Annotated in this window: 45 protein-coding genes; 29 read left to right on the forward strand and 16 right to left on the reverse strand. The window is 64.1% G+C overall.

The features are described 5' to 3' along the window. Positions 1–1,868, reverse strand: a 1,868-nt coding sequence (locus VIM95_RS21875; RefSeq protein WP_331989988.1) for a methyl-accepting chemotaxis protein, incomplete at its 3' end; no start/stop codon positions are given. A gap of 325 nt (positions 1,869–2,193) precedes the next feature. Here VIM95_RS21875 and clpB point away from each other — a divergent pair. Further along, complete coding sequence (gene clpB, locus VIM95_RS21880) at positions 2,194–4,776, forward strand: ATP-dependent chaperone ClpB (RefSeq protein WP_331989990.1); 2,583 nt, start codon at positions 2,194–2,196, stop codon at positions 4,774–4,776. A gap of 60 nt (positions 4,777–4,836) precedes the next feature. On the opposite strand, the gene VIM95_RS21885 is transcribed toward clpB, so the two are convergent. Then, positions 4,837–5,232, reverse strand: coding sequence for a hypothetical protein (locus VIM95_RS21885; RefSeq protein ID WP_331989992.1), 396 nt, complete (start codon positions 5,230–5,232; stop codon positions 4,837–4,839). A 163-nt stretch (positions 5,233–5,395) separates the two neighbouring features. On the opposite strand from VIM95_RS21885, the gene VIM95_RS21890 reads away from it, so the two are divergent. The 10 genes from VIM95_RS21890 to VIM95_RS21935 all read left to right on the forward strand — a co-directional run bounded on the left by VIM95_RS21890 (position 5,396) and on the right by VIM95_RS21935 (position 16,757). Further along, complete coding sequence (locus VIM95_RS21890) at positions 5,396–6,541, forward strand: methyl-accepting chemotaxis protein (RefSeq protein WP_331989994.1); 1,146 nt, start codon at positions 5,396–5,398, stop codon at positions 6,539–6,541. Positions 6,542–6,586: 45 nt separating this feature from the next. Further along, on the forward strand, positions 6,587–6,952 hold the full coding sequence (locus tag VIM95_RS21895) for a response regulator (protein ID WP_331989996.1): 366 nt from the start codon (positions 6,587–6,589) through the stop codon (positions 6,950–6,952). An 80-nt stretch (positions 6,953–7,032) separates the two neighbouring features. Then, the gene (locus tag VIM95_RS21900) at positions 7,033–9,309 is read left to right on the forward strand and encodes a chemotaxis protein CheW (protein WP_331989998.1); all 2,277 of its coding nucleotides are present in this window, start codon (positions 7,033–7,035) and stop codon (positions 9,307–9,309) included. 45 nt (positions 9,310–9,354) lie between these two features. Continuing rightward, complete coding sequence (locus tag VIM95_RS21905) at positions 9,355–9,840, forward strand: chemotaxis protein CheW (protein ID WP_331990000.1); 486 nt, start codon at positions 9,355–9,357, stop codon at positions 9,838–9,840. A gap of 28 nt (positions 9,841–9,868) precedes the next feature. Further along, a complete protein-coding gene (locus VIM95_RS21910; RefSeq protein ID WP_331990002.1) occupies positions 9,869–11,569 on the forward strand; it encodes a methyl-accepting chemotaxis protein in 1,701 nt (566 codons plus the stop codon). A 2-nt stretch (positions 11,570–11,571) separates the two neighbouring features. Then, positions 11,572–12,456, forward strand: a complete 885-nt coding sequence (locus VIM95_RS21915; RefSeq protein WP_331990004.1) for a CheR family methyltransferase — start codon at positions 11,572–11,574, stop codon at positions 12,454–12,456. Further along, positions 12,453–13,079, forward strand: a complete 627-nt coding sequence (gene cheD / locus VIM95_RS21920; protein WP_331990006.1) for a chemoreceptor glutamine deamidase CheD — start codon at positions 12,453–12,455, stop codon at positions 13,077–13,079. The genes VIM95_RS21915 and cheD overlap by 4 nt, the downstream gene beginning before the upstream one ends. An 11-nt stretch (positions 13,080–13,090) precedes the next feature. Beyond that, positions 13,091–14,146, forward strand: coding sequence for a chemotaxis response regulator protein-glutamate methylesterase (locus VIM95_RS21925; RefSeq protein WP_331990008.1), 1,056 nt, complete (start codon positions 13,091–13,093; stop codon positions 14,144–14,146). A 123-nt stretch (positions 14,147–14,269) separates the two neighbouring features. Then, the gene (locus VIM95_RS21930) at positions 14,270–15,553 is read left to right on the forward strand and encodes an Nramp family divalent metal transporter (RefSeq protein ID WP_331990010.1); all 1,284 of its coding nucleotides are present in this window, start codon (positions 14,270–14,272) and stop codon (positions 15,551–15,553) included. A gap of 73 nt (positions 15,554–15,626) precedes the next feature. After that, the gene (locus VIM95_RS21935; protein ID WP_331990012.1) at positions 15,627–16,757 is read left to right on the forward strand and encodes a sorbosone dehydrogenase family protein; all 1,131 of its coding nucleotides are present in this window, start codon (positions 15,627–15,629) and stop codon (positions 16,755–16,757) included. A 23-nt stretch (positions 16,758–16,780) separates the two neighbouring features. Here VIM95_RS21935 and VIM95_RS21940 read toward each other — a convergent pair whose 3' ends face one another. Together VIM95_RS21940 and VIM95_RS21945 are read right to left on the reverse strand one after the other, a co-directional pair. Continuing rightward, positions 16,781–17,002, reverse strand: coding sequence for a hypothetical protein (locus tag VIM95_RS21940; protein ID WP_331990014.1), 222 nt, complete (start codon positions 17,000–17,002; stop codon positions 16,781–16,783). Positions 17,003–17,090: 88 nt separating this feature from the next. Further along, positions 17,091–17,927, reverse strand: a complete 837-nt coding sequence (locus VIM95_RS21945; protein WP_331990016.1) for a hypothetical protein — start codon at positions 17,925–17,927, stop codon at positions 17,091–17,093. Between the two features lie 221 nt (positions 17,928–18,148). Between VIM95_RS21945 and VIM95_RS21950 the strand changes: the two genes are divergently transcribed. The 4 genes from VIM95_RS21950 (at position 18,149) to VIM95_RS21965 (ending at position 21,632) form a co-directional block, all read left to right on the forward strand. Further along, entirely contained in the window at positions 18,149–18,832 is a 684-nt protein-coding gene (locus VIM95_RS21950; protein ID WP_331990018.1) for a hypothetical protein, read from the forward strand. 79 nt (positions 18,833–18,911) lie between these two features. Beyond that, positions 18,912–20,006, forward strand: a complete 1,095-nt coding sequence (locus tag VIM95_RS21955) for a DUF748 domain-containing protein (protein WP_331990020.1) — start codon at positions 18,912–18,914, stop codon at positions 20,004–20,006. 105 nt (positions 20,007–20,111) lie between these two features. Next, positions 20,112–21,077, forward strand: a complete 966-nt coding sequence (locus tag VIM95_RS21960) for a DedA family protein/thiosulfate sulfurtransferase GlpE (protein ID WP_331990022.1) — start codon at positions 20,112–20,114, stop codon at positions 21,075–21,077. Positions 21,078–21,092: 15 nt separating this feature from the next. After that, positions 21,093–21,632, forward strand: a complete 540-nt coding sequence (locus VIM95_RS21965) for an RNA polymerase sigma factor (protein WP_331990024.1) — start codon at positions 21,093–21,095, stop codon at positions 21,630–21,632. 5 nt (positions 21,633–21,637) lie between these two features. Here VIM95_RS21965 and VIM95_RS21970 read toward each other — a convergent pair whose 3' ends face one another. After that, positions 21,638–22,579 carry a diguanylate cyclase gene (locus VIM95_RS21970; protein WP_331990026.1) on the reverse strand — a complete coding sequence of 314 codons (942 nt, stop codon included), beginning with the start codon at positions 22,577–22,579 and terminating at the stop codon, positions 21,638–21,640. Between the two features lie 151 nt (positions 22,580–22,730). On the opposite strand from VIM95_RS21970, the gene VIM95_RS21975 reads away from it, so the two are divergent. Genes VIM95_RS21975 through VIM95_RS21985 form a run of 3 tightly spaced genes read left to right on the forward strand, consistent with a single transcriptional unit; the run spans position 22,731 to position 25,320 of the window. After that, positions 22,731–23,549, forward strand: coding sequence for a hypothetical protein (locus VIM95_RS21975; RefSeq protein ID WP_331990028.1), 819 nt, complete (start codon positions 22,731–22,733; stop codon positions 23,547–23,549). Between the two features lie 16 nt (positions 23,550–23,565). Continuing rightward, positions 23,566–24,780: a nicotinate phosphoribosyltransferase gene (gene pncB / locus VIM95_RS21980; RefSeq protein ID WP_331990030.1), complete on the forward strand. Its 1,215-nt coding sequence runs from the start codon at positions 23,566–23,568 to the stop codon at positions 24,778–24,780. A 30-nt stretch (positions 24,781–24,810) separates the two neighbouring features. Continuing rightward, entirely contained in the window at positions 24,811–25,320 is a 510-nt protein-coding gene (locus tag VIM95_RS21985; RefSeq protein ID WP_331990032.1) for an O-acetyl-ADP-ribose deacetylase, read from the forward strand. Here the strand turns inward: VIM95_RS21985 and VIM95_RS21990 are convergent. Together VIM95_RS21990 and VIM95_RS21995 are read right to left on the reverse strand one after the other, a co-directional pair. Continuing rightward, positions 25,317–26,093, reverse strand: coding sequence for a hypothetical protein (locus VIM95_RS21990; protein ID WP_331990034.1), 777 nt, complete (start codon positions 26,091–26,093; stop codon positions 25,317–25,319). The two genes, VIM95_RS21985 and VIM95_RS21990, sit on opposite strands and share 4 nt — an antisense overlap. A gap of 45 nt (positions 26,094–26,138) precedes the next feature. After that, a complete protein-coding gene (locus VIM95_RS21995) occupies positions 26,139–26,906 on the reverse strand; it encodes a 3'-5' exonuclease domain-containing protein 2 (protein WP_331990036.1) in 768 nt (255 codons plus the stop codon). A 332-nt stretch (positions 26,907–27,238) separates the two neighbouring features. On the opposite strand from VIM95_RS21995, the gene VIM95_RS22000 reads away from it, so the two are divergent. Next, complete coding sequence (locus VIM95_RS22000) at positions 27,239–29,224, forward strand: OPT family oligopeptide transporter (protein ID WP_331990038.1); 1,986 nt, start codon at positions 27,239–27,241, stop codon at positions 29,222–29,224. Between the two features lie 54 nt (positions 29,225–29,278). Here the strand turns inward: VIM95_RS22000 and VIM95_RS22005 are convergent, their stop codons facing one another. From VIM95_RS22005 to VIM95_RS22015, 3 genes are all read right to left on the reverse strand, one after another. After that, positions 29,279–30,670 (reverse strand): tetratricopeptide repeat protein, encoded by a 1,392-nt coding sequence (locus tag VIM95_RS22005; protein ID WP_331990040.1) that lies wholly within the window; start codon positions 30,668–30,670, stop codon positions 29,279–29,281. Between the two features lie 114 nt (positions 30,671–30,784). Further along, the gene (locus VIM95_RS22010) at positions 30,785–32,020 is read right to left on the reverse strand and encodes a sterol desaturase family protein (protein ID WP_331990042.1); all 1,236 of its coding nucleotides are present in this window, start codon (positions 32,018–32,020) and stop codon (positions 30,785–30,787) included. Positions 32,021–32,154: 134 nt separating this feature from the next. Next, on the reverse strand, positions 32,155–33,195 hold the full coding sequence (locus VIM95_RS22015) for an RNA methyltransferase (RefSeq protein ID WP_331990044.1): 1,041 nt from the start codon (positions 33,193–33,195) through the stop codon (positions 32,155–32,157). Between the two features lie 250 nt (positions 33,196–33,445). Here VIM95_RS22015 and VIM95_RS22020 point away from each other — a divergent pair, with 250 nt between their 5' ends. Beyond that, a complete protein-coding gene (locus VIM95_RS22020) occupies positions 33,446–35,206 on the forward strand; it encodes a TonB family protein (RefSeq protein ID WP_331990046.1) in 1,761 nt (586 codons plus the stop codon). Positions 35,207–35,282: 76 nt separating this feature from the next. On the opposite strand, the gene VIM95_RS22025 is transcribed toward VIM95_RS22020, so the two are convergent. Then, positions 35,283–35,903 carry a DUF805 domain-containing protein gene (locus tag VIM95_RS22025; RefSeq protein ID WP_331990048.1) on the reverse strand — a complete coding sequence of 207 codons (621 nt, stop codon included), beginning with the start codon at positions 35,901–35,903 and terminating at the stop codon, positions 35,283–35,285. A gap of 336 nt (positions 35,904–36,239) precedes the next feature. Between VIM95_RS22025 and VIM95_RS22030 the strand changes: the two genes are divergently transcribed. Beyond that, on the forward strand, positions 36,240–36,689 hold the full coding sequence (locus VIM95_RS22030) for a DUF3592 domain-containing protein (protein ID WP_331990050.1): 450 nt from the start codon (positions 36,240–36,242) through the stop codon (positions 36,687–36,689). Positions 36,690–36,698: 9 nt separating this feature from the next. Here VIM95_RS22030 and VIM95_RS22035 read toward each other — a convergent pair whose 3' ends face one another. Then, complete coding sequence (locus VIM95_RS22035) at positions 36,699–38,141, reverse strand: aldehyde dehydrogenase family protein (protein ID WP_331990052.1); 1,443 nt, start codon at positions 38,139–38,141, stop codon at positions 36,699–36,701. A gap of 109 nt (positions 38,142–38,250) precedes the next feature. Here VIM95_RS22035 and VIM95_RS22040 point away from each other — a divergent pair, with 109 nt between their 5' ends. Then, positions 38,251–39,156, forward strand: coding sequence for a LysR family transcriptional regulator (locus tag VIM95_RS22040; RefSeq protein ID WP_331990054.1), 906 nt, complete (start codon positions 38,251–38,253; stop codon positions 39,154–39,156). 237 nt (positions 39,157–39,393) lie between these two features. Then, positions 39,394–40,854, forward strand: a complete 1,461-nt coding sequence (locus VIM95_RS22045; RefSeq protein WP_331990056.1) for a hypothetical protein — start codon at positions 39,394–39,396, stop codon at positions 40,852–40,854. 77 nt (positions 40,855–40,931) lie between these two features. Here the strand turns inward: VIM95_RS22045 and VIM95_RS22050 are convergent, their stop codons facing one another. Further along, positions 40,932–41,798, reverse strand: coding sequence for a hypothetical protein (locus VIM95_RS22050; protein WP_331990058.1), 867 nt, complete (start codon positions 41,796–41,798; stop codon positions 40,932–40,934). A 270-nt stretch (positions 41,799–42,068) separates the two neighbouring features. On the opposite strand from VIM95_RS22050, the gene VIM95_RS22055 reads away from it, so the two are divergent. Genes VIM95_RS22055 through VIM95_RS22065 form a run of 3 tightly spaced genes read left to right on the forward strand, consistent with a single transcriptional unit; the run spans position 42,069 to position 44,819 of the window. Then, on the forward strand, positions 42,069–42,761 hold the full coding sequence (locus tag VIM95_RS22055; protein WP_331990060.1) for a methyltransferase: 693 nt from the start codon (positions 42,069–42,071) through the stop codon (positions 42,759–42,761). A gap of 4 nt (positions 42,762–42,765) precedes the next feature. After that, the gene (locus VIM95_RS22060) at positions 42,766–44,001 is read left to right on the forward strand and encodes a hypothetical protein (RefSeq protein ID WP_331990062.1); all 1,236 of its coding nucleotides are present in this window, start codon (positions 42,766–42,768) and stop codon (positions 43,999–44,001) included. Beyond that, positions 43,992–44,819: an arginase family protein gene (locus VIM95_RS22065; protein ID WP_331990064.1), complete on the forward strand. Its 828-nt coding sequence runs from the start codon at positions 43,992–43,994 to the stop codon at positions 44,817–44,819. The genes VIM95_RS22060 and VIM95_RS22065 overlap by 10 nt, the downstream gene beginning before the upstream one ends. On the opposite strand, the gene cysC is transcribed toward VIM95_RS22065, so the two are convergent. Next, the gene (gene cysC / locus VIM95_RS22070) at positions 44,816–45,409 is read right to left on the reverse strand and encodes an adenylyl-sulfate kinase (protein ID WP_331990066.1); all 594 of its coding nucleotides are present in this window, start codon (positions 45,407–45,409) and stop codon (positions 44,816–44,818) included. The two genes, VIM95_RS22065 and cysC, sit on opposite strands and share 4 nt — an antisense overlap. A 36-nt stretch (positions 45,410–45,445) precedes the next feature. Between cysC and VIM95_RS22075 the strand changes: the two genes are divergently transcribed. Continuing rightward, the gene (locus tag VIM95_RS22075; protein ID WP_331990068.1) at positions 45,446–46,810 is read left to right on the forward strand and encodes an FAD/NAD(P)-binding protein; all 1,365 of its coding nucleotides are present in this window, start codon (positions 45,446–45,448) and stop codon (positions 46,808–46,810) included. Between the two features lie 131 nt (positions 46,811–46,941). Here VIM95_RS22075 and VIM95_RS22080 read toward each other — a convergent pair whose 3' ends face one another. After that, the gene (locus VIM95_RS22080; protein WP_331990069.1) at positions 46,942–47,880 is read right to left on the reverse strand and encodes a bifunctional helix-turn-helix transcriptional regulator/GNAT family N-acetyltransferase; all 939 of its coding nucleotides are present in this window, start codon (positions 47,878–47,880) and stop codon (positions 46,942–46,944) included. Between the two features lie 198 nt (positions 47,881–48,078). Between VIM95_RS22080 and VIM95_RS22085 the strand changes: the two genes are divergently transcribed. Together VIM95_RS22085 and VIM95_RS22090 are read left to right on the forward strand one after the other, a co-directional pair. Beyond that, positions 48,079–48,549 carry a hypothetical protein gene (locus tag VIM95_RS22085; RefSeq protein WP_331990071.1) on the forward strand — a complete coding sequence of 157 codons (471 nt, stop codon included), beginning with the start codon at positions 48,079–48,081 and terminating at the stop codon, positions 48,547–48,549. A gap of 379 nt (positions 48,550–48,928) precedes the next feature. After that, positions 48,929–49,429, forward strand: a complete 501-nt coding sequence (locus VIM95_RS22090; RefSeq protein ID WP_331990073.1) for a CC0125/CC1285 family lipoprotein — start codon at positions 48,929–48,931, stop codon at positions 49,427–49,429. Positions 49,430–49,698: 269 nt separating this feature from the next. Here VIM95_RS22090 and VIM95_RS22095 read toward each other — a convergent pair whose 3' ends face one another. Beyond that, positions 49,699–49,968 (reverse strand): hypothetical protein, encoded by a 270-nt coding sequence (locus VIM95_RS22095; protein WP_331990075.1) that lies wholly within the window; start codon positions 49,966–49,968, stop codon positions 49,699–49,701. Between the last annotated feature and the right edge of the window lie 180 nt (positions 49,969–50,148).

The raw sequence follows: 50,148 nt of genomic DNA on the forward strand, positions 1-50,148 counted from the left end.
GCGCGCTGCTCCAGCGCCGCGTTGGCGATATCGGCCACCACGCTGGCGGTACTGCCGGCGGCGTCGCGGATCTCCGCCAGCACGTCGCCAATCTCGCCGGCCGATTCGGCCGAACGCTGCATATGGCCGTTCGCCTCGCGCATGGCGCTGGCCACCTGACCGGACTGTGCCTGTACCCGGTTGATCAGGTCGCCGATCTCATGGGTCGCCACCTTGGTCCGTTCGGCCAGGAGGCGCACCTCGTCGGCCACCACCGAGAAGCCGCGGCCGGTCTCCCCGGCACGGGCCGCCTCGATGGCGGCATTGAGCGCCAAGAGATTGGTCTGCTCGGCCACCTCCTTGATCGCACTGACCACGCGCGATATCTCACGCGAGGCGGCATCCAGCCCTTCCACCTGGGCGGCCGAAGCAGCAATGCGGTCGGCCAGGCTGGTGATATCGGTCACGGTACGGCCCACCACCTCGTGACCACGCTCGGCCGCGGCATGCGAAGACTGCGAGGCGGCATGCGCCTGGCGGGTATGGTCGGCCACCTGGGCAATCGACACCGACAGCTGTTCGATTGCAGCGGCCACGCTATTGGTTGCCTCGCTCTGCACCCGGGCGCTGGCGTCGATCTGCTGCAAGGCACCCAAGGTCTGGCCGCTGCCCTCGCCCACCGCATCGCCCGCCAGGCGGATACGCTTGGCCAAGGCCGCCATGCGCTCACGGGCAGCATTGGTCTGTACCGCCATGCGGTGGATCTCGTTGGCCGAAGCACGCGGCCCCTCGGCCACGTCGCGGGTCAGGTCACCCTCGCCCAAGCGGGTAATGCCTTCCACCAACTGCCCCACGGGTCGCAAGGCGCGGCGCATCAAGAGATAGGTCAAGAGACCGGTCAAGGCGGCCGAACCCAGCAATACCAGCACCAGCTGGGTCAGCTGGCGGTGTTCATCCGCAAGAAAACCCGACTTGGCCCCGACCACCGCCAGCGTCCAGTTCCATGCCGGCACATGCTTCCAGGCCAGGTAGTCGACGCCACCCGCACGCCAGTCGCGGGTCGTCTCAAAACCCTGCTCGGTCGCGGCTATGCGCTTGAACAGCGCCTTGCGTGCCGCCGCATCGCCCTCACCGGGCGGCGCCACCAGCACCTCCTGCCCGCCCTCCGCCGGGGCCAGTACCAGGAACTGCCCCACGCCATCAGCCATCCGGCTCTGCGCCACAAAATCCAGCACGCCTGCCATGTCCGCACTCAGGTCAACACGGGTGGTAAGCCCTGCATAGACCTTGCCACTGCCGTCCTTGATGGATTTGACATGCAGCGCGTACCACTTGCCGGCACGCTTGACCACCGAAGTCGCCTGCTCGCCCGCGTTCAGCGTCTTGGCGCTGAACTCATTATCCGGAATCACCGAACCGACCTGCGATTTGCCGGTCTTGTCCTTGAGCAAGGTGGCCGCGCGTATCCAGCGCCCACCATCCTGGATCAGTACTGCCGCCTCTACCCCGTTGAGCTGCTTCATCTGCTGCAGCACGCCCAGGTTGCCGTTCAGCACCGTATCCCCCGCCTTCACGGTCAAAATCTCACCGGCGTCGCCGGTAACCGTGCGCGCCTCGGCCGGCACAATCGGCCCGCCCATCAACCGCTCAAAGGTCCCCATCTGCTGCTCGGCCTGGCGCGCTGCGGAGGCATAGGCCAGCTCCAGGGTCTTGGAGACCGAGACCAGCACGTCCTGGGTGTTCTTGCCGGTATTGTCCTCGGCCGTCGCCAGCACGTCGCGCGCCAGGAAGACGGTGGCCACGCCGGTGACCACGGTAGTGATGCAGAGGATGGCGATCAGTACCTGGGTCGCCAATCGTCGGGTATCGAGCATGTTGATGATGCGCATGGAGATGTCTGCCTCGTATAAAGATCATGCGGCCGCAGAAAGCGGCTTGAGGTTGCAAAAAAGCAACTACGAAAACGAATAACTTGCAATATTCATCGTTAAGTAGATCAACCCAGCAATATTAATACCTGCTTATATTTAAGCGCGGATAGACCTTACAGATCAATGATCTAGATCAAGTCCTACCCGAGCCCATGCGGCGATATTTCGGACAAGCACCACCGATTGCGGATGGGAAACCGCCACCACGAGCCATGACGGCTGACTTGAAAACCGGCTTTGGCCTCCCCAACTAGGTGGCATCGACACACAGGGAGTAGCAACCATGCGCTACGACAAACTGACTACAAAATTCCAGCAAGCCATCGCCGACGCCCAGTCGCTCGCGCTGGCCAATGACAACGCCTATATCGAACCCCAGCACACCTTGCTGGCGCTCCTGAACGACGCCGAATCGGGCGCCGCTTCCCTGCTGGCCCGCGCCGGCGTGAACGTCCAGCCGCTCAAGACCGCGCTGGACGGCGCCATCAAGCGCCTGCCGCAGGTCAGCGGCAATGGTGGCGAGATCAGCATCTCCAAGGAGCTGGCCAACCTTCTCAACCTGACCGACAAGGCCGCCACCAAGCGGAGCGACCAATTCATCTCCTCCGACCTCTTCCTGCTCGCGCTGACCGAGGACAAGGGCGAAACCGGCCGCCTGCTCAAGGAATACGGCGGCAAAAAGGAAGCGATCACCGCCGCGGTGGACGCAGTGCGTGGCGGCGAAGCGGTCAACAGTGCCGATGCCGAGCAAAAGCGCGAGGCCCTGAGCAAGTACACCCTGGACCTGACCGAACGCGCTCGGCAGGGCAAGCTCGACCCGGTGATCGGCCGGGACGACGAGATCCGCCGCGCCATCCAGGTACTGCAGCGCCGTACCAAGAACAACCCGGTCCTGATCGGCGAACCCGGCGTGGGCAAGACCGCCATCGTCGAAGGCCTTGCGCAGCGCATCGTCAACGGCGAGGTGCCCGAATCACTCAAGCACAAGAAGCTCTTGGTGCTCGACCTCGCCTCCCTCCTGGCCGGTGCCAAGTACCGCGGCGAATTCGAGGAACGTCTCAAGGCGGTGCTGAACGAGCTGGCCAAGGACGAGGGCAATACCATCGTCTTTATCGACGAGATCCATACCCTGGTCGGCGCCGGCAAGGCCGAAGGCGCCATGGACGCCGGCAATATGCTCAAGCCGGCGCTGGCCCGCGGTGAGCTGCACTGCCTGGGCGCCACCACGCTCGACGAATACCGCAAATACATCGAGAAGGACGCCGCACTGGAGCGCCGCTTCCAGAAGGTGCTGGTCGACGAACCCTCGGTCGAGGACACCATTGCCATCTTGCGCGGCCTGCAGGAGCGCTACGAGATCCACCATGGAGTGGAGATCACCGACCCGGCCATCGTCGCCGCCGCCGAGCTGAGCCATCGCTACATCACCGACCGCTTCCTGCCGGACAAGGCCATCGACCTGATCGACGAGGCCGGCGCCCGCATCAAGATGGAGATCGACTCCAAGCCCGAGGTCATGGACAAGCTTGAGCGCCGCGTGATCCAGCTCAAGATCGAGCGCGAAGCGGTCAAGAAGGAAAAGGACGAGGCCTCGCGCCGCCGTCTGGGCCTGATCGAGACCGAGATCGGTGAACTGGAGAAGGAATACTCCGACCTGGAAGAGATCTGGAAGTCCGAGAAGGCCGCCGTGCTGGGCTCGCAAGCCATCCGCGAAGAGATCGACAAGCTGCGCAATGCCATGGAAGAAGCCCGCCGCAAGGGCGACTGGCAGCAGATGAGCGAGCTGCAGTACGGCAAGCTGCCCGAACTCGAGGCCAAGCTGCATGCCGCCGAGGCGAGCGAAGGTGGCGAGCGCCAGAACCAGCTGCTGCGTACCCAGGTGGGTGCCGAGGAGATTGCCGAGGTGGTCTCCCGTGCCACCGGCATTCCGGTCAGCAAGATGATGGAGGGCGAGCGCGACAAGCTGCTCAAGATGGAGGACGCGCTGCACCAGCGCGTGGTTGGCCAGGACGAGGCCGTCACGCTGGTGGCCGACGCCATCCGCCGTTCGCGCTCCGGTCTGGGCGACCCCAACCGCCCCTATGGCTCCTTCCTCTTCCTCGGCCCCACCGGGGTAGGCAAGACCGAGCTGACCAAGGCGCTGGCGACCTTTCTGTTCGATTCGGACGAACACCTGATCCGCATCGACATGAGCGAATTCATGGAGAAGCACTCGGTGGCCCGCCTGATCGGCGCACCTCCGGGCTATGTGGGTTACGAGGAAGGTGGCTACCTGACCGAGGCCGTGCGGCGCAAACCGTATAGCGTGATCCTGCTGGACGAGGTCGAGAAGGCCCACCCGGATGTCTTCAACGTGCTCTTGCAGGTACTGGACGACGGCCGCCTGACCGACGGCCAGGGCCGCACCGTCGACTTCAAGAACACCGTGATCGTGATGACCTCCAACCTGGGTTCACAGCATATCCAGACCATGGCGACCGGCGACTACCAGCTGGTCAAGCTGGCTGTGATGGGTGAGGTAAAGGCCCACTTCCGGCCGGAATTCCTCAACCGTATCGACGAGGTGGTGGTCTTCCATGCCCTGGGAGAGAGCCAGATCGCCGGCATCGCCCGCATCCAGCTGCAACGCCTGCAGGGCCGCCTGGCGGCCATGGACATGGGTCTGACGGTCACCGACGCGGCGCTGGCCCATATCGCCACCGCCGGCTTCGATCCGGTCTATGGTGCCCGGCCGCTCAAGCGGGCGATCCAGAGCGAGATCGAGAACCCGCTGGCCAAGGCCATCCTCGGTGGCGCCTTTGCCGCCAAGGACACGGTCCAGGTCGACTACGTCGACGGCAATCTGCGCTTTGCCAAGCAGGCTTAAATCGCTGGAGCATAAAAAGCCCGATCCTCGGATCGGGCTTTTTCTTGTCTGGCATCAGGCTCAGCTCACCGTCGGCTCGGGCGGCGTATCCACTTCCATGCTCAGACCCAGCTCGGCACACAGCTGCTCCGGCTCGCGGGTTGCAAAGACCAGTGTCTGGCGCATGAAGCCCTGCCGCAGGTTCACCCCGAGCGAGCGGGTGATCTTGTCGTAGCGGGCGCTATAGCCTTGGTCCTCGGTATTGTTGTCAGCCAGCAGGGTGCCCGGCTTCTGGTAGATCTTGCCGAAGGAGACACGGCTGCAGTAGTCGAGCGTATCGACCTTCTTGACGATGGCCGGCAGGTCCAGCTCCTGTACCACCAAGGCCAGCACGGCCTGGCCATCCAACTTGCGCCCCTTGCAACTGATCGTCGTATAGGGGTCCTTCTTGCGTCCCAGGCCAAACATGGCACTCATCCCGTCTGCGGTTTCGTCCCTAGAGGACCACTCTAGCGGTCCCCTCCCTGCCACCGCGCGGCGCTTCCCCCGCGGCGGGCTTGCAATATCCGATCTTACTACTGATAACGAGTACGGACCCTCTTGCTCGAGGGTGGCCTGAACATAGCTTGGGGAGAGACGCTTGTTCCGCATCGTCGTACTCGTGCTGGCCTTGTTGCTGAGCGGCCTGCTGCTGCTCATTTCCACGCCCGCCTGGCTGATGCCCCTGCCCGCCCTCCTGGCGTTGGCCTTCGCACTTTGGCGCCCGGCCGGGCAGCCGACTGCAGGCTACCCCACCACCCAGGCCATGGAACGCCCGGCGGAGAACGGCAGGCAGCTGGACCCGCAGCTGGAGCAGACCCTCAAGCAACTGGTCGGCCGCCAGACCCAGGCGGCAAATGAGGAAGTCCAACGCGTACAAACCATCCTCGACGAAGCCATCGCCACCCTCACCCAGAGCTTCACCGTCATCGCGGTCTCCTCCCGGCAACAGCAGGACATTGCCCTCGGCACCCTCAGCGGTGGCGAGTCCGGTGGCGCCGAGAGCCTGATCAACGAGACCGGCGACACCCTCTGCACCATCGGCAAGCTGATGGCCGAGAACACCACCACCGCCAAACACCTCACTGAGGAGATGCTGGTCATGGGGACCAAGGTCAACGACATGATCGAGCAGCTGACCGGTCTCGACGACATTGCCAAGAAGATCCATTTCCTCTCACTCAACGCCAATATCGAGGCCGCTCGCGCCGGTGAAGCCGGACGGGGCTTCGTGGTGGTGGCAGAGGAAGTCCACAAGCTGGCGCAATACACCCGCGACTTCAGCGAGCGTATACGCGAGCGCATGGGTGGCGTGCGCGCCAGTATCCAGAACATGGAGGCGGCCGCCAGCAACCTCGCCAGCCGGCAGGGCGACGAGGCCGACCGCGTGCAACACCATGTGGACAAGACCCTTGTGGACCTGCGCCATCTCAACGATGGCCAGAGCCAGGCCCTGGGCTCCCTGGGCGAGATCGCCCGCACCACCGAGAACGGCATCGCCAGCGCCACCACGGCCTTGCAGTTCCAGGACATGGTCAACCAGTTGCTGGCCCACGCCCGCCGCCGGGTGGACGCCTTACAGACCGTGGTCGAAGCCGCCGGCACCTGCCGCGAAGCGCTGCTGCGCGGCCAGGGTGGCGAAGCGCTGGCGCGCTTTCAGGCCGTGGTGGCCGATACCGAAGCGGCGCTGGCACACAACCCGGTAGCCCAGCAGAGCATAGGCCAGGGCGACATCGAGCTGTTCTAACTCCCGCCTCACTCAACCATAGCGAAGACGACAAAAAACGAGGATGTGATGAAGACCATACTGACCGTCGATGACTCGCCCTCCATACGCCAAATGGTGAGCTTCACCCTCAAGAACGCGGGCTACCAGGTGATCGAGGCCGGTGACGGCAACGCCGGTCTATCCCAGGCCAAGAGCACCAGCTGCGCGCTGATCATCACAGACCAGAACATGCCGGGCATGGACGGCCTCACCATGATCAAGGCGCTGCGCGGTCTGCCCAGCTACAAAAGCACACCCATCCTGATGCTGACCACGGAATCGAGCGACGCAATGAAGGCACAGGGTCGGGCCGCCGGCGCCACCGGCTGGATCGTGAAACCCTTCAACCCGCAAACCCTGATCGACGTGGTCCGCAAACTGATCGGCTAGCAGGGCCGGCATGCTCCGGCGCAAGCAATACCCAAGGACAGAACACCCGCGCGGCCAAGGCTGCAAAACTGGGGGCTGGGATGGAGATAGACCTCTCAAAGTTCTTCGGCGCCTTCTTCGAGGAGGCCGAGGAGCACCTCGCCAATTTCGAGACCCTGCTGCTGGGCCTGGATCTGGCTGCGCCCGAAGCCGAGGACCTGAATGCCATCTTCCGGGCGGCCCACTCGATCAAGGGTGGGGCCGGTACCTTCGGCTTCGAGGACCTCGCCTCGCTCACCCATATACTCGAAAACCTGCTGGACCGGGTGCGCAAGGGCACCATGGCCTTGCGTTCGGACATGGTGGACGTGTTCCTGCGTACCGCCGACGTACTGGCCGGCATGGTCGCGGTCCATCGCGACGGTGCGGCGGCCGACCCGGCCGCGGTGGCCGAAGTCACCCAGGCCTTGCAGGCCATCGAAGCCAGCGCCAGCGGGGCGCCGGAGGCTGCGTCCGCAGTGGCTCCCCAGGCACCCGCAGAGGTGGCGCAACCCGCAGGTAGCGGCCGCTGGCTCTTGAGCCTGCGGCTGGATCCGGATGAAAACCACAGCGCCCTGCTTGCCTCGCTCGCCAACCTCGGCGAAGTGCATGAACTCACGCGCAGCGAGCAGGACGGCAGCCTGCGGCTGGAATACGAAATCATCAGCGATGACAGCCAGCAGGAGTTGGACGACACCCTGGGCTTCGTGCTGCCGCCCGAGCGCTACACCCTGCAGCCGCAAGGGGTTGCTGCCCCCTTGGCTAGCGAAGGCGAGGCCTTCGGCTTCTTCGACGACGAACCTGCCCCGGCTGCCGATGCCGGCGGCGAGGCTTACGGCTTTTTCGACGATGCTGCCGTAGCGGCTCCCGCCAGCGGTGAAGAGGTGGAGTTCGGCTTCTTTGCCCCCGTGCCGGAAGCGGCCACACCTGCCGCCGCATCCACGGCCAAAGCGGATGAATACGGCTTCTTCGAACCCCTGCCCAATGTCTCGCCAGATGCCCCACCCGGTACCGAAGGTGTGGCCTACGGCTTCCTCGACCCCAATGCGCTCAAGACTGCCCAAGCGCAGCAGGCGGCAGCCCAAGCTGCCCCGCCTGCAGCAGCAAGTGGAGCCGGCTCCGCCAAGGCAGCCGACCCCGCCGCCACACCACAGCGCCGCGCCACCGACAAGGCCGAGGGCGCCACCATCCGGGTGGACGTCAACAAGGTGGACCAGTTGCTCAATTTCGTCGGCGAGCTGGTCATCACCCAGTCCATGCTGGCACAGAGCGCAGCCGGGCTCGACCCGCTGCAGCACACCCGCCTGCTGCAGGGCATAGAACAGCTGCAGCGCAATACCCGCGAGCTGCAGGAATCGGTCATGTCCATCCGCATGGTGCCGGTCTCCACCGTGTTCAGCCGCTTCCCGCGCGTCGTGCGCGACCTCGCCGCCAAGCTGGGCAAGAAGATCGAGTTGCGTCTCGTTGGCGAGCAGACCGAGCTCGACAAAGGCTTTGTCGAAAAGCTGGCCGACCCGCTCACCCACCTGGTGCGCAACAGCCTGGACCACGGCATCGAGTCTACCGAGGTCCGCCTGGCCCGTGGCAAACCGGAGACCGGCCTGCTCACCCTGTGTGCCTTCCAGCAAGGCGGCAATGTGGTGATCGAGGTCCGCGACGATGGTGCCGGCCTCAACCGCGAACGCATCCTGGCCAAGGCCAAGGAGAACAACCTCCCGGTGGCAGACAACCTGAGCGATGCCGAGGTCTGGATGCTGATCTTCGAAGCCGGCTTCTCCACCGCCGCCGAGGTCACCGATGTCTCCGGCCGCGGCGTGGGCATGGACGTGGTGCGCAAGAACATCCAGTCCATGGGCGGCAGTGTGGAGATCGAATCCATGGCTGGCGTCGGTGCCACCATGCGCATCCGCCTGCCGCTGACCCTCGCCATCCTCGACGGCATGCTGGTCGGCACCGGCGGCGAGACCTACATCCTGCCGCTCAACGCCATACGCGAATCGCTGCAGCCCCAGGCCGAACAGTGCAAGAGCGTCACCGGCCGAGGCCGCGTGGTGCAGGTACGCAACGAATACCTGCCCCTGATCGCCCTGCACGAGGTCGTGGGCTGTGCCCCACGCTCGCAGGACCCGACCGAAGGCATCGTCATGCTGATCGATGCCGGCAACCAGCAGATCGCCCTGTGGGTGGACGAGCTGCTGGGCCAGCAGCAGGTGGTGGTGAAGAACCTGGAGTCGAACTACCGGCGGGTACCGGGCATGTCGGGCGCCACCATACTCGGCGACGGCCGGGTGGCGCTGATCATCGACGTCAGCGCCTTGGCGAAGGTCCGCGGCGGCTGAGCCAGAACGGGGCCCCTGCGGCCGACAGCAAAGCAAGGAGTGGGCATGGAGTTCAATACCAGCAACAACGCAGCCAGCCGTGAACACCTGGTCTTCACCCTGGGAGCCGAGGAATACGCCATCGACATCCTCAAGGTGCAGGAGATACGCGGCTACGAGCCGCCCACGCGCATCGCCAACACGCCGCCCTTCATCCTTGGCGTCATCAATCTACGCGGCGCCATCGTGCCCATCATCGACCTCAGGGTGAAGTTTGCCCTAGGCGAGCCGAGCTACACCGAATTCACCGTGGTCATCATCCTCAACCTCGCAGGCCGGGTAACCGGCGCGGTGGTGGACGGCGTCTCGGACGTGATCGCACTGACCGACAACATCGTCAAGCCCACACCGGAGTTTGGCGCCGCCGTGGATACCGCCTACATCGTCGGCCTCGCACCGGTGGACGAGCGGATGTTGATCCTCGTGGATATCGAAAAATTGATGACCAGCCGGGACATGGAGCTGGTGGCAAATCTGTCGGACGCAGCCTGAGCCGTAAATCTGGGAAAGGGATCAAGCAATGAAGAACTGGAAAATTGGCGTTCGCCTTGGCCTTGGATTCGGCCTGGTATTGCTGCTTATGCTGGTCATGGTCGGGCTGGGGGTCAGCCGCATGTCCATGCTGGCGGACCAGATCAACGACATCACCGTCCACCGCATGCAGCAGCTCAAGCTGGCGAACAAGATGATAGACGCGCTCAATGCCAGACTGGTCGCCGCACGCGACCTGATCATCTACACCGACGCGGCGGGCATGGCGGCACGCAAACAGGACCTGTCGTCGGGCCGCGAGCGCTTTGCCAAGTCGCTGGAGGAACTGAAGAGCAGCGCCCGTACCGAAGAAACCCGCCAGCAACTGGCCAGCATCAGCGCGATCGACGATCAATTCAAGGCTGTAGTCAACGAAATGGTCGAGCATGCCCTCAAGAACGAGAACGAGATTGCCGGCCAACTCCTGACTACCAAGGTCAGGGAACAGCAGGTCAAGCTGTTCGATGCGGTCAACGCCTTGATCGCGACCCAGGAAGAGAAGATGAAGGCGCAGAGCGACATCGCGCTGGCCTCCTACGAGGCGGCACGCACGCAGATGCTGATCATGGCCTTGGTCGCCATCGTGATCGGCATCGGCGCCGCCTGGTTCATCACCGGCTCGGTAGTCAACCCGGTCAGGCAGGCAGTCAGCCTGGCAGAGGCGGTCGCAGCGGGCGACCTGACGCAGAAGATCCAGACCGACCGCAATGACGAGACCGGCCAGCTGATCAAGGCGCTCAAGGCCATGAACGACGGCCTGGTACAGATCGTCGGCGACATCCGCAACAGCGTAGAGACCATCAATACCGCCTCGCAAGAGATCGCCGCCGGCAATATCGACCTCTCGCAGCGTACCGAGGAACAAGCCGCCAGCCTCGAGGAGACCGCCGCCAGCATGGAAGAGCTGACCTCGACCGTGAAGCAGAACGCCGAGAACGCCCGCGAGGCCAACCGGCTGGCCGAGGGCGCCAGTACCATCGCCCAGCGCGGCGGCGAGGCGGTCGGCCAGGTGGTCACCACCATGGCCGAGATCAACGAATCGTCCAAGAAGATCGTCGACATCATCGGCGTGATCGACGGCATCGCCTTCCAGACCAATATCCTGGCCCTCAACGCCGCGGTCGAGGCCGCCCGGGCCGGCGAGCAGGGTCGCGGCTTTGCCGTGGTAGCGGGTGAGGTACGCAGCTTGGCGCAACGCTCGGCCGCTGCGGCCAAGGAGATCAAAGCCCTGATCAGCGACTCGGTCGACCGCGTCACCACCGGTACCGCCCAGGTGGACCGCGCCGGCGTCACCATGGAAGAAGTGGTCGGCAGCATCCGCAAGGTCACCACCATCATGGGCGAGATCTCCAACGCCTCGGCCGAGCAAAGCTCCGGCATCGAACAGGTCAACACCGCCGTTACCCAGATGGACGAGGTGACGCAGCAGAACGCCGCCCTGGTCGAGGAAGCCGCCGCGGCGGCAGGGTCCTTGCAGGACCAGGCCAGCCTTTTGATGGAGGCGGTCAACCGCTTCAAGCTGGAGGTCAGCATGAGCCGCAGCCTGGCAGCGCCCCGTCCAGCTGCGCGGCCCGCCATCAAGCACGCTGCAAAACCCGCCGCCAAACCCGTCAAAGCCGCCCACCACCCGGCACCGGTCAGCAGCAAGCCCGCGGCCAAGGGGGATGACGACGACTGGTCGGAATTCTGAGCTTGGCCGGCCGGCCCGACGACGAGCAAGTCGCGCCGCGCCTCGTCAGCGCAGCGCGCGACTTCGCCTATTCCGGCAGCGACTTCCAGCTCGCCCGCGAGATGATCCGCGAGCGGGCCGGGGTGGCGCTGGCCGACTGCAAGCAGCACATGGTCTACAACCGCCTGGCCAAGCGGGTACGCGCACTGGGCCTGCCCAGCATCTCCGCCTACCTGACCCTGCTGCGTCGTGACACTACCCACCCGGAATGGGAAGACTTCACCAGCGCCCTGACCACGCACCTCACCGCCTTCTACCGCGAACCGCACCATTTTGAGCAACTGGCTGAACTGCTGGCGGAGCACCGCCCGCACAACGAGCCGGTACGCATCTGGTGCGCGGCCGCCTCGACCGGCGAAGAGCCCTATACCCTGGCCATGACCGTGGTAGAGAGCTACGGCCGCTACAACCCGCCGGTGGAGATCGTCGCCAGCGATATCGATACCCGCGCCCTCGCGCATGCCGAACAAGGCATCTATTCGCTGGAGAGGCTGGCCAAGCTGCCGCGCGAACGGCTCAGGCAATTCTTCCAGCGCGGCACCGGCAAGCGCCATGGCTATGCGCGGGTACGGCCCGAGCTCCGCGCCATGCTGCACTTCCTGCCCTGCAATCTGCTCGACCCGCGCTGGCCCATCGCCGGCCACTTCGACTTCATCTTCTGCCGCAATGTACTGATCTACTTCAAGCGCGAGGACCAATACCAGCTGACCAGCCGGCTGGTCCGCCACCTCAAGCCCGAGGGCGTGCTCTTTTTGGGGCATTCGGAGAATCCACAAGGCAGCGGCCTGGCACTGGAGACAGTCGGCAAGACCGCCTACCGGCTCAAGCACGGCGGGAGCCGGCCATGAGCCTCGAGCACAGCGAAAAGCCGGCTCCCAACCGCTACTTCGACAAGCACTTTGAGCGCGAGGCGGCCAAGATCCTGCCCGGCGAGTACTACGCCACTGGTCGTGGCACCCTCCTGGTCACCGTACTGGGCTCCTGTGTGGCGGTCTGCCTGCGCGATCGCGTGCATGGCGTAGCCGGGCTCAACCACTTCATGTTGCCGGACGGACGCGGCGACAACCCGCCCCACCCTGTGGTCGGCCTGCCCACGCGCTACGGCGCCTTTGCCATGGAGGCACTGTTCAACGACATGCTCAAGCTCGGTGCCGAGCGCCGCTATGTCGAGGCCAAGGTATTCGGCGGCGGCGACGTGCTGCACGGCATGGGCGCGGTCAATATCGGCCGCCGCAACGCGGAATTCATCCAGCGCTATCTGCACGAGGAAGGCATACCCATCGTTGCCGAAGACCTGCTGGGCCTGCGCCCACGCAAGGTCTACTTCTTTGGCGACAGCGGCAAAGTCATGGTCAAGAAGCTGAACGTGCTGCACAACGACACCATCCTGCAGCGCGAAATGGAGTACCGCACCCATCTGCAGCGCGACCGCCTGGAGGGCAGCGTGGAGCTGTTCCAGCCGGACTCGTAAGGGACGAAGCCATGAGAAAAACCATACGCGTCGTGGTCGTGGACGACTCGCCCCTGATGCGCAAATTGCTGACCGAGATCATCAACAGCGAGCCGGACATGGAGGTGGTCGGCGCCGCCCCCGACCCGCTGGCGGCGCGCGAGCTGATCCGCGCACTCTCGCCGGATGCCATCACGCTGGATATCGAGATGCCCAAGATGAACGGGCTCGACTTCCTCGACAAACTGATGCGCCTCAAGCCCACCCCGGTCATCATGATCTCCACCCTGACCGAATCGGGCTCGGATATCGCCCTGCGGGCCATGGAGCTGGGTGCGGTGGATTGCGTGGCCAAACCACGCATGGACCTGCAGCGTGGCCTGCGCGAGGCCGGCGAAGAGATCATCGAAAAGTTGCGCATAGCCGCCAGTGCCCGCATTGCCCAGCCTCGGCCGCGCCCTGCTGTGCCGGCCCCTCGCCCAGCCACCACGGTGGCTGGCGCCAGCAGCAACGCCATGCATACCCGCCTTGTCGCCATCGGCGCCTCAACCGGCGGTACCCAGGCACTGCAGACCTTGCTTTTGGGCCTGCCGGCCGAGATGCCCCCCATCGTGGTGGTACAGCATATGCCACCCGCCTTCACTCAGCCGTTCGCCCGCCGGCTGGACGGCATCTGCGCACTCAAGGTCAAGGAGGCCGAGCATGGCGAGCGCCTGCGTCCCGGCCATGTCTATATCGCCCCGGGGGATTACCACCTCTCGCTGGAGCGCGAGACCGGGCACCTCTGCTGCCGCTTGCTCGCCACCGAGCGGGTCAACCGCCACCGCCCGGCGGTGGATGTACTGTTCGAGGCCGTCGCCAGATTGACTCCCAAGCGCGCCATCGGCGTCATGCTCACCGGCATGGGGGCCGACGGTGCCCAGGGCATGCTGGCCATGAAGCGGGCGGGCTCCTACAACCTGGCACAGGACGAAGACAGCTGCGTGGTCTTCGGCATGCCCAAGGAGGCCATACGTGCCGGTGCGGTGGACGAAATACTACCGCTCGACAATATTGCCGGCACCCTGCTACGGCTCTTGGGCGATTGAACCAGGCGCCATATCGGCCCCATAGCTTTGTCCAATAATGCCGAGAACAATTATCAATTGGATAAAAGTTAGCGCACTACTCATGATGGCGGCACTATTCAAGAAAAGCAGCAGGAGCCCATCATGACCCGCTTGATCCTCGCCGTCTCCGGCGGCCAGAAGCTGCAGGCCGACCGTGTCACCCTCGCCTCCTTGCGCGGCCTGGTCGGTCCCGGTCTCCTGGTTGCCGTGGGCTATATGGACCCGGGCAACTGGGCCACCGACATTGCCGGTGGCGCCGGCTTCGCTTATGGCCTGCTGCCGGTCGTACTGCTGGCCAGCCTTTTGGCAGTCGGCTTCCAGTTGCTGGTCGCCCGCCTCACCCTGGCCACCGGCGAAGACCTCGCCACCCTGACCCGCCGCCATCTGCCCAAGCCGCTTGCCACCGCCTCCTGGCTGGCCGGCGAGGCCGCCATCCTGGCCACCGCCCTGGCGGAACTGGTCGGCGGTGCCGCCGCATTGCGGCTCCTGTTCGGCCTGCCCATCGCCTATGGCGTGGGCGTCACCGCCCTCGGCACCGTGGCCGTGTTGTCGCTGGCCAAGCTGCGCCAGGGTGGCCACGAAGCCCTGATCCACGCGCTGGTAGGCCTGGTGGCCCTGTCCTTCCTGCTGCTCTTGTTCCAGGTCTCGCCCGATCCGCGCCAGGTCGTCAGCGGCATGGGCCAGGTCGGCTCGGCACTGGGCGATGCCTCGGGCCTGATGATCGCACTGGGCATACTGGGCGCCACCCTGATGCCGCACAACCTCTACCTGCACGCCGGCGAATTGGCCAAGCGTGCCCGTGCCATTCCCGCCGCACAGCGCGCTGTCGCCTACCGCTTCGCTCGCAACGACACGGTGATCTCGCTGATCCTGGCCATGGCCGTCAACGCCGCCATCCTGATCGTGGCCGCGACCTCGCTCTCCGGTAGCGAGGGCGTATCCAGCCTTGACGGTGCCTATGCCGCCATGCGCGACCACCTGGGCTTTGGCGCCGCCTTGATCTTCGCGCTGGCCCTGTATGCCGCCGGCCAAAGCTCGGCAATCACCGGCGTCATGGCCGGCCAGGTATTGAGCCAGGGCTTCGAGCGTGCACATGCTTCCAATCAGCAGCGCAGCGTGTTGACCCGCTTTGCCGCCGTGGCCCTGGCCATCGCCCTGATCACGCTGCGCGGCAGCGATAGCCCGGATGGCCTGCTGGTATGGAGCCAAGTGGTACTCGGCGTCGCCCTGCCCTTTGCCCTGGTACCGCTGGTCTTGCTGGTTTCGCGCCGCGACATCGCCGGTCAGTTCGCCCTCGGCCCTCAAGGCAAGTTGCTGGCTGGCGGCGCCACCACGGTCATCATCGGCCTCAACCTCTACCTGATCTACGCCTCGCTGGCCGCTTGAAGCCGACAAGGCGATACAGCCGGGAAACAGCCGTGCTTAAATGCCGGCTGTACTCCCGCTGCCGAGGCCTGCCATGTCTTTGACCCGCCGCCTGCTGCCACTCGCTACCGCCCTGCTCGGTACGCTGCTGCCAAGCCACGCCGCCGATCTGCCGCTCGACAAGCTGCGCCTGCCCAAGGGCTTTCAGATCGAAGTCCTCACCGACCAGGTGCCCAACGCCCGCGCCATGACCCTGGGCCGCTATGCCGAAGGCAAAGGCGTGCTCTACGTCGGCAGCAATAGCGCCGGCAAGGTCTACGCGGTTGAACTGGCCGAGGCTAAGGCCAAGCAGGTGCGTACCATCGCCAGCGGCCTGACCATGCCGGTGGGCGTAGCCTACAAGGATGGCAACCTCTATGTCTCGGCGGTATCCAAGATCGTCCGGCTCGATGGTATCGACGACAAGCTGGCCAACCCGCCCCTGCCGGTGGTCGTCGCCGATCGTTTCCCCACCGAGACCCACCACGGCTGGAAATTCATCGCCTTCGGCCCGGACGGCTGGCTCTATGTACCGGTCGGCGCACCCTGCAATATCTGCAAGCCCGATGAAGCGCAGTACGCCAATATCCAGCGCATAAAGCCCGATGGCAGCGCCGTCGAGGTAGTAGCCCGCGGCGTGCGCAATACGGTGGGTTTTGATTGGCAGCCCGGGGACGGCAGCCTCTGGTTCACCGATAATGGCCGCGACATGCTGGGTGACGATCTGCCCAGCGATGAACTCAACCACCTGACCAAGCCCGGCCAGCACTTCGGCTACCCCTATTGCCACCAGGGCGACTCGCCCGACCCGGAGTTCGGCGGCCAACGCCGCTGCAGCGAATTCACCGCCCCGGTGGTCAAGCTTGGCGCCCACGTGGCCTCGCTGGGCATGCGCTTCTATACCGGCCAGCAGTTCCCCTCCGCCTACCGCGGCAATATCTTTATCGCCGAGCATGGCTCCTGGAACCGCAGCAAGAAGAGCGGTTACCGGGTAGTACGGGTGACCTTGGACAACAAGGGTCGCGCCAGCCAGCACGAGGTCTTTATCGAAGGTTGGCTGCAGCAGGAAGACGGCAAGGAGAAGGTCTGGGGCCGGCCGGTGGACGTACTCAACCTGCCCGATGGTTCGCTCTTGATCAGCGATGACCTGGCGGGCGCCATCTATCGCGTGCGCTACGCCGGCTAACGCCGGAATTGGCCAGGACAGCCCTAGGCGTGACCGCCGGTAAACGCCAAGGTCTGTAAAACCCGTGTGCCCGCAGCATTGAGCGCCATCAACGCCCCCTGCTGCGTCAGCAACACATGTGGCGTCTCTTCATCGACACTGGTGGTGGTCGGGTTGTAGGCGTACCAGCCATCGCCCTGCTGGGCGATGGCAACCGGGGCCAGCGGCAAGCTGGCCTTGATGGCAGTGAGAAAGTCGGCGTACATCGCGGCTGAGATCCGGGGCTACAGGCCGAAACGGCCTGTGTCTTCCTCACAGATGGGCCCATTGCGGGTCACTTTCAAGCCACGCACCCTATTCGTCGACAAGGCCCAGCCATACCTTGCACAAGGTATAGCCCTCGCGCATGACCGCTACCTGCAGGTTCTCGGCCAACGCTTCGATATCGGCCATAAAGGCCGCCAGCTCGGGCGGCGCGGGTGGCAAGTTGGCCGCGGCCCCCTGGTCCAGCAGTTGTTCCAATTGCAGCGAGGCTTCATCGCGCAGGTAGGTCACCACGGCTTCGGCCGAATCCTGCCCTGCCAGGCAGGCATCCAGGCGCAGCTTGACTGCCTGCATCAGCGCCGCCAGGTTAGTGAACAGCCGCTCGAAGTCTGCAAAGGCGGTCACACCGGCCACGGTCTGCATCAGTGGCGCGCTGGCCAGCTCGAACTCGCGCAGGGCTTGCACCTGCTGCACCAGCTCGGGCGGCAGGGCAGATGCATCCAGCAGGTCCACGCGGAACACCGCCTCATCCAACGCGGCGTCCCCCGCACCATCGCTTGCCTCACCCGCCAGTTGCAGCGGGCCAACCTTGAATTCCTGGGCGATGCCACCCTCGTCCCAGATGCCGGCAAAATAGTGGCGGCCCTGCGCATCGGTCTTGATCTGACCGGTCAGGCCAAAGCTCACCACCTGGTTGAAGTGCTCGGCGGCGTTCCTGGGCGGGAACACGGTGTACTCCCCTTCGATCGCCTGCATGCCCTGGCTGAGCGACAACTCGAAATGGCCCTCATAGTGGCCGTTATCGTCGGTTGCACCCGAATAGACGATGCGCACCTTGCCGTCCTGGTAGTTCACTTGGTCCGAGCGACCGTGGACATCCTCCCAATCCGGGCTGTTGGAGACCCAGACCAGTTCAACCTGCTTCATGACGCAATCCTGGCAATGATGACAATGCCGCAAGGATAGCCGCTCTACCCCGGCCGGCGCGACTCCCCGGAACTGAATCGGTCGTAGCGATGTCGAAAACGGGTCGGTCCGTCCAACGTCAGGATCGGCGCGTCCATCCGTCAGGGCCTCACAAAGGCGCTACGGCAGTTGCCGGAACAGGCCAGGACCCCAGGGGGAGCAACGACGTGGCGGAGCGATCCATGGATTTCGCACCCACGCGCAGCGACTACCGCAGGCGTCTCGTCAGCCTCGGCAGTACCGCCCTGTTGCATGCCTTTATCGTCTACGCCTTGCTGACCGGCACCGCCCAGCGCCTGGTCCAGCTGGTACATGGCCCGGTCGAGGCCAAGCTGATCGAGACGCCGCCGCCACCGCCGCCACCATTGGAAGAAGCGGTACCTACGCCGCCGCTCAAGGCCCCGCCGCCGCCTTCCTATATCGCACCGCCAGAGGTCAAGGTCAGCGTACCGCCACCCGCCAACGCCATCACCGTCGTCAGCACGACCCCGCCACCGGAACCGGTGCCCTTCAGCCCGGCGCCCCCACCGGTCAGCACGGTGCCGACGCCGCCGGCACCACCCACGGCCCAGGCCCCTGCCTTACCCCAGGTCGGGGTGGTCTGCGCCAACTACGAGGGCGTCAAGGAGGGGCTGGGTGACCGCTTCGCCGTATTGGCAGAGGCCGAGGGCATACGCTCGGCCGAAGTCGTCCTGCTGCTGACCTTGGGCCCGGACGGCGAGACCCGTCAGGTACAGGTCAAATCGGCCAGCAACCAGGCCGCTGCCCGGCTTGCCAGCAAGGCCGTGCCGCGGCTGCAGTGCAAGGGCCAGGGGCGGGTCATCCAGTTGCAGGTGCCTTTCTCCTTCCGCCTGGTCGATGATTAAACGAAGCTACGGTGAGGTGCGCCTTAGGCGGGGCCACTTATAATGGTGGCAGTGCCCTCGCTGTTGCAGAAAGACCGGTTTGAAGAAGTTTGCCACCTACGCCCTCGTGGGCCTCCTCGCGCTTGCCGTCCTTGCCGCCGTCGGCATCCATTTCGCCGCCCAGGCCCTCAAGGGCCAGGTCATCGCCGCCCTGGGGCAAGACAGCACCATAGGCGAGGTCAGCCTGGGTTGGTCGGCGGTCGAAGTGCGCGACCTCAGCATCCGCGCCCCTGAGGGCTGGCCAGCCGAGGAAACCCTGCATGCCAGCCTGATCAGGGTAGAGCCCGACCTGCGGGCGCTGGTCTCGTCCGAACTCAAGGTCAGCCGTATCACGGTCGAGGGTGCCTACCTTTCGGTACTGCGCCCCGCCAAGGGGCCTATGCGCCTCTTGCCCAGCCTGCTCGAACAACCCAAGGTGGCCGCCGCTCAAGAGGCTGCCGCTGGCAGCAGTCCCAAGCTGGCCATCGGTAGCGTGGTGCTCAAGGAGGCGGTGCTCGAATTCTTCGACGCCTCGGTCCACAAACCCGCCCACAAGCTCAGGCTGGAGCAGGTCAATGCCAAGGTCGAGAACCTTAATCTACCGGCCCTGGACAGCCGCACCCAGATCACCCTGCAAGGTGTGGTCAAGGGCGTGCAGAGCGACGGCACGCTGAGCATAGAAGGCTGGAGCGAGCTCGCCAGCAAGGAGTCGGAACTGCACACCCGCCTGCAGCAGGTCGATCTGCTGGCCTTCAAGCCCTATCTGATCAAGGCAGCCGATACCGGCATCCGTACCGGTAAGCTCGATATGCAGATCGATTCGACCGTGCACCAGCAGCATCTGCATGCCCCCGGCCAGATCCGCCTCGCCAATCTGGAGCTGGAATCACGCGGTGGCGCCTGGAGCGCCATCATGGGCGTGCCACGCAGCGCCGTGGTCGGCGCGCTCAAGGACCGCAACGGCGTGATCGACCTGAAGTTCACCCTGGAAGGCAATCTCAACGACCCGCGCTTCTCGCTCAATGAGCAGCTGGCCATGCGCATAGGCGCTGGGCTCGCCAGCAGCCTGGGGGTGAGTATCGAAGGTTTGGCCAAGGGCGTAGGCAATACCGCCGGCAGCCTTACTGAAGGTGTGAAGAAATTGTTCGGGCAGTAGCCTCCAGCACTGGCAATAGCCATGTGTCGTCCCCATCTCTACGCCTACAGGCGTAAAGTAAGACCTGTAGGGTGATCCCCACCCACCAGCCTAGCGAGAGCGCGCGTGCAGCAACTGATCGATCTGTTCGACCAACATGGTCCATTGCTGGTCTTCATCAATATCCTGCTCGAGCAGCTGGGCGTACCCCTGCCGGCCATCCCCGGCCTGCTGGTCGCCGGTGCGCTGTCGGCCGATGGACGCCTTTACTGGCCCACGGTGCTGATCCTGGCGGTACTGGCCTCCGGCATGGCCAACTTCGTCTGGTTCCTGGCTGGCCGGCGCTTCGGCATTCGCATCCTGGCCTTGATGTGCCGCATCTCCATCTCGCCGGATTCCTGCGTCAGCCGTACCAGCAATGCTTTCACCCGCTGGGGCGCTGCCTCGCTGCTGGTGGCACGCTTTATTCCCGGCCTCTCCTCGGTGGCCTCACCGCTGGCGGGGGCCATGGGCCTGCCGGCCGGTCGCTTTGTCCTGTTCGACACCCTGGGCACCACCATCTGGGCTGGCAGCGCCATTGCCGCCGGCGCCCTGCTGCACCGGCAGGTGGATGCCGTCATCACCGCGCTGGAATCCATCGGCAGCCTGGCCCTGCTGGTCATCGTCAGCTTGTTCGCGCTCTATATCACCTACCGCTGGCTGGAACGGCAGACCTTGCTGCGCTTTGTGCGCAAACATCGCATCGACGTAGTTGAGCTGCGCAGGCTGTTCGACAAGGGGCAGGCTCCGTTGATCGTCGACGTACGCTCGGCCAGCCTGCGCGAGGGCGACCCGCGGCGCATACCCGGCGCCTTGGAGATGGAACTGGAAGAAGTCCGCCACATGCTGGCCGACGTCCCCAAGGACCGCGAGATCGTGTTCTATTGCAGCTGCCCCAACGAAGCCTCTGCCGCCAAGGCCACTCGCCTGTTGCAACAACAGGGCTATACCAAGGTCCGGCCGCTGATCGGTGGCCTGGATGCCTGGCTGGCTGAACACCCGCAGGCAGACGCCGCCAACGACGACGGCCAGCCACTCAATCATCCCGCCTGAGCAGGCAAGCCTGCCATGAAACTGAGCGAGCTGGATCTGCCACTGCTCGAGTCGGCCCGTGCCGGTGACAAGCAGGCGTTGGCGCGCCTCCTGCACCTCTGCCAGCCCGATATCCGCCGCTATGCCCAGCGCCACTGCATGATCAGCGACGTGGACGACGCGGTTCAGGAAGCCCTGTTGGTGCTGTCGCGCAAGCTCGGTTCGCTACGCGCCCTGGCAGCCCTGTCGAGCTGGTTGTTCAAGACGGTACAGCGGGAGTGCCGCCGGCTGGGCCGCAAGACCCTGGGCTTCGATCCCTATGACGAGGAAAAGCTGGAGAACTGGCTGGCGGCGCGTAGCAACGATGCCCTGCGGCTGGAGCTGGTCCGCGCCATGGAAGCACTGCCCGAGGACTATCGCCAGATCATTCTCTTGCGCGACTTCGAAGAGCAGACCATCGCCGAGATCGCCGCCGAACTCGACCTCACCCCGGCCGCCGCCAAGAGCCGGCTGCACCGCGCACGCCTGCAAGCCCGCGAGTTGCTGCTGGGTGCAGAGATGATGCTGCAGCCCTAGCCCCGCTAGTTCCAGCGGTAGCTCGTGATGCGGCCTCGCCCCGCCGCCTTGGCTTCATACAGCGCCTGGTCAGCCAGCACCATCAGGCCACCGCAGTCGAGCCCGGCGTGGTCCAACCGCTCCACCAGCCCACCCGAGAAGGCGTAACCGAAGTCCGGCGCAATCTGCTCCAGCCGCTGACCGGCGAGCGCTTCGGCCATACGGTTGAGTACCAGCAGGGCATCGTCGATGCCTGTCTCCGGCAGCAGCACCCCAAACTCCCCGCCCCCCAGCCGGCCCAACACGTCACCGGTACGCAACTGCTCGCGCATGAGCTGGGCAAAGTGCCGCAGCACCTCATCCCCAGCCACATGCCCATAGTGGTCGTTGACCTTCTTGAGGTAATCGATATCCAGCACCGCGAGACAGAGCGGGCGTAGATGGCGCACCGATTTGGCAAACTCCTGCCGCAACTGCTGCAGGAAGTTGCGGCGGTTGGGCAGACCGCTCAGCTCGTCGCTCAGCGCCAGCCGCTCCAGGTCGGCCTGCACCTGCCGCAAGGCTTGCTCGGCATCCTTCTGACGGGTGACATCGCTGCAGTGCATGACCAGCTCGCCCCCAGGGCAGAGCTGCTCGGTCACCAAGAGGCTGCGCCCATCCTGCAGATCCAGCTCAAAGCTGCGCGTGGGGGTAGAACGGTAGCGGCCATGTGTATGCGCCAGCCAGGACTCCACGGTCGGCCAGGCCGTTTTGGCCACGGCGTGCTGGGCATAGATCCGTCGCATCAACACCTCATGCCCCTGCACCTGCCCCAGCAGGGCCGTCTCATCGAGCTCGAACAAGGTGGCCGCGGCCGCGTTTACATAGCGGAACCGATCGTCGGCATCCAGCACCAGAACGCCCTGATCGCTCAGTGCCAGGTACTGCAGCAATAAATCCGGCAAGGGCCGGGCCTCAGTCGCATTCATCACAGCGCCTACCCATTCCAGGTTTCAGCATAGCCGCTGGCCGGCGCGACTGGTCTACAAGCAGTCGGTTTCGGCGAGATCACGGTATCCCCTTGATGATCGGCAAAATCGGCCTCATCTTTAGTAGATTGATTCTCACTTTTGGTGTGCCATGGCAACCCAGCTCGGTCGAACCCAGCTGCTGATCATCGATCCGCAGAACGACTTCTGTGACATCCCCGGCGCCAGTCTGCCGGTGCAAGGTGCCAATGCCGACCTCGACCGCCTGGCGGATCTCATCGAGCGCCACGGCCAGCAATTTGACGCCATCCACGTCACCCTCGACTCGCATAACCCCCTGCATATCGCCCACCCCAGTTGGTGGCGCAGTGCGGAGGACGCGGCACCGGCGCCCTTTACCGTGATCAGCGAGGCCGACCTGGCCCATGGCCGTTGGCAGGCGCACGACCCGGCCTGGCAAGCGCATAGCGCAGCCTATGTAGCAGCACTGGCAAAGCGTGGCCGCTACCAGTTGGTGGTCTGGCCGGAGCATTGCCTGATCGGCGGCTGGGGACACAATGTGCAGGCCAGCTTGTTCGATGCCTTGGGGCGCTGGGGCCGCAGTCAGCTCAAGGCCCCCAACTTCGTGGCCAAGGGCAGCAACCCCGGTACCGAGCACTATTCCGCCATCCAGGCCGAAGTCCCTGACCCGCTTGATCCGGCAACCCTGCCCAACAAGGCCCTGCTGAACCGGCTCGCGCAGGCCGACACCATCGTGATCGCCGGCCAGGCGCTCTCGCACTGCGTGGCCAGCACGGTACGTGACCTGGCCGACCACCTGGGCCCCAGCGGCGTGGGGAAATTGCTGCTGCTGACCGACTGCAGCAGCCCGGTGCCCGGCTTCGAAGCCTTAGGCCAAGCCTTCCTCAAGGATCTCAGCCAGCGCGGCATGCGCCTGGCCGAGGCCCGTACGCTGTTCCAAGCAGCCTAAGTCACCGGATCACCCCATGGACACCCCCACATTCGAGCCTGTCATCGTCTCCCTGCTCGACAACGACCTCTACAAGTTCACGATGATGCAGGAGATCCTGCACCATCAACCCGAGACCCAGGCCGAATACGCCTTCAAGTGCCGCAATCGGCCAGCGCTGCCGCTGGCCACCTTGCAAGCGGAGGTCGACCGCCAGCTCGATCATCTCTGCAGCCTGCGGTTCGACGAGGCCGAACTGGCCTACATCGGCAGCCTGCGCTTTATCAAGTCCGACTTTGTCGATTTCCTGCGGCTCTTTCAGCTGCAGCGGCGCTTCATCCGCGTCAGCGTACCCGCAGACCGGCCCGGCGAGCTGGAGATCCGCGTGCAGGGTCCAATGCTGCATTGCATGTTGTTCGAGATCTATGTGCTGGCCATCGTCAACGAGGTCTACTTCCGCCAGTTTCCCTCGGCACCCGCCTGGGTCGAGGGTGACCAGCGGCTTAGCGCCAAGCTGGCCAGCCTGCACGATTTCGGCCAGCAACCTTCCCACCCGACCGACTTCATCTTCTTTGATTTCGGCACCCGGCGGCGCTACTCGCGGACCTGGCATGAGCATGTGGTGGCCACCCTGGCACGCGAAGCCACGCCCTACATGCGCGGGACCAGCAACGTCTGGCTGGCCATGCGCTACCAGCTCACGCCCATCGGCACCATGGCGCATGAATACCTGCAGGCCTTCCAGTCCTTTGGCTCGCGCCTCAGGGACTTCCAGCGCAATGCACTGGAGCACTGGGTACGCGAGTACCGTGGCGACCTTGGCACCGCGCTCACCGACGTGGTCGGCATGGATGCCTTCCTGCGCGACTTCGACCTCTATTTCTGCAAGCTCTTCGATGGCCTGCGGCACGATTCGGGCGACCCCTACGTCTGGGGCGAGAAAGCGCTGGCCCACTACCAGGCGCTGCGTATCGACCCCATGACCAAGCAGCTGGTGTTTAGCGATGGTCTGGACTTCGAGCACGCCTTCGCGCTCTACCGCCACTTCGGTGGCCGCGCCAAGACCGCATTCGGCATCGGCACCAACCTCAGCAACGACTGCGGTCAGGAGCCCTTGCAGATCGTCATGAAGCTGGTGCGCTGTAACGGTCAGCCGGTGGCCAAGGTCAGCGACAGCAAGGGCAAGGGGATGTGCGAGGACGAGAACTTCCTCAACTATCTGCGCGATGTGTTCCAGATCGTGAACGAATAGACAGGTTCCCAGCCCATCCGGAGTGCACACATGGCCCACCTTACCGCCATTCAGGCCGATATCACCACCCTGGCGGTCGACGCCATCGTCAATGCCGCCAATAGCAGCCTGCTGGGCGGCGGCGGAGTCGACGGCGCCATCCATCGGGCCGCCGGCCCCGACCTGGTACACGCCTGCCGCCTCCTGGGCGGTTGCAAGACGGGCCAGGCCAAGCTCACGCTAGGCTTTCGCCTACCGGCCCGTCATATCATCCACACGGTGGGGCCGGTCTGGCGTGGCGGTGGGGAAGGCGAGCCCGGACTGCTCGCCAGTTGCTATCGCGAGGCCATCCTGATCGCGCAGCACCACGGCTGCCAACAGATCGCCTTCCCTTGCATCAGCACCGGCATCTACGGCTATCCGGCCGAAGCCGCCGCGCTGGTCGCCGTAGAAACGATCAGGGCCACACTCAGTGCGGCCCCGCTGATCGAGGAAGTCATCTTCTGCTGCTTCAGCACAGCAGATCTGGCCCACTACCAGGTTCTGCTCGAACGAAACTAAGCTTTCAGGAAGCTGGACGAACCGGCACCATCCCCCGGCTCCAATGGCTTGAGTGGGGCCTTGTCCTTGGCGTCCTTCTTGCCACCGGCATCCGTACTCTTGCCGCCCTGCTGCGTGCCATTCTTGCTGCTGACCGCCGCCATCAGGCTGTCGAACAGCGCCTGATCGTCCACCGCATACTGCTGGTAGGCCATGGCCAGCTCCCAGGAGAACTCCTTCTCGGTCTTGAGCGCGCGCCAGTCGTTGCCACTTTTCTCCTGCACACCGACCGAGACGCCGTCAAAAGTGGCCGAGATCGCCGGGCTGGCGTTGATCTGCTTGTAGCGGTCCAGCACGGCCTGGGCCCGGCGTGGGTCCTTGGCATTCTTGAGGAAATCGCTCCCCGCTGCCGCCAGCACAGCATCGCGCTGCGTCTTGGCCTGGCCCAGTACCGACTGGACCTGGCCCTGCAAAGCAGGATTGCCGGCCAGCATGGCGTTTACTGCCGCCTCGCGCGGGTCACCCGGCAAGGCAATGCCGCCCGTACCGCTGTCTATTTCGAAGCGCAATGCCGGCGGCACACTGATGCCGGCCGCGCGCAAGGCCGGTCGCAATGCCATGCCTAGCGCCTGGCCACTCGCGCCCATGCTGCTGCTCACCGCCGTGAGCTTGCTCTGGCTGGCCAGCGCGCCGCCATACAGGGTGGAAAAATCGGTACTGGTGCTGCGCTTTCCAGACTGGCTGGGGGTCGTCACGGTCAGACCGGCCAGCAGGCTGTTGATGGTATTGCTCATGATTTCCTCCTCGCGCTCCAAGGCGCGGGAGGAAACAAGCAAGCCTTATGCCGAAGCCGGCTTGCTACGCTGCAGTGCCTGATAGACCCGCAAGGCGACGTAGGCATCGTTGGCCGCATAGCGCTGCTGGCTCTCGCTCAGCTGTGCCGCCGCCCAATTGGACATCTTGGCGCTCTTGGATTTGCGGTAGTGCTGGCGGAACAGCAACGCCACCGCCTGCACCGCCCCCACGGTATTGCTGTAACCCAGCTTGCGGAAGCGCCCGACCAGGTCATCCACGCCGCGGCAATGCACGCCGGTATTGCTGGCCAGCATCGCCAGGTCGGATCGCAGGTCAAACCCCACCTTGCGGATCTGCTCCGATTCCAACAAGGCCTTGAGTGGCGCCGGCAACTGGTTGTTGCGCACCGGGAAGAGATAACCGTGGGTCTCGCTGCTGAGCTGGATCAGGTGCGGCCCCTGCGCCACCTCCCCCTTGTTGAAGGTGGGCTTGGATTCGGTATCGAAACCCAGCACCTTGTGGCTCGTCAGCGCGAGGCACGCGGCCGCGACGGCCTCGTTGCCCTCGGCCACCGAAATGGCCGCGATGGTCAGGCCGGGAAAGTCCGGCAGGGCCTGGATATCGGCCTTGGCCAGCAAGGGTGGCCGCACACGCGGCGTCTTGGCCGGCGTAGCCGAAGCAGGCTTGGCCTCGCCGCTACGGCTGCGGCGGCGTTTGCGGCGCGCGGCCTGCTCGGTCGAAGTGGGAGTGGCAGCCGGCTTGCTGCCCATAAGGCCACGCAGCCAGCCGGTAAGACGTTCCAGGTAAGACATGTTGTATCGATGAATCAGTGACTTGCAAGGGGCCGGAATATATCAGGTCCGGCCGTAGTCCGTGTGAGCACGATTTCACAAACCACGCAGCCCGTCTGCACGCGGCTTTCGCCCGCACCAGCAAACAAGACGTAGTAGCGCCAGATTCCACCGGCATATGGGTATATGCCGTATTAAAAAAATGTTGCGCTGCGTTCTGTAGTAGCCTTGCGCCCGCTACGGCTGTGGCTTGCCCGATCGGGTGCCGCCGGCCGGTTCTTGGGGGTCAGGCCCCGGCCCTACCCGGCCGCTCCGCCGCCACCTTGTTCGAACACTCTTTTGCTAGAAGAATCATGGCACTACAACAACTGACCGACGAGCAGACCCGCACCTGGACGCGGGCGCAAAAAGACGAGTGGTGGTTCAAAAACGTCTATCGCACCAATATGCGGCAGCTCACCCTGCGCTCCGGCCTGACCGGCTTCCTGCTGGGCGGCATCCTGGCCGCCACCTCGCTCTATATCGCAGCCAAGACCGGCATCAGCATCGGCGTTGGCCTGACCTCGGTAATCCTTGCCTTCGCCCTGTTCCGCATCCTGAGCCGCTCGGGCATCGCCAGCGATTTCAGCATCCTTGAGAACAACTGCACCCAGTCCATCGCCACCGCTGCCGGCTACGTCATCACCCCGCTGACCTCCAGCCTCGCCGCCTACATGATGATCACCGACCGCATCATCCCCTGGTGGCAGATGATGGTCTGGATGGCCGTCATCTCCATCCTCGGCGTGCTGGTTGCCTTCCCCATGAAGCGCCGCTTCATCAATGAAGAACAGCTGCCCTTCCCCGAAGGCCGCGCCTGCGGCGTGGTGCTCGATTCGCTCTACCATGGCGAAGGCGACGAAGGCATGTTCAAGGCCCGCCTGCTGGCAGTCACCGCCCTGATCACCGGCACCTACCAGGCCCTGGTCAGCGACGGCTGGATGAAGCTGCTGCAGTTCAAGATCCTGCGCATGGACAAGTGGGCCGGCCTGACCGAGCCCTGGCACTTCGAGGAGCGCATCGACAGCTATTACTACGCTGCAGCCGCCAAGCTCGACTGGTGGATCCCCAAGATTCTCGGCACCGACTTCCGCGCGCTCGGTCTGCGCTTCACCCTCGACGCCGCCATGCTGGGCGTTGGCGGCCTGATGGGCATCCGTATCGCCACCAGCGTGATGCTGGGTGCCTTCATCAACTTCGTGGTGCTCGCACCCATCATGATCCAGCGCGGCGACATCGTCGAACGCATTGCCCCGAACGGCACCATGGTGGCCATCTCGCGCGCCGAGATCAGCAACCAGTGGTCCATGTGGTGGGGCGTCGCCATGATGGTGGCCGGCTCCCTGGTCAGCCTCGCGGCCAAGCCCGAGATCTTCACCAGTGCCTTCAAGTCGCTCAAGCGCAAGAACGGTAGCGAGCCCAAGGGTCCGGACATCCTGGCCGGCATCGAAGTACCGCTGTGGGTGTCCTATGTCGGCGTGCCCATCTTCAGCGTGATCGGCGCCACCGTCACCCACATGTTCTTCGACGTGCCCTGGCTGCTGGCCTTTGCTTCGCTGCCGCTGATCTTCGTGCTGACGGTCATCTGTACCAACTCCATGGCGTTGACCTCCTGGACTCCGACCGGTGCCCTGAGCAAGATCACCCAGTTCAGCATGGGTGCACTGGACCGTGCCAACCCCGCCAGCAACCTGCTGCCGGCCGGCATGACCGCCGAAATCTCGGCCAATGCCGCCAACCTGCTGTCCGATATCAAGCCTGGCTACATGCTGGGCGGTAAGCCGCGCCACCAGGCCGTGGGCCACGTGATCGGCATCTTCGCTGGCGTCATGGCCTGCGTACCGCTGTTCTTCCTGCTGTTCCTGCAACCGGACGCCCACGGCGTACGCTCAGCCGCCAATATGGTGTCTGACCAGTTCGCCATGCCGTCGGCCATCCAGTGGAAGGGCGTGGCCGAGATCATCGCCAAGGGCGTGAGCAGCCTGCCGCTGTCGGCCATCATCGCCGGCGGCCTGGCCATTGTGGCCGCCATTGCCATCGAGATCGCCCGCATCGTCACCAAGGGTCGCTTCCCGCTGTCCTCGGTCTCCATCGGCCTGGGCGTGGTCTTGCCGCCCGAGTCCTGCTTTGCCATGTGGGTCGGCGCCATGATCTTCTGGGTCATGGGTCGCAAGCATCAGACCCGCGGCACCAAGGGTCACGACCTGTGGGTGGAAGGCTGCGAGCCGATCTGCGCCGGCCTGATCTCCGGCGCCGCGCTGATGGGTATTGGCAACGCCATCGTGAACGTGCTGATCTAAAGTCCTAAGGGCTCTAGAGACGCCAAAAGAAACCGGCCCTCGCGGCCGGTTTTTTCATGTCTGCCGCATGCTGGCCAGCACTGCCAGCGAGGCCTGCAGCGCTACCACCACACTCGTCCAATCACCCACTTGTGGCTGCCGGAAAAGGCGTAGCGCGCCGGGGTACCAAGGCGTGTCGCTACGCCCCAGGAACCAGCGCCAATCGGTCTTGTGATCGGGCAGCATCAGCCAGCACGGCAGCCCCAGCGCCCCCGCCAGGTGGGCCACCGCAGTATCGACGCTGATCACGAGATGAAGGTTGGCCATCAGGGCGGCGGTATCGGCAAAGTCGTGTAGCTCGGCCGCCGGGTTGAACAAGGGTTGCCCCGGTGGCACGGCGCCCAGCTCACCCGGCCCCTTCTGCAGGCTCACGAAGACCACGCCAGGCACCTGCCATAGCGGCGCCAAGGTGGCGATGCCAGGCAGGGAGCGTTCCGCATCGTTCTCAAAGCGCGGGTTGCCCTGCCAGGCCAAGCCCACCCGCAGCGCGCCGGGCGTGCAAGCCACGGCCAGGCGCTCGCGCCAGCCAGCCTGTGCCGCCGGCTCGGCAAGGAGGTAGGGCAGCTTGGCCGGGATGGTCTCCAGCCGGGTATCACACAAGCCGGGCACGCTCAACATGGGCACCCAGCCATCCCACTCGCCTTCAGGCAATGGCTCATCCAGCCCCGCCAAACAGTCGAGGCCGGCAAGGCCGGCAAACAGCCGCTTGAGCGGCGGGTGGCAGAGCAGGCCCAGCCGCGCCACACCGCGCGCCTTGAGCTCGGCCACATAGCGGCAGAACTGGATCATGTCGCCCTGCCCGGCTTCGCAGACCAACATCAAGGCTTGGCCGGCCAGGTCGGGGCCTGTCCAGCGCGGCCAGGGCAGATGCTGCTGGTAGCCGGCATACCAGTCCCGCGCTTCGAACAGCGGCCAGCCCTCGGCATAGCGCCCCTGCCGCAGCAGCAGATAGCCCAGGTTGTAGCGGGCACGGGCATAGTCCGGGTCCAGCGCCAGCGCGCGCCGCAAGCAGCCTTCGGCGTCAGCATCGCGCCGTACGCAGGTCAAGAGCACGCCCAGATTGGACCAGGCACGGGCCGATTCCGGCCGCAAGGCCAGCGAGGTCTCGTAGTGGAGACAGGCTTCGTCGTAGCGGCGCTGTTCCGCCAGCAAGGCGCCCAGGTTGAGGTGGGCACTGGCATAGTCGGGTGCGAGGCGCAGCGCCTCGCGGTAGCAGCCCTCGGCCTCCTGCCGCTCGCCACGCTCATCCAGCAACAGGGCCAGGTTGGCATGGATCTCGGCGATGTCCGGCGCCAGGCGCCGTGCCGCCCAGAGATAGGTCTCGGCCGTCGCCGCATCGCCTCGGGCCAGGCAGATATTCGCCTCGTCAAAAAGCTGCAAGCCATCCGGAGTGACAAGGTTCTGCATGCTGGTCGCGTCCCGACCGCTTCATTGCGGTTGGATCTGATTCCAGCACGGGGCTGTTAGCCAAGTGTGTAGGAAGTATTACGGGGCAGTAGCAAACTACCGCCCCGAGCGGAGCTAGAGCTTGATTTTAAAGGGGAAGGCCTGCTGCTTCAGGAAGCCGGCCGGCACATAGTTGCCCACCACGCCGTATTTCTCGGGGAACTGCTTCTCCGAATCGACCGCAGTGCCAAAAATGTAATCAATGAAGGAGAAATGCGCCGCATAGTTGCGGTCGATGGCCTCATCGTCCGAGGAGTGGTGCCAGTGGTGGAAGTCCGGCGTCACGAACACATAGCGCAGCGGCCCCCAGTTGAGGTGCACGTTGGCGTGGTTGAATACGGCCTGGAAGCCCACGATGATGATGTAGGCGTCCAGCACGTTCTTTTCGAAACCCGCCACATAGAGCGCCCCCAGGATCAGCACCCGGGTCACGATGATCTCCATGAAGTGCAGGCGCGAACCGGCCAGCCAGTCCATCACCTCGGAGCTATGGTGGATGGAGTGGAATTTCCAGAGGAAAGGCACCTCGTGGTAGGCCCGGTGGGTCCAGTACTCGACAAAGTCGGCCACGAACACGCACAAAAGCAGCTGCGGCAGGAACCAGAGGTTCTGGATCATGGCCTGCAGATCGCTCTTCACCATCCAGCCAAAAACCTTGTGGATGGCGAAGTTCACCACCAGCAGCATGAAGCCGATCAAGAGGTGGTTGAAGCCAAAGTGGATCAGGTCGTTCTGCCAGGCTTTGCGGAACAGCGTCTGGCCCTTGTAGAGGGGGAACAGCTTCTCCAGCGCCACAAAGATCAGGGTCGAGCCCAGGAGGTCGAGGATGAACCAATCCAGGCCCAGGTAGGGCGTGTTGTCCGGGAAGTCGCCCACCGGCACGCGCGAACCACCCAGCACCACCGTTGCCAACACCAGCACAAAGGCCGCCATATTGATGCTGCGCGCACGGTTGAGCACCACATTGCACAGCGACCAGACGCCCGATACCAGCAGTGACGCGAACATGATCTGGCGGATCACGCCCACATCGTATTTGTGCCGTAGCTCCGGCGTGGTCAGGTATTGCGGGAAGTGGAAGGCCAGTACGCCCAGAAAGCACAGGATCGCCAAGCCCAGCGCAAATACCCCGCTGGCCACACCATAGCCGGTCTTGATCTCGCCACTGCGTTGCATCAGTGCGGCGGTATCGCCCACCACCTCGCCTGCCACCTTCAGCGGCGCCTGCACCGCCATCTCGCCCGCCTCGATGACCGGCGCGCTGACCTTGCTGGCCAGGTGCTTGAAATTACCCGTTCTCTTGCTTGCCATCTAATCCAGCTCCCACTGCAGATGCTTGCATCTGGTTGATATTGTGGGAGGCAGTATAACCAAGCGTCGTGGGCAGGCGTGCTTATCTGCAGGCGGTGAATATTCCCGTACCGAAGGTAGCGCCAGGCGCTGCTTCAGGGCTTGTTGCGGCGCAGGCGCGAGGTATCGATCACGCCCACCGCCCGCGCCCGCAACTGTCCGCAGCCGCCGTCGATATCCTGCCCGGCGGAGTTACGCACCTTGGTCAGCACGCCACGTTCGTGCAGATAGCGGGTCATATAGTGGATGCGCTCAGCATCGGGGCGCTGGAATTCATCCGATTCCAGGCTGTTGTAGGGGATCAGATTGAGTACCGCGTACTTGCCCTTGAACAGCCGCAAGATGGCATCCATCTCGTCCTGCCCGTCGTTCACCCCGCGCAGCAGGGTCCATTGGTACTGGATGGGGTAACCCACCTGGCGGGCATAGGCCTCGCCCAGTTCCATCAATTCATCCGGGTCTATGCGCGGCGCACGGGGTAGGAGCTGGGCGCGCAAGTCTGCCTTGCTGGAGTGCAGCGACAGCGCCAGCGCCGGCTTGACCCGCTGCTGCGGCAGCCGCTCGAACACCCGCCTATCCCCCACGGTGGAGAACACCAGGTTCTTGTGGCCGATATTGCCTTCCAGACCCAAGAGGTCGATGGCCTCCAGCACGTTCTCCAGGTTATGGGCCGGCTCGCCCATGCCCATGAACACCACCTTCTTGACCGGCCGTTGTCGTCGCGCCAGCGCCACCTGGGCCACGATCTCGGCGCTGCTCACCTGGCGCAGCAAGCCGCTCTTGCCGGTCTGGCAGAAGATGCAGCCCACCGCGCAGCCCACCTGGGTCGACACGCACAGGCCGTCGCGCGGCAACAACACGCTCTCTACCATCTGGCCATCGGCCAATTCCACCAGCAGGCGCGAGGAACCATCGGCCGCCGGGTGCTCGGACTTGAGCCGCACCAGGCCCTCGATACGCTCCGCCAAGGCAGGCAGGCCCTCGCGCACCGCCAGGGGCAGGTAGTCCTCGGTACGCCGGTACTTGGTACCGGTATCGAGCGGCTTGCCCTGCAGCCAGGCGCGGTTCACCCGGCCGATATGGCAGGGTTTCGCACCGAGGTCGGCCAGGGCCTGATGGAATTCTTGAATACGCATGGGGCGCGCATCCTACCATTCAGAGCAAGGGCCTGCCCGCCCGGCCGCCCTGCGGCAGGGTAGGCCCACCGGGCCAAACTGGCCTTCGCACCACAGCGCAGCGCGCCAGGATAGACGGGCGCGCCCTGAAAACGCATAGTTCAGCCTGCGCCAACCATTGGGTGGAGGTGAAGAGTTGAAGCGGAAACCGGTCCCCGCAGCGAACTGCCCTCTTCCTCGCTGCCTGTTCTCCCCCAGCTACCGATAGCCGATGTACGACTCTCCGCCACCGCGCCGCCGCTTTGCCGAACCGCTAGACTGGGCGGTCCTGGCCAGCATCATCCTGCATGGTCTGGTGCTGGCGCTGCGCTTTGGCACCCCCGGTGGTGGCAACGCGGCAGAAACCACCAGTCCGGAACCCCTCCAGATCATCCTCGGTACCACGCCGCCTCCGCAACCCAGTACCGCCCCGCCACCGCAAGACGATAAGGCCAGCAATGCTGGCGCCCCACTCTCCACCAGCGTCACGCCGCCGGGCGAGCTGGCCGTCACCCTGCTGCGCCTGCCGGACCAGGAAGCCATTGCCGACAAGCCAGCCTCAGACGCGACCGCCGAGCGCAAGGCTGGTCGCCAGCGCAGCCGCAGCCCGATCATGACCGCGCAAAAAGGCAGCTGGCGCGCCAAGCAGGGTGAACACAGCGACGAGAAGCAACCCAGCGGCCTCGCCGATGCCGGCGTAGGCCGCAAGAACATCGCCGTCCCCGCAGAAGAACAGAGCACGCAAGACACCCAACCCGCCCTGGGCAACCCCGACACGCTCAACAACACCGCCCTGGCCGACGCCGAAGCAGCCCTGCGTGAGCGCGAAGCCGCCATCCGGGCCGAAGCCCAGCAGCAGGCCGAAGCCGCCCGCCACAAGGCCGAAGAAACCGCCCTGGCCGAAGCCGCGGCCAAGCGCCAAGCCGAGGCCGAACGTGCCGAGCAGGCCGCGCAGGAACTGCGCCGGCAGACCGAACAAGCCGCACGCGATAAACAACTGGCCGAGCAAGCCGCCGAACGCCAGAAAGCCGAGGAAGCCAGCCGGCTGGCCCTGGCGCGCCAAGCCGCTGAAGCGGCCGCCAAAAAGCAGGCCGAAGACCTCGCCCGCCAACAGGAGCAAGCTCGTCAGGCCTTGGCGATGCAGGCTGCCGAACAGCAAAAGGCGGCAGAGCAGCAGAAGGCCGCCGAACTGGCCAGGCAGGAACAGGTCCGACAAGCTGCCGAGCAACTCGCCCGCCAGCAGCAGTTGGAGGCACAGGCCCGCGCTGAGCAGCAAAAGCGCTTGCAGGAGCAGCAAGCCGCAGCCGAACGGCAACGTGCCGATGAGGCCGCCCGTGCCGAGCAGGCCCGCCAAGCTGCAGACGCCGCCCGCAAGCAGGCCGAAGCGGCTGCGCTGGCAGAAAAAACCCGCCAGCAAGCCGCTCTGGCCAGCACCTCCGGTAGCGGCACGGGCAACGGCACCGGCGGAACAAGCGGCACAGGCAGCGGCACAGGCAGCGGCACAGGCAATAACAGCGGTGCCGGCATTGCCCTGCCCATCGCCCCGCCGGCTGGCCTGAGCCTGGCGGAGCGTGCGCTGCAACAGGCGCGCCAGGGCAATCTCTACGGCGAGAAATCCGCCCCGCCGTCACGCGGCCGGGTCGCCACCTTCTCCCAGGCCGCCGCCGCCGCCGAGCCCGAGCTGCGCTTCTATGCCGAAAGCTGGAACATCAAGCTTGAGCGCATCGGCTCCCTCAACAAGCCGCGCCTCTCGCCGGACCGGTTCTATCGCCCGGTCACCCTCAGCATCGTCATCAACGGCGACGGTACCCTGCACTCGGTCAGCGTGCGCCACAGCAGCGGCGACGAAAAACTCGACGAAGCCGCCCGCCGTATTGTGCTCGCCAGCTCCCCCTTCTCGCCCTTCCCCGGCGGCATGCGCAACCGCTATGACCAGATCGAGATCAATCGCACCTGGGACTTCGGTGCCGGCACCACCAGCCTCAGCAACTGATCGCTCCGCGATCATGCTGTACCAAACAAAACACCCGCCAACTGGCGGGTGTTTTGTTTGGTACAGCCGAACCCGGTCAGGGATTGGTCGCCGGCACGGGAGCCGGGGCTTCTGCAGCGTCCGGCAGGGCTGGCACACCTTGCTGCTGCGCCGCCTTGGCCTTGGCACGCTTCTGATATTCGGCGTACTGCGGGATCGCAATCGCCGCCAGGATGCCGCCAAGGAATACGAATACGGGAATGATGCAGGCCAGCACGATCACGCCCGCAGTATTGGCCACCGGCTCGGGGCCGAAGCGGTTGCTGCCCTTGGTACCAGGGAAGAACAGCATATAGATGGCCAGCCCCAGGTTGGCGAGCGGCACGAAGTTGAGCAGCAACCACCAGCCGCTCTGGTCCAGGTCGTTAAGCCGACGCCGGCCAAAACCAAGCTGAACGACAATCAAGGGGATGTAGAGCACGACCATGCCGATGCCCATCAGCACAGGACTCTTCAACACAGCACCGATGACCGCCACAATCCCGAACGCTACCGCCCAGATCAGCGTCAGTGCGCAGCAATAGGCCAGGTAACGTACACGCCCGATCCGCCCAGACAAGGACAGGAACTGCGGCTGATAAGTCTCGTCTCCCTGCATGGGGTTACCAGCGGCGCTCGAGCTGGCATAGACATTGGCTTGTGGAACAGTACTGGTCATTACGTTTCTCTCCCTTGCATGCGTCTGCGACGCGTCTTTGTATGGCAGTCTGCCGCACCGTCAAAGGCCGGCAGACCGGCGGATTCGCCGGGGATGAGCATGCCGCCGGGGCCAGGCAGGGTCAACGGTAATGTCACCAGTGGCATGCCAAGTACGCATAAGCGAAACACTTCTTCGCTCTGACCCGCCGCATGCGCCCAAAACAGGTCGAACTTGCCGCCGACAAAGCCAAGGCTTATGTTGCCCAGCAAGCACTCACAATAGTCGGCAACAGCCCTCGCCCAGCCGAACAGCAGAGAGAGGAAGACACACCGGCCCCAGGCTTGGTGGAACCGTATGGACCGTACCTTCACCGCCGGCCTGCTCTTCATCGCCTTTGGCCTCGGCTTCTCACTGGTCTACGCCCTGCCCTTTCTGCGCAGCTTCCGTACCCGGCGCTGGCCTTGCGTAACGGGGCGCATCTATCAGGCACGCGTCAAGGCGTCCTACAACGTCACCGAGCGGGAACGGCACTACAAGCCCGACATCCGCTACGAATACCAGGTCGCCGGGAAAACCTACCGCAGCCATCGCCTGGGCATCTATGCGCGTAGCGGTGCGGGCTATGTGTTTGCTACCGATGCAATGGAACGCTACCCCGAGGGCAGCAAAGTCAACGTCTACTACGACCCCGCGGACCCGGCCGACGCCGTACTGATCCAGGGCCCGGAATACCAGGCCCTGGTCGGCGCACTCATCCCCTGGGTCTTCGTCGGCCTCGGCGTCTTTATCCTCAGCCAACGCTAGCCCCAACAATCAGGCTCGGTGCACACCCAGGATCGCGCGCGGCTCCATATAGGCCTCCAGCCCCGCCCGGCCGTATTCGCGGCCTATGCCAGACTGCTTGAAGCCACCAAACGGCGCCGCCGGCTCGTGCGTCACGGTATTGATGAGCACCCGCCCCACATCTATCCGGTCGGCCACCGCCCGCGCCCGCAGCGGGTCGGCAGACAGCACATAGGCCTGCAGGCCATAGCGCGTATCGTTGGCGATGGCGATCGCCTCCTCCTCATCGCCATAGGGGATAAGGCTCAGCACCGGGCCAAAGATCTCGTCCCGGGCAATGGTCATCTGGTTGTGCACATCGCTGAACACCGTGGGCTGCACAAACCAGCCATCCGCCACCGCCCCTGCCAAGCCAGCCGGCCGCCCCGTACCACCCACCAGCAGACGTGCGCCCTCCTCCAGCCCCACGCGGATATAGTGCTGCACCCGCTCCCACTGCTTGCGGCTGACCATAGGCCCCACCGCCGTCGCCGGGTCCTGCGGGTCACCCGCCGGGTAGCGCGCCATCACCTCCGCCGCCAGCAGTGCCTCGAAGTCTGCCAACAAGGGCCTGGGCACCAGGATGCGCGTACCGGCAATGCAAGCCTGGCCGCTGTTCATAAAGCCCGCCTGCGCCGCCAGGCTGGCCGCCTGGGCAAGATCGGCATCGTCCAGCACCAGCACCGGCGATTTCCCACCCAGCTCCAGCGTCACCCGCTTCAGCGTCTCCGCCCCCGCCCGCAAGATCGCCTTGCCCACCGTGGTCGAACCGGTAAACGACACCTTGGCCACATCCGGGTGCAGGCTGATCGCCGCCCCCACCACCTCCCCACGGCCGGTCACGATATTGACGACCCCAGCCGGCAAGTCCGCCTCGTGCAGCGCCTCGGCCACGATGCGGGTCTGCAGCGCGCTCATCTCGCTCGGCTTCACCACCGCCGTGCAGCCAGCCGCCAAGGCCGCCGCCAGCTTGCCGCAGATAAAGCCGGCATTGCTGTTCCAGGGCGTAATCAAGCCGGCCACGCCCAGCGGCTGCATCACCACATCGGCCGTCCCGGCCCGCTGCGCAAAGTCATAGCCGGCCAGCACCGTCATCACTTCCTGGATCACGTTGGCGGCGTGCTTGGCCATCCAGCGCGCCCGCGATATCGGCGCACCATACTCTTCGATGATGGCCGCCATCAGCGCATCCTCACGCGCCGCAATGGCCGCATGCATACGCTGCAGCAGGGCCAAGCGCGCCGCCTTGCTGGTCTGCGAGTAGCTGGCGAAGGCCCGCTTGGCCGCCGCAATGGCGTGCGCGGCATCCTCGGCATCCGCCAGCCGCACGCGGCCTATCACCTTTGCCTTGGCAGGGTTGTAGAGATCGAACCACTCCTCACCGTGCGGGGTGACAAACTGGCCATCGACGTAAATCTGCGCAATCTCATGCATGTTCGGTCCTTATGTTCGCTGCTTGGGTAGCAGCAAAGATAAGGCGCCCGTATTGAACAGACTAGCCGTACAATCGTGGATATTTCATTGAATAAACAAGGACAATGAGATGAGTGGCCTGCCCGAATTCGAAGCCGTCCTAGCCGTCGCCCGCCACCGCAGCTTTCGGGCCGCGGCCACCGAGCTCGGCGTCTCCACCTCCGCCCTCAGCCACAGCATCGCCGCACTGGAATCCCGCATCGGCGTGCGCCTGTTCCATCGCACCACCCGCAGCGTTGCCTTGTCCGAGGCCGGCGCCCAGTTCGTCGACAACATCGCGCCAGCACTGGCCACCATCAAGACCGCCATGGAGCAGGCCGGCAGCTTTCGCGATACCCCCGCCGGCACCCTGCGCATCAACACCTCGGCCGGTGCCGCCCGCCAGGTCATGCCGGTCTTTCTCGAGTATTTGCAGCGCTACCCCGATATGCGCCTGGACATGGTTACCGAGGGCCGCCTGATCGACATCGTGGTAGAAGGCTTCGACGCCGGCATACGCCTGGCCGAGGCCGTACCGCAAGACATGGTCGCCGTACCCTTTGGTCGGCCGCAGCGCTTCTGCGTGGTGGGCAGCCCAGCCTACTTCGCCGCCCACGGCCGGCCCAAGTCGCCCTTGGACTTGCTACAACACCAGTGCATCCGCACCCGCATGCCCAGCGGCGCGCTGTACCGCTGGGAGTTCGTACGCAATGGCGAGACCTTTCCGGTCGATGTACAGGGCGTCATCACCCTCGACGAATCCAGCCTCATGCTGCAAGCCGCCCGCGCCGGGCTGGGCCTGGGCTACCTCACCGAATGGAACGTCGCCGCCGACCTCGCCGCCGGCACGCTGGAGGCCGTGCTCATGGACTGGACGCCCACGCTCGACAGCCTCTGCCTGTATTACCCCAGCCGCCGCCACGGCTCCGCCGGCCTGCGGGCCCTGGTAGAGATGATCCGCGAGCAGGCCGTCCCCACCCTGCCCAAGGTCGGCTAGCAAGCCTCAGCCACGGGCTCGCGACGCACACCCAATCCGTCCAGCACAAAAGCCCCGCAAGCCAGAACCAGCCGACACGCCCCGTCTGCTGCACCACACAGCCGTTGCATAGCCGCCGCTATGCAACAGAAATGCAAGCAACTATCGCCCCGTATAGTACATATGCATAAATTGACATGGGTAACGTGATAGATTGACGACATTGTCATTTCTTCCAATTAACTGATGGATACCCTCATGTCCTTCTGCAAATCCCCTCTCAAGCTCGCCGCAGCTGCCTCCGTGCTGGCCCTGGGCAGCACCGTCGCCCATGCCAAGGATTGGCCCAGCGGCTATTCCAAGTGCGCCGACCAGGCCGAAACCTGCGAGATCGGCAGCGAGCTGCATCAGGTCTCCTTCGGCGCCAAGGACCAATGGGTCATCAAAAACCTCAAGGGCAATGCAGCTTGCACGGTGGCCACCTTCGGCAGCGACCCGATCGCAGACAAGACCAAGAAGTGCGCCATCGGCCCCGTGGTCAGCACCACGCCGACACCCAGCCCCACCCCAACGCCGACGCCGACGCCGACCCCAACGCCTACCCCAAGCACCAGTGACGTGACCAGCGAAGCGGCCCCCACCACGGGTTGGGCCGGCTACGACAAGGGCACCACCGGCGGCAAGGGTGCAGACACCAAGTCCATCTATTCGGTCAGCTCCGCCTGGCAGCTGCAGAACGCACTCAAGGCCAGCGGCACCCAGCCGCGCATCATCAAGGTCACCGGCACCATCGACATGACCTCGGCCGACAACGGCGGCCCCTTCAAGAACGCCGACGACCAAGCCGCCCGCAATGCCCTGGTCGTCCCCAGCAACACCACCCTGATCGGCCTGGGCGCAAGCGGCCAGATCCGCAATGCCCGCATTGAGGTCAAGGGGGTAGAGAACGTCATCGTCCGCAACCTGCAGATCATCAACCCCTGCGACATCGCCCCCGCCTGGGACCCGAACGACGGCGCCAGCGGCAACTGGAATTCCGAATACGACGGCATCGTGGTGGAAGGGTCCAAATACGTCTGGATCGACCACAACACCTTCACCGACGCCCCGGTCACCGACGACCTCTCGCCCATCGAGCACGGCAAGACCAAGCAGTGCCACGACGGCGCGCTCGACGTGAAGAAGGCCTCCGACTACGTCACCGTGTCGAACAACGTCTTCGAGCTGCACAACAAGAACAACCTGATCGGCTCGTCCGATTCCGCCACCGGCGACGAAGGCCACCTCACCGTGACCTTCAACAACAACTACTTCCGCAACGTCTCGGAACGCGCCCCGCGCGTGCGCTTTGGCAAGGTCCACGTCTACAACAACTACTACGAAGGCGCCAAATCCGGCGTCACCTACCCGCACCAGTACAGCATCGGCGTCGCCTACAAGGCCAAGATCATCTCGCAGAACAACGCCTTCGACATCAGCGGCGCCAGCAGCTGCAAGGACGTCATCCAGAACCCCGGCTCATCCAGCAAGACCGGCGCCATTCTCGATACCGGCTCCATCCTCAACGGTACTGCAATCAAGGTCGGTACCGACAAAGGCTGCGAGTTCAGCAGCAACGTCGGCTGGGGCCTGCCCTACACCGTCAAGCTGCTACCCGCCGCTTCGGTGGCCGAATCGGTCAAGCAGAACGCCGGCGCAGGCAAGATCACACCGCGCTAAGCCCACCCGGCAAGCAACAAAAAGCCCCGGTCATCTGGCCGGGGCTTTTCTATTGGCAGCAAGGAGCAGCAAACCGCTTATTTCGCTTCCTTGCTCTTCTCAGCAGGCTTGCCCCCCGCCCCGCGTATCTGCACAAAGCGCTGCAGCAGATCAAACCAGAACGGCGCACCAAACAGCACCGAGGTCGCCGTCACAAACCAGCCCAAAAACTGGATCAACAGCACCTGCGTTCCCTGCGCCCCCGGCATCTCTCGCCAGCCCATGGGCAGCGTCTGGTCGCGCGCCGTGTTCAGCAGCTGCTGGGCCGCCTCCACGCTCTGGGTCTGGATGGTGAACGTCCCGACAGCATCGCCAGTGCGCCACAAGGTATCCATCAGGTGGAAGGTGTCGATATTGAACATACCGGCAATCACCAGCGCGATCACAAAGCAGTAGAGCTGCGACTGCCGCTTGTAATGCCCCGCCACCCGCTCCATGCCGGCATCAAACCAGCTCGAAACCGACTGCTTGAAGGCCGCCACCGACTGCCCCGAGCGGTCATAAAAGCCGCGCAGCAACTGCTTGAGCTGCGGGTCGGCAATCTTGTCGATCGCCTCACCCAGCTTGGCAAAATCATCCGCCGCTACGCCCAGGCCCTCCACCAGCGCCTCCGCAAAGCGCGCCGCATCCACATAAGACGGCAGCGGCCCCAGGCCCTTGATCGTATCGGCCTGGCCATTGCCACAGGGGTGGATCAAAGCATTGTTGTAGAGCGCCAGCGTCAGGCCCGGCGCATCCGCCTTGCCCTTCTCATTGAGCAGCGCCCGTACCCCGCTCAACAGCGACTTCGCCCGCAGCCGCAAGGTCGAGGCGATCCCCTCGTAGACCGAGCTGGTCAACAGCGACACGGCGGCATAGCAAGACACCAAGCCAATGGCGGTCTCCAAAACACGACTATTGAACATTCCATCCCTCCTTTACATTGCTTTATCTGATCGGTGTTCAAGCCGGCTAGCATAAGCCATGGCGCACTCGTTCGGCATGTCGAGGAGCCCACCATGCCGCCGTCCCCCTATTTTCAACCCAATCGGCATTGGTCGACGAACGGCAGCGTCGGCCTGCGAACGGGTCCAGTACCGTCCCTGGCGCCGCGTCCCCGCATCGTCCCTCGGCCGGGTGGCATGCTCGCCTTGGCTGCACTAGCATGAATCTCGGTCAGTCTCACAGGTGACGACATGGCAACTACCCCGCTAGCCGGCATGACCAAGGTCGATCGCTGGCAGATAAGCCGTCAGAAGGCCTTCAAGGCAGTTCCCGACGAAGGCCGGACGATTACCTACCTCGGCAAGAAATTCCACGTCTACCCAGACACCTTCTGGCCCTTCCTGGACAGCCAGCCGCTGGTGCGCAATTTCCGCATCAAGCCGGGCGAGAGCGTGCTCGATGTCGGTACCGGGTCTGGCGTCATCGCCGTCTTCGCCTGCTATCAGCAAGCCGCCCGCGTACTGGCGCTGGACCTCAATCCGGCCGCCATCCGAAGTGCCAGCCACAATGCCCGCGCGCATGGCTTCGAGGCAGTGATGGAGGTACGCCGTTCCGACCTGTTCGAAAACGTAGGCGACGAGCAATTCGACGTCATCACCGCCAACCTGCCGTTCCGCGACAAACCGGCGCACGACATCGTAGCGCGCTCGCAATGGGACACCGGCTTCCAGACCAATACCCGCTTTTTCCAAGACGTCGGCAAATACCTCAAACCCGGCGGACGCATCTATTTTGCACACTCCAATTTCGGTGCCGTGGACGAAGTCCGGCGGCTGGCCAAGGCCGCCGGCTTCCGCATCCGCCTGATCGCCAGCAGCGCGGCCGACGCCCCGGAAGCCCGGCAGTTCTACGCCTTCCTTATCAAGCCTGCCGTGGCCACCTAACACAATGGACGACCTGCTCCACGCCATCAATACGCTGCGCAACGTGCCGCGTGCACCTTGGCGGGAGCAGGTACAGCGGGTAGCGGTGATACTGACCAGCTCCCGCTCTGGTTCCACACTGTTCAAGGCGGCACTGGCCCAGCACCCCGACATCGCCGCGCTCGACGGCGAGGCGGAACCCTACCTGGCCCTGACCGGCAACGGCTTCGCCAGCAACAGCGCCTGCCGCAGCGATGCCTTCATCCACCCAGAGAACGCCGACGCATTGGCGGACAATATCTTCGACGACCTCACCATCGCAACGCAGCACCTGCCGCCGCTGCCAGAGCTGAAGAAGCGCTGGCACCAGCGCCTGCTGCTGCAGTTTCCCGCCCTGTTCACACAGCCGCACCAACACACCCGTCTTGTGCATGCCTTGGACGAATCGTTCGCCCAACCTGCCGGCGCAGACGGCAAGGCACTGGAACAGGCCGTGCTGGGCACAGTCTTCCGGAACGAGCGCTGGCGCATCGGCTATTACGACGGCAAGGACGGCGCCGCCGAAGGCATCCCCTTCGGCACAGAAGCCAAGCTCGAAGAACCGCCCTTCGTCCTGCCCAAGCTGCAGCGCCGCAGCTTTACCGCCGACGACCTCCGCAGCAAGGTCCTGCTGTTCAAGACACCGTCAGACGCCTACCGCATCGGGCTCTACGAGCGGTTGTTCCCGCAAGCCGAAATCCGCTACCTCCACCTGGTGCGCGGCTTTGCCCAATGTGTAAATGGCCTCATGGACGGCTGGCTGTCGCCAACCGGCTTCTTCGCGCACGACATGGAACGCGCCGGCGTGCCGCTGGCGATCCGCGGCTACTCAGACCAGCGCCCCTTCGGCCAGCGCTGGTGGAAGTTCGACCTGCCGCCAAACTGGCGCGATTTCACCGCATCCAGCCTGGAAGAGGTCTGCCTCAACCAGTGGCTATCCTGCCACCGCAGCATCCTCGATAGCGGCGTTACCGCACATCGCCTCGCCTTCGAAGACTTCCTCGACGCACCAGCCACCGTACTGGCCCGTGCCTGCGCCTGGCTGGGCCTGCCCCCCATGCCACACGCACCCGAGCTGCCCGTGACCATGGCCACAGAAGCGCCAGGCCGCGGGCGCTGGCGCAAGCGCAACGAAACCTTGCTGGCCATGGCGCAGCGCCCACCGGTGGCAAGCATGATGCAGGCGCTGGGTTACACGATGGAGCCGGCAACATGGCAATGACCCGTCGCCTGCTGTCGCCATACCTCATGGGCCAGCGCCGCAACGGCCTGGCGCGCGTCGCGCAACTGGACCAGCACGCCTGGGAGTTGGTCGCGCTGGACGACGCCACGGCCGAGCGCATCACCGACAAAAGCGAGCAGATGCGTAGCATGGGCCGCATCTATGCACGCCTGGCAGAGCGCGTGTGCGATGCCGCCGCGGCCGGCCAGCGGCCATTGAGCATCGCCGGCGATTGCGTATCGACCCTGGGCGTCCTGGCCGGGCTGCAGCAGGCGGGGCGCCAGCCGCAGCGCATCCTCTGGCTCGATGCGCATGGCGACTTCCACACCTGGGGAACCACCCAGACCCAATACCTGGGCGGCATGCCACTGGCCATGCTGGTTGGTCGCTCAGACCGCCGCCGGCATGCACGTGACGATATCCACGCCCTGCGCGCCACCGTAGGGGTGCGCCCCTACCCGGAAGCACAGCTGGTCCTGTCCGACGCACGCGACCTCGACCCCGGCGAAGACGAAGCCCTGGCCCAATCCGCCATCGTCCGCTGCGATCTGGACGAAGTGCTGACCCACCTCTCGCCGCACGAGAGCCTGTATGTGCATTTCGATACCGACGTACTGGATGCCCGGCAAGAGATGCCCGCACTGAAATACCACGTACCACACGGGCCCAGCCTGGCCGACATGGCCACCCTGTTCACCCAGCTGCGCAACTATCCCCTGGTAGCGGTATCGGTATCGGCATGGCACGCCGATCAAGACAAAGACGACCAGGCCGCGCGCGCCTGCCTGAACCTGCTGCAGGTACTGCTACCCGGCTAAGGTCGCCGCCCCCGGCTGAAGACGGCATGCTCATGCAGCACCGCCAGCACCCGCTCGGTGCAGGCAGCCAGGTCCAGCTTGGCCGTGTCGAGCCTCAGCTCGGGCGCCTCTGGTGCCTCGTAGGGCGAAGAGATACCGGTGAACTCACTGATCTCGCCAGCACGCGCGCGCCGGTACAAGCCCTTCACGTCGCGCTGCTCGCACACTTCGAGCGGGCAATGGCAGTGGACTTCGATGAAATCGCCGGCCGGCATCAGGGCGCGAGCCCTGGCGCGGTCGGCACGGTAAGGTGATATGAGCGCCGCCAGCACAATCATCCCCGCCTCGGCAAACATCCTGGCCATCTCGCCCGCGCGGCGGATGTTCTCGGCCCGCTCCTGCGGCGAAAAGCCCAGATCCGAGCACAACCCCCGGCGCAGATCATCCCCATCCATCACCACGCAATGGCAGGCCGCCCGTTCCAGCCGCTCCGCGAGCGCGCGCGCCAACGTCGTCTTGCCGGCGCCAGACAGCCCGGTAAACCATACGACCATGCCACGGTGCCCGTTCAGTTCCTCACGGCGGCGGAGCTTGAGGTTGGCAGAATCCATGGAACCACTATATACGCTGGGTAAGGCAGGTGCAGCGTGCGTACGGTACTGATCATCGGCGCCGGCTTCTCCGGCGTCGCCTGCGCCGTGCAGCTATTGCGGCGCAGCGGCACGCAGCCCTTGCGCATCCTGCTGCTGAACCGCAGCGGGCGCATGGCGCGCGGCCTCGCCTACGGCACGCAAAGCCCGCAGCACACCCTCAACGTACCGGCCGGAAAGATGAGTGCCCTGCCGGACGATCCCACGCACTTCCTGCGCTACGCCCGGGCGCGCGACAGCTGCATCGACGCCAACGCCTTCGTACCGCGCAGCGTCTACGGCAACTACCTCGAATGGCTGCTGGAACTAGCACGGCAAACAGCACCGGCACATGCCTCGCTGAACTACGTGGGCGGCGTGGTAACCCGCCTGCAAGCACAGGCCGGAGGCGGGCTACAGGCACAACTGGAGGACGGCCGCACCCTGCATGCCGACAAGGTCGTCCTGGCCCTCGGCCACTTCCCGTCCAGCGACCCAGCGGTGGACGACATGTCCTTCTACGCCAGCCCACGCTACCAGCGTGATCCCTGGGACGTGCAGCAGCTCGGCACCCTCGCCCCAGCGGCACCCGTGCTCTTGCTGGGTAGCGGCCTCACCGCCATGGACGTCGCCCACAGCCTGCTGCGGCAACATCCCAACCGCCCCATCATCGCCGTCTCGCGCCACGGCTTGCTACCGCAGGCCTATGCCCCATCCGCCCCCCTGCCGCCCGGCGCGCCGTCCGGTCCTGCCGAAGCTACCCCGGTGCTCGCCAGCCTGCGGGCCTTCCGCAGCCAATTGCACGCACTGGCAGCCCAGGGTCTGGGCTGGCACGACGCCCTGGCCGCCCTGCGCCCCCGCACCGCCGCCATCTGGCAAGCCTGGTCACCCGCGCAACGGCGGTGCTTCCTGCGTCACGTACAACCGTATTGGGATACCCACCGCCATCAACTGGCCCCCACCACCCAGCAGCAGATCGCAACCGCAATGGCGCAGGGCACCTTGCAGATACTCGCAGCACGCATTACCGGCTACCGCGAAGACAGCGAGGCGGTCCATGTCCGCCTCCGGCCGCGGGGGCAAGCCCAATGCACCGAGCTGCGCGCCACGCGCGTCATCAACTGCACCGGCCCCTGCCGCAGCCCGCGCCACACTGGCAATCCACTGGTCGCGCAATTGCTGGCCGACGGCATGCTGCGCACCGATGCACTGGGGCTGGGCATCGACACCGGCCCCCATTGCGCCGTGCTCAATGACCAAGGCCGGGCCGCACCCGACCTGTACTACCTCGGCCCCTGGCTGAAGGCGAACTACTGGGAAGCAACCGCCGTCCCCGAGCTACGCTGCTTCGCCGCCCAAGTGGCAAGCGCCTGCCTGGCGTAAGAGACCTAATTGGCCGGCTAGCGTCCTGGCTGGCAAAGCCCATTGGTCGGCGACGGGTACCAAACCGCCGCCCGAACCAGATCACCCGCACACAGCAGGCGGGCCAGCCCGTGCATCACGCCCACATTTCCCTACAGCACCAGCTCCCAGGTCTCATTGACCATGTCCTGGCCAAAGGCATGCACCGGCTCCTCCCCCACCAGCCGGTAGCCCTTGCTCTGGTAGATATGCCGCGCCTCCTTCTGCTGGTCCGTCGTCCACAGCCGCATGGTGTGGTAGCCCGCCGCGCGGGCAAAGGCATGGCACTCATCAACAAGGCGCGACCCTAGCCCATAGCCACGCGCTTCCTCCTCCACCAGCAAGAGCCGCAGCTTGGCCACACCCGCCTCACCACTGCGCGCCACGGCAACAGACCCCACCGGCCTGCCCGCCATCTCCGCTATCCAGCACTGCTCCAGCGCCGGGTCAAAGTCGCGCTCAAAGTCCGCGCAAATCTGCGCCACCAACGCCTCAAAGCTGCTGTCCCAACCCTGCAGCCGGGTATAGATCTCGCCATGCCGGCGGGTAATCCACGCCATATCCCCCGCCCTATGCGCGCGCAGCACAAAGGGCTGGGCGTACTTCATCCCCACCTGCTGGTCCAGCAGCCCCTGTATGGTCTGCATCGCGTCCAACAGCCGCAACTGGTCCGGGTCAGAGAGGCGCGCCAGCATATCCCCCACCTCCTCGCGTGACCGCCTGTCAAAAGGCGCAAACACCACCCGGCCATGCTCGGTCAGGTGCAGCACCTTGCTGCGCCCGTCGGTGGCCGAGGGCGCCTTGCTCACCATCCCCGCGTTTTCAAACTTAGCCACGATGCGGCTTAGGTAGCCCCTATCCAGCCCCAAATCACGGCACAGCACCGCAGAAGCCTGGTCGCCATGGTGCGCCAGCTCATACAGCACCCGCATCTCGGTCAGCGTGAATTCGCTGTGCAGCAACCCCTCGCGCAGCACACCAATCTGGCGGGTAAAAAAGCGGTTAAAGGCGCGTATCGCAGCAACGCGGTCGTCAAAGTCAGGGGCAGACATGGCAAGCCTCGGCAAACAAAGGTTGCCCAAACTGTCGCGCAGTTTGTTGACTCAGTCAACATATTGCCAAGCACCGACCGCGTCGCGACCAGCCACCCCCAGCGCTACAATCGCCTCCAGGCCTTGCACCCAGCCCAAGGGTAGCCTCCTAGCCGCAGGCAGAACATCAGGTCAGGCAGACAGCACATCAGGTCACACATGCCCACAGAGATCAGCATCAATCCAGCAAGCGGCCACATCCTGTTTGGCGGCTTGGAGATCACCCCACTCACCACCATCGCCAGTCTCGGCAGCAGCTTCGCCATAAGCGAGGAACGCTTGGTCTCGGTCTACGGCCAAAACGTCCCCTGCCGCTTCGCCCACGCCACCCTGCAGGCAGAAGGCACGACCTTCGAGCTGGGCCTGCGCTTCGAGCGCAACATCCTGGTCAGCGCCAGCCTCGCCCTCTCCACCCCGGCCCTGCGTGCGCAGACAGAAGCCGACTTCTATCAGGCCCTGGAGCCTACCCGGCGCCTGCACGAGCGCTGGCTCAAACAGCAGTTAGGCGACATTTCCAGCAGCTACGCCAAGTTCCCCTGGGGCGTGGCCGGCGTCGCGCAAGACAAGAGCGACAACATCTACATCTACCTGCACAACCGTAACAACAGCTGGGCGTTAGGCCACCGATAAAGATTGCCTCGGATTGAGAGTGGCGCCGGATTTGTGACCTGGCCCGTGGTCAGCTAGAAGGGCGGAGCGGGTATCACTTTTTGTGCTTGAGAGTTGTAAAAGTGTCTGAAAACGAAGTGTTAGTTTGCAAGTGTTGGCAGTATTTCTTAGGATAAAGGCAATGTTAATGCATATCCGACATAAATCATCAGCCAACCGTAATCTCAGCACGAGAAACTAGGCTTAGATTAGGATTGAAATAGCAGATAACTTTCTATACAGAAAAACCTATTGCAGCCCTAGCCCTTTGAATTTCAGTGATTGACATGCAGCAACTTCTCACCAAGTTTTAGATCTTCTTAACCACCCGAATGATTAGCATTTCTCGACGGAGGCAGCGATGAAATTTCTGAATATTGGTCTTTTATTGATTTCCTTGACAGGATGTTCAACTGCATACCAAGCCAACAGCCTAACAGGTGGCTTTAGCGAAACACAACTCGATACCAACCTATTCAAAGTGACGTTTCAAGGAAACGGCTTCACCAAGCCAGAAGCAGTCGAAGAAATGGCTTTGCTGCGTAGTGCAGAATTGACGTTAAAGCATGGCTTTACACACTTTGTCGTGGTGAATACGCAATCACGGAACAACGTAGCAGCGGTTACAACACCTACGCAATCGTATACTACAGCCAATGCGACGGCATTCGGCAATACCGCATATGGGTCCTCGCAAACAACGACTTACGGCGGGCAGACCTTTCTAATCGCCACCCCCAGTGCCTCAAACACCATCCTATGCTTCAAGGGGAAGCCCGATACACAAGCACTTGCATATGACGCATCATTCATCTGCAGTAGTTTAGGCCAAAAATATGGCGCCAGTTGTGGGCAGAAATAAATTTATTCTAAGTAACACTCTGACTTGGTTTTTTTGGGCATTAATGAGATTTGAGATTTATGGTCAGGTCTTGCAATCTAACAATTTCATGTGTGATTGCAAGACTTGGCCCCAATTCCAGGCGCGAACTGAAAACATATATAGGTGACTAACATTGAAATTAACCGGCGAGAGTTGGCCCGTCCGGGCTGAATGAAGTATTAGGTAATTTTCGCCATACAGCTTTTAACGCCAAAACCTTGTTTCATTAATCCAAAGATCACCGATGTTTACGGGCGTCCAGGCCACATTTCAGTACGCCACTGCTTTAGATACGTTTCGGCTTCTTGTTCAGGCACTTCATCTTCTTCGGGATCAAAGTCGCCTTTAAGCCAACGGTCCAAAAGAGGCCGAATTTCATGTTCTTCTGCGGACCAACTGCCATCTCGCTTTGCCCGTTCTAGTACCCCATGGAAGAAGCTGTTACCAGACAATGAGGAGCGAAATATTTCAACAGGCGTGCCTGTCATGTAATCAAAGATGAAGTAATGGAGCGCCATGTGAGGAGAGGCCTAACTTTGGAAGTAACGCATGTATCGGCATGAAAGTTGGAAAGTTGGGGTCAGAAGTTGGGGTCAGATACCGTCTTGAATAGCAAGCCCAGGTTGTCCGTGATTTGCATCAAACGGCTTGCCGGACGTGATCACCCCATAGATCAGGTGGGCCAGCTTGCGCATCAC

The organism is Chitinimonas sp., assembly GCF_036568685.1.
Lineage (GTDB): Bacteria > Pseudomonadota > Gammaproteobacteria > Burkholderiales > Chitinimonadaceae > Chitinimonas.

What these genes read in the sequence shown, in the direction of transcription:
- VIM95_RS21930 (WP_331990010.1), top strand. Translation starts at nt 14,270, where the DNA reads ATGACCCGCTTGATCCTCGCCGTCTCCGGCGGCCAGAAGCTGCAGGCC.
- VIM95_RS22045 (WP_331990056.1), top strand. Translation starts at nt 39,394, where the DNA reads ATGTCCTTCTGCAAATCCCCTCTCAAGCTCGCCGCAGCTGCCTCCGTG.
- VIM95_RS21985 (WP_331990032.1), top strand. Translation starts at nt 24,811, where the DNA reads ATGGCCCACCTTACCGCCATTCAGGCCGATATCACCACCCTGGCGGTC.
- VIM95_RS21950 (WP_331990018.1), top strand. Translation starts at nt 18,149, where the DNA reads ATGGATTTCGCACCCACGCGCAGCGACTACCGCAGGCGTCTCGTCAGC.
- VIM95_RS22085 (WP_331990071.1), top strand. Translation starts at nt 48,079, where the DNA reads ATGCCCACAGAGATCAGCATCAATCCAGCAAGCGGCCACATCCTGTTT.
- VIM95_RS21990 (WP_331990034.1), bottom strand. Translation starts at nt 26,093, where the DNA reads ATGAGCAATACCATCAACAGCCTGCTGGCCGGTCTGACCGTGACGACC.
- VIM95_RS22035 (WP_331990052.1), bottom strand. Translation starts at nt 38,141, where the DNA reads ATGCATGAGATTGCGCAGATTTACGTCGATGGCCAGTTTGTCACCCCG.
- VIM95_RS22080 (WP_331990069.1), bottom strand. Translation starts at nt 47,880, where the DNA reads ATGTCTGCCCCTGACTTTGACGACCGCGTTGCTGCGATACGCGCCTTT.
- cysC (WP_331990066.1), bottom strand. Translation starts at nt 45,409, where the DNA reads ATGGATTCTGCCAACCTCAAGCTCCGCCGCCGTGAGGAACTGAACGGG.
- VIM95_RS22010 (WP_331990042.1), bottom strand. Translation starts at nt 32,020, where the DNA reads ATGGCAAGCAAGAGAACGGGTAATTTCAAGCACCTGGCCAGCAAGGTC.
- VIM95_RS22060 (WP_331990062.1), top strand. Translation starts at nt 42,766, where the DNA reads ATGGACGACCTGCTCCACGCCATCAATACGCTGCGCAACGTGCCGCGT.
- VIM95_RS22000 (WP_331990038.1), top strand. Translation starts at nt 27,239, where the DNA reads ATGGCACTACAACAACTGACCGACGAGCAGACCCGCACCTGGACGCGG.
- VIM95_RS22005 (WP_331990040.1), bottom strand. Translation starts at nt 30,670, where the DNA reads ATGCAGAACCTTGTCACTCCGGATGGCTTGCAGCTTTTTGACGAGGCG.
- VIM95_RS22095 (WP_331990075.1), bottom strand. Translation starts at nt 49,968, where the DNA reads ATGGCGCTCCATTACTTCATCTTTGATTACATGACAGGCACGCCTGTT.
- VIM95_RS21885 (WP_331989992.1), bottom strand. Translation starts at nt 5,232, where the DNA reads ATGAGTGCCATGTTTGGCCTGGGACGCAAGAAGGACCCCTATACGACG.
- VIM95_RS21965 (WP_331990024.1), top strand. Translation starts at nt 21,093, where the DNA reads ATGAAACTGAGCGAGCTGGATCTGCCACTGCTCGAGTCGGCCCGTGCC.
- VIM95_RS22050 (WP_331990058.1), bottom strand. Translation starts at nt 41,798, where the DNA reads ATGTTCAATAGTCGTGTTTTGGAGACCGCCATTGGCTTGGTGTCTTGC.
- VIM95_RS21975 (WP_331990028.1), top strand. Translation starts at nt 22,731, where the DNA reads ATGGCAACCCAGCTCGGTCGAACCCAGCTGCTGATCATCGATCCGCAG.
- VIM95_RS21910 (WP_331990002.1), top strand. Translation starts at nt 9,869, where the DNA reads ATGAAGAACTGGAAAATTGGCGTTCGCCTTGGCCTTGGATTCGGCCTG.
- VIM95_RS22065 (WP_331990064.1), top strand. Translation starts at nt 43,992, where the DNA reads ATGGCAATGACCCGTCGCCTGCTGTCGCCATACCTCATGGGCCAGCGC.
- cheD (WP_331990006.1), top strand. Translation starts at nt 12,453, where the DNA reads ATGAGCCTCGAGCACAGCGAAAAGCCGGCTCCCAACCGCTACTTCGAC.
- VIM95_RS22025 (WP_331990048.1), bottom strand. Translation starts at nt 35,903, where the DNA reads ATGACCAGTACTGTTCCACAAGCCAATGTCTATGCCAGCTCGAGCGCC.
- VIM95_RS21905 (WP_331990000.1), top strand. Translation starts at nt 9,355, where the DNA reads ATGGAGTTCAATACCAGCAACAACGCAGCCAGCCGTGAACACCTGGTC.
- VIM95_RS21945 (WP_331990016.1), bottom strand. Translation starts at nt 17,927, where the DNA reads ATGAAGCAGGTTGAACTGGTCTGGGTCTCCAACAGCCCGGATTGGGAG.
- VIM95_RS22030 (WP_331990050.1), top strand. Translation starts at nt 36,240, where the DNA reads ATGGACCGTACCTTCACCGCCGGCCTGCTCTTCATCGCCTTTGGCCTC.
- VIM95_RS22015 (WP_331990044.1), bottom strand. Translation starts at nt 33,195, where the DNA reads ATGCGTATTCAAGAATTCCATCAGGCCCTGGCCGACCTCGGTGCGAAA.
- VIM95_RS21995 (WP_331990036.1), bottom strand. Translation starts at nt 26,906, where the DNA reads ATGTCTTACCTGGAACGTCTTACCGGCTGGCTGCGTGGCCTTATGGGC.
- VIM95_RS21900 (WP_331989998.1), top strand. Translation starts at nt 7,033, where the DNA reads ATGGAGATAGACCTCTCAAAGTTCTTCGGCGCCTTCTTCGAGGAGGCC.
- VIM95_RS21925 (WP_331990008.1), top strand. Translation starts at nt 13,091, where the DNA reads ATGAGAAAAACCATACGCGTCGTGGTCGTGGACGACTCGCCCCTGATG.
- VIM95_RS22020 (WP_331990046.1), top strand. Translation starts at nt 33,446, where the DNA reads ATGTACGACTCTCCGCCACCGCGCCGCCGCTTTGCCGAACCGCTAGAC.
- clpB (WP_331989990.1), top strand. Translation starts at nt 2,194, where the DNA reads ATGCGCTACGACAAACTGACTACAAAATTCCAGCAAGCCATCGCCGAC.
- VIM95_RS22090 (WP_331990073.1), top strand. Translation starts at nt 48,929, where the DNA reads ATGAAATTTCTGAATATTGGTCTTTTATTGATTTCCTTGACAGGATGT.
- VIM95_RS22055 (WP_331990060.1), top strand. Translation starts at nt 42,069, where the DNA reads ATGGCAACTACCCCGCTAGCCGGCATGACCAAGGTCGATCGCTGGCAG.
- VIM95_RS21970 (WP_331990026.1), bottom strand. Translation starts at nt 22,579, where the DNA reads ATGAATGCGACTGAGGCCCGGCCCTTGCCGGATTTATTGCTGCAGTAC.
- VIM95_RS21935 (WP_331990012.1), top strand. Translation starts at nt 15,627, where the DNA reads ATGTCTTTGACCCGCCGCCTGCTGCCACTCGCTACCGCCCTGCTCGGT.
- pncB (WP_331990030.1), top strand. Translation starts at nt 23,566, where the DNA reads ATGGACACCCCCACATTCGAGCCTGTCATCGTCTCCCTGCTCGACAAC.
- VIM95_RS21940 (WP_331990014.1), bottom strand. Translation starts at nt 17,002, where the DNA reads ATGTACGCCGACTTTCTCACTGCCATCAAGGCCAGCTTGCCGCTGGCC.
- VIM95_RS22040 (WP_331990054.1), top strand. Translation starts at nt 38,251, where the DNA reads ATGAGTGGCCTGCCCGAATTCGAAGCCGTCCTAGCCGTCGCCCGCCAC.